Here is a 56961-nt window from a genome sequence, read left to right on the forward strand (position 1 = left end):
ACGGCCGTACGATTGCTCGAAACAGCCCCGGCCACGGCTTCACCGTCTCGCACTATGCGCAGGCCGGTGAGGCCGAAGTGGAAGCCGCTGTGCTTGCCGCCCACAGGGCTTTCGAAACGGGTCCATGGCCGCGCATGAAGGCGGCCGAACGTGCCGGGATCCTGCTCAAGGCAGCTGATCTGATTGAGGGCCGGCTGGAAGACATCGCCCGGCTCGACGCACTGGAATCGGGCAAACCGATCGCCCAGGCACGCGGCGAGATCGGCGGCGCCATCGACATCTGGCGCTATGCCGCCTCGCTTGCCCGCACCCTGCATGGTGAAACCTACGCCAATCTCGGCGACGCCATGCTGGGTGTCGTCCTGCGCGAACCGATCGGCGTCGTCTCGATCATCACCCCGTGGAATTTCCCGTTCCTGATCGTCAGCCAGAAACTGCCCTTCGCGCTCGCCGCCGGCTGCACGGCGGTGGTCAAGCCGAGCGAAATGACCTCGGCCTCGACCTTCGTGCTCGGCGACATCCTGATGCAGGCCGGCCTGCCCGCCGGCGCCGTCAATATCCTGGCCGGACTTGGCGCCGATGTCGGTGCGCCGATGGTCAGCCATCCGCTGGTCGAAATGGTCTCGTTCACCGGCTCCACCCACGTCGGCAAGATGACGATGGCATCCGCCGCGCAGTCGCTGAAGAAAGTCTCGATGGAGCTCGGCGGCAAGAACGGCCAGATCGTCTTCCAGGACGCCGACCTCGAAGCGGCCGCCGATGCGGCGGTGTTCGGCGGCTTCTTCAATGCCGGCGAGTGCTGCAATGCCGGCAGCCGGCTGATCGTGCACGAGGCGATCGCCGACGATTTTCTCAGCGCCGTCAAGGCGCTTACCGCCAGGGTCACGGTCGGCGATCCGCTCGATGACCAAACCAAGGTCGGCGCGATGATCTCGTCCGACCATTTGGCCAAGGTGGCCGGTTACGTTGCGGCAGCCGCGACCGAGGGCAGCAGCATCTACAGCGGAGGCAAGCAATTGGCCTCCAATATCGGCCAATACCTCGATCCCACCATCATCCGCGGCGTCACCGAGGACATGGCCATAGCGCGCGAGGAAGTGTTCGGCCCGGTGCTCTCGGTGCTGACTTTTGAATCGATTGAAAAGGCGTTGCACATCGCCAACAACACGCCCTATGGTTTGTCGGCGGGCGTGTGGAGCGCCAGCATCGACACTTGCATGTCGGTCGCGCGCGGCGTGCGTTCGGGAACCGTTTGGGTGAACACGTTCATGGAAGGTTATCCCGAGCTGCCTTTCGGAGGCTATAAGCAGTCCGGTCTCGGACGCGAACTCGGCAAACGCGCCGTCGAGGACTATACCGAGGAAAAGACAATCCAGTTTCATCGCGGCCAGCGCACCGGGTGGTGGGTCGGCTGAGTTGAGAAGAACCCGGCGGCATCCGCCGGTCGTGTAATGCAACAAGGGAGGAAGTACATGTTGCGCAAACTGCTTATCGGAACGGCTCTCGCGTCGGGCCTGGCTTTCGCGGCCCACGCCGAGGACGTCAAGGAAGTCCAGATGCTGCATTGGTGGACCTCGGGCGGCGAAGCGGCTGCTCTCAACGTTCTCAAGGGTGATCTGGCCAAGGAAGGCTATGCCTGGAAGGACGTGCCGGTGGCCGGCGGCGGCGGCGATGCCGCCATGACCGCGCTGAAGGCGATGGTCGCGGCCGGCAATTATCCGACCGCCTCGCAGATGCTCGGCTACACCGTGCTCGACTATGCAGCCGCCGGCGTCATGGGCGACCTGACCGAAACGGCGAAGAAGGAAGGCTGGGACAAGTCCGTTCCGGCAGCCCTGCAGAAGTTTTCGGTCTATGACGGCAAGTGGGTCGCGGCGCCGGTCAACGTTCACTCGGTCAACTGGCTGTGGATCAACAAGGCCGTCCTGGACAAGATCGGCGGCACCGAGCCGAAGACCTTCGACGACTTCGTTGCCCTGCTCGACAAGGCCAAGGCGGCAGGCGTGATCCCGCTCGCTCTCGGCGGCCAGAACTGGCAGGAAGCCACCATGTTCGACTCCGTCGTGCTGTCGACCGGCGGACCCGAGTTCTACAAGAAGGCCTTCAACGACCTCGATGACGAGTCCCTGAAGTCCGACACGATGAAGAAGTCGTTCGACAATCTGGCCAAGCTCGTCACCTATGTCGACCCCAACTTCTCGGGCCGCGACTGGAACCTTGCCACCGCCATGGTCATCAAGGGCGATGCCCTGGTGCAGGTCATGGGCGACTGGGCGAAGGGCGAGTTCCACGCCGCCAACAAGACCCCGGGCACCGACTTCCTGTGCTATCGCTTCCCGGGCACCGACGGCTCGGTGATCTACAACTCCGACATGTTCGGCATGTTCAATGTTCCCGACGACCGCAAGGCCGCCCAGGTCGCACTGGCCACCGCCACCCTGTCGAAGAGCTTCCAGTCGGCCTTCAACGTCGTCAAGGGTTCGGTTCCGGCCCGTACCGACGTTCCGGACACCGACTTCGACGCTTGCGGCAAGAAGGGCATCGCCGACCTGAAGGCAGCCAATGAAGGCGGCACGCTGTTCGGCTCGCTGGCCCAGGGCTATGGCGCGCCTCCGGCGGTCGCCAATGCCTATAAGGATGTCGTCTCCAAATTCGTCCATGGTCAGATCAAGACCTCGGACGAAGCCGTGACCGAGCTGGTCAAGGCGATCGACGACGCCAAGTAAGCGCCACGCGCCAAAAACGCCTTCCCCGCTCCGGCGGGGAAGGCCCAGATCCGCGAACATAGATCCGCGAAGCTGGTTGGCCGCGAGTCGACGGGAGGAGCCCCATGAGCACGGTAGCGACAAGCCAGATCAAGCTGACGCCGGAGCATGCGCGGCCACGCGCCTCGGTGCGCTCGCGCCTGCAGGACGCATTGCCGAAGATCGTGCTGGCGCCGAGCTTCGCCATCACCATCGTCTTCGTCTACGGCTTCATCCTGTGGACGATTTATCTGTCCTTCACCAATTCCAAGACCTTCCCGTCCTATGTCCTAACCGGCTCGCGCGCCTATCAGCGGCTGTGGGGCTGGACCTTCGACACCGACCCGCCGTCGAGCTGGTACACGTCGATCACCAATATGGGTATTTTCGGTTTCCTCTACATCGCAATCTGCCTGGCGCTCGGCCTGTTCCTGGCCATCCTGCTCGACCAGAAGATCCGCGGCGAAGGCGTGTTGAGGCCGATCTATCTCTACCCGATGGCGCTGTCCTTCATCGTCACCGGCGTCGCCTGGAAATGGTTCCTGGATCCCGGCCTAGGTCTCGAGCAGACCTTGCATCAGTGGGGCTGGACGAGCTTCCATTTCGACTGGATCAAGAACAAGGATTTCGTCATCTACACGGTGGTCATTGCCGGCGTCTGGCAGGCCTCCGGCTTCATCATGGCGATGTTCCTGGCCGGCCTGCGCGGCATCGACGGCGAGATCATGAAGGCCGCGCAGATCGACGGCGCCACCACCTTCCAGCTCTATCGCCGCATCGTCATCCCGCTGCTGCGGCCGATCTTCCTGTCGGCCTTCATCGTGCTCGCGCACCTCGCCATCAAGTCCTACGATCTCGTGGTCGCACTGACCAGCGGCGGGCCCGGCGGCTCGGCGTGGCTGCCGTCCAACTTCATGTATGAGTACACGTTCAAGCGCAACGAAATGGCCGTCGGCTCGGCCAGTGCGGTGATCATGCTGATGACCATCGTCGCCATCATCGTGCCCTATCTCTATTCGGAACTGCGGGAGAAGCCGCGATGAGCGCCGTCACCACTCCCGCCCGCCAGGCCTCCGGCGGCGTCAACGTCAAGACCCTCAACCGCATCGTCATCTACGGGCTGCTGGCGCTGTTTGCGCTGTTTTACCTGATGCCGCTGTTCGTCATGCTGGTGACTTCGTTCAAGACCATGGACGAGATCCAGAACGGCAACATGCTGGCGCTGCCCAAGGCGCCGACCTTCGACCCGTGGCTGAAGGCGTGGGGCGAGACCTGCGTCGGCCTCACCTGCGCCGGCATCAAGGGCTATTTCTGGAACTCCATCAAGATGGTGGTTCCGGCCGTTCTGATTTCGACCATGCTGGGCGCGCTGAACGGCTACGTTCTGACCAAATGGCGTTTTCGCGGCGCGACGCTGGTGTTCGGGCTGATGCTGTTCGCCTGCTTCATTCCGTTCCAGTCGGTGCTGCTGCCGATGGCGACCATCCTCGGCAGCCTCGGCCGCTTCGGCGTCACACTGCAGAACTCGGTCGGAACGAGCTTCGGTCTCGGCAACCCGACGGTCAACCTGGTCTTCGTCCACGTCGTCTACGGCATCGGCTTCACCACGCTGTTCTTCCGCAACTACTACGAAGCGTTTCCGACCGAACTGGTCAAGGCGGCACAGGTCGACGGCGCATCCTTCTTCCAGATCTTCCGCCGCATCATGCTGCCGAACTCGATGCCGATCTTCGTCGTTACCGTGATCTACCAGTTCACCAACATCTGGAACGACTTCCTGTTCGCCTCGGCTTACGCCGGCACCGGCGACGCGATGCCGATGACGGTGGCGCTCAACAACGTCGTCAACACGTCGACCGGCGTCGTCGAATACAACGTCAACATGGCCGCCGCGATGATCGCGGCACTGCCCACCCTTCTCGTCTATGTGCTCGCCGGCCGCTACTTCGTGCGCGGTCTCATGGCTGGCGCCGTCAAAGGATGATCTGATGGCTTTTCTGGAAATTGATGGTCTGAGAAAGCGCTTCGGCCAGGTCGAGATCCTGAAAGGGATCGATGTCGAGCTCGAGAAAGGCGGTTTCCTGGTGCTGGTCGGCCCTTCCGGCTGCGGCAAGTCCACTTTGCTCAACACCATCGCCGGCCTGGAGACGATCACCTCGGGCGAAATCCGGGTCGACGGCCGCGCCATCAACGATCTGCACCCCTCCAAGCGCGACATCGCCATGGTGTTCCAGAGCTATGCGCTCTACCCGAACATGACGGTGGCCGGAAACATCTCCTTCGGCATGGAGATGCGCGGCGTGCCGGCGGCGGAGCGCCAGAAGGCGATCGACAAGGTGGCCAAGGTGCTGCAGATCGGCCACCTCTTGCAGCGCAAGCCGAGCCAGCTTTCGGGCGGCCAGCGCCAGCGCGTCGCCATGGGCCGGGCGCTGGTGCGCGACCCCAAACTGTTCCTTTTCGACGAGCCTTTGTCCAACCTCGACGCCAAGCTGCGCGTCGACATGCGCATCGAGATCAAGCGCCTGCATGCCACCACCGGCACCACCATCGTCTACGTCACCCACGACCAGATCGAGGCGATGACGCTGGCGACCAAGATCGCCGTGATGCGCGACGGCGAGGTGCAGCAGTTCGGCACGCCGGCCGAAATCTACAACAACCCGAGCAATCTCTTCGTCGCCGACTTCATGGGCTCGCCGGCGATGAACCTGATCCCGGCGACGATCGGTACGTCAGGCAATGCGTTGTCCGTCGTGCTGCAGCGCGAGGCGCGCGAGCCGATCAACCTGCCGATGGCCAATGCGCCGGCGGGCCTGTCGGCATTCCAGGGCAAGCCGATCATCTTCGGTGTCCGTCCCGAAGCCCTGACCGATCCGGAAGGTGCCGAGCGCAACGCCTCGCACATCGCAACCGCGGACTGTCACATCGAGGTCGTCGAGCCGGCAGGTTCGGACACCTTCGCCGTCACCAATCTCGGCGGCAAGGGCGTGGTGGCGCGGCTGCGCGCCGACGCCAACATTCAGCCGGGCACCAACACGCCGCTCGCCTTCAACCTGACAAAGGCGGTGTTCTTCGATCCGGCGACCGAGACCCGTATTCGCTGATGTATGTCGCCCAAAAGTGGATCCGGTTTTGGGGCAACGACATGCATCAAAACAAAAAACTAAAGCGCGTCGGGACGCGATTTAGGCCATGAGAAATCCGGACATCGTCATCATCGGCTCCGGCATCGGCGGCGCCACGATCGCTTCCGGCCTTGCCGGCAGCGGCGCCTCGATCTTGATGCTCGAGCGCGGCGAGCCGTTGCCGGCGACGCCGCACGCGCGCGACACGCGCTCGATCTTCGTCGACGGCCATTATAGGCCGAAGGAGATGTGGCGTGAGGCCGGCGGCGCCGCCTTCAACCCCGGCAATTATTATTATGTCGGCGGCAATTCGAAGTTCTATGGCGCGGTGCTGATCCGCTACCGCAAGGAAGATTTCGCCGCCATGGAGCACTTTGGCGGGGTCTCGCCGGCATGGCCGTTCTCCTATGAGGAATTCGAGTCCTGGTATTCGAAAGCCGAACAGCTGTTTCGCGTGCGCGGTGCACTGGGCGAGGATCCGACCGAGCCGTTCCATTCGATCCCCTACGCCTACAAGCCGGTGCCCGACGAGGCGCCGATCGCCCGCGCCCGCGCCGAGCTGAAAAACCTCGGCCTGCATCCGGCCTCGCTGCCGCTCGGCGTCGACATCGACACCTGGCTGAAAGAGGGCAAGACCGGCTGGGATGCGTTTCCCAACACCGGCCAGGGCAAGGTCGACGCGCAGACAGGACCGCTGACGGCGGCCCTGAAGGACACCAACATCCGGCTCGAGACCGGCTGTTATGTCGAGTACCTGGAGGCATCGACCGACGGCAAAACCATTGCTGCCATCCACTATCGGCAGAATGGTGAGCTGAAAAAGGTCGCGCCGAAACTGGTCATCCTCTCCGCTGGCGCGGTCAATTCCGCCGTCATCCTGCTGCGATCACCGTCTCCTGATGGCAAGGGCCTTGCCAACCGCTCCGATCAGGTCGGGCGCAATTTCATGAACCACAATTCCAGCGCCATGCTGGCGATCGATCCGCGCCGCCGCAACGATGCCGTCTACCAGAAGACGCTGATGCTCAACGACTACTATCTGTCCGACGGCAAGGGCGGTAAGCCGCTGGGGAACGTCCAACTGCTCGGCAAGATCGACGGCAACATGCTGCGGGCCAATGTCAAGTACACGCCGGGATTCGCGCTCGACTTCATGGCCGGCCACGCCGTCGACTGGTACCTTATGTGCGAAGACCTGCCCGACCCGGAAAGCCGCATCATGGTCGACGGCAAGGACATCGTCATGCAGTGGCGGCGCTCCAACATGCAGTCGCTCGACGGGCTGAACAAGGTAATGCGCGAGAACTTCCGCGCCTGCGGCTATCCCATCGTGCTGTCGCGCCCCTTCGACAAGCGCACGCCGTCGCATCAATGCGGCACGATCAAGATGGGCGACGATCCGGCGACGGCGGCGCTCGACCCCTACTGCCGCTCCTTCGACCACCGGAACCTGTTCGTCGTCGACGCCGGTTTCCTGCCGAACTCGGCGGCGGTCAACCCAGCGCTGTCGATTGCAGCCCAAGCGCTGCGCGTTGCTGACCACATCCGCAAGACGGACCTCGCCGCATGACCCGCCCCGCCGCCATCGTCACCGGCGGCGCGCGCGGCATCGGCCTCGCCTGCGCCCAGGCACTGGCGGATGCCGGCTTCGATATTCTGGTCGCCGACCTTGCCGAAACAGCCGCTGACGGACTTGCCCCCGACATCGCCAAGCGTGGCGCAAAATTCGCCTATGTCAGGTGCGACATCGCGGACCTCGACACCCATACAGCACTTGTCGATGCCGCGATGCGCGCCTTCGGCCGCATCGACTGCCTGGTCAACAATGCCGGCGTCGGCGCCGTGGTGCGCGGTGACCTCTTGGACCTCAAGCCGGAGAATTTCGACCGCACGCTGGGCATCAACCTGCGCGGCACCGTCTTCCTCAGCCAGGCTGTCGCCAAGGCGATGCTGGCTGCGCCAGGCGATCAGAGATCGATCATCACCATCACCTCGGTCAGTGCTGAAATGGCATCGCCGGAACGGCCGGACTACTGCATCTCGAAGGCCGGGCTTTCGATGTGGGTGAAGAACCTGGCGTTGCGGCTTGCGCCTGAAAACATCGCCGTCTTCGAAGTCCGGCCCGGCATCATCCGCACCGACATGACCTCAGGCGTGACCGCCAAATATAACGCCCTTATCGACGGCGGCCTGGTTCCGGCCAAACGCTGGGGCGAAGCATCGGACATCGGCGCGGTGGTGGCGACGCTCGCCGGCGGCAAGCTCGGCTTTTCGACCGGCTCGATCATCAATGTCGACGGCGCGCTCTCGGTGCCACGGCTATGAATGGATCAGGAAATGACTGACTATATCATCGTGGGCGCCGGTCCTGCCGGCTGCGTTATGGCCAACCGGCTGAGCGAAGATCCCAGCAATTCGGTCCTGCTGCTGGAAGCCGGCGGCAAGGACTGGCACCCCTACATCCACATGCCGGCGGGCTTCGCCAAGATGACCAAAGGCATTGCTTCCTGGGGTTGGTCGACCGTGCCGCAAAAGCACATGAAGGACCGCGTCTTCTGGTACACGCAGGCCAAGGTCGTCGGCGGCGGCTCGTCCATCAACGCGCAGATCTACACGCGCGGCAATGCCCGCGACTACGACGCCTGGGAGAAGGAAGAAGGCCTCGCCGGCTGGGGCTATCGCGACGTGCTGCCCTATTTCAAGCGCGCCGAAAACAACCAGCGCTACGCCAACGACTTTCATGGCGACCAGGGCCCGCTCGGCGTGTCCAACCCGATTTCGCCGCTGCCTATCTGCGAGGCCTATTTCCGTGCCGGCCAGGAGATGGGCATCCCCTTCAACCCGGACTTCAACGGCGCTGCCCAGGAAGGCGTCGGCTACTACCAGTTGACCCAGAAGGATGCCCGGCGCTCGTCCGCTTCAGTCGCCTATTTGAAGCCGATCCGCGCCCGCAAGAATCTGACCGTCCGAACCGATGTGCTGGTGACGCGCATCGTCGTCGAGAACGGTCGCGCTATCGGCGTCGAGGTGGTCGACAGGCCGGGCGGCGAGAAGAAAATCCTGCGCGCCGAACGCGAGGTGATCGTCTCGTCCGGCGCCATCGGCTCGCCGAAGCTCCTGATGCAGTCGGGGATCGGCCCCGCGGACCATCTGAAGTCGGTCGGCGTGACGCCGGTGCATGACCTGCCCGGCGTCGGCTCCAACATGCAGGACCATCTCGATTTGTTCGTCATCGCCGAATGCACCGGCGATCACACCTATGACAACTACGCCAAGCTGCACCGCACGGCCTGGGCCGGTCTGCAATATCTGCTGCTGAAGAAAGGCCCGGTGGCCTCCAGCCTGTTCGAGACCGGCGGCTTCTGGTACGCCGACCCGACCGCCGCCTCGCCCGACATTCAGTTCCATCTCGGCTTGGGATCCGGCATCGAGGCCGGCGTCGAGAAGCTGAACAATCCAGGTGTCACCCTGAACTCGGCCTTCCTGCGGCCGCGCTCACGCGGCACGGTGCGGCTGAAGAGTGCCGACCCGGCCGACCACCCGCTGATCGATCCGAACTACTGGTCCGATCCCTATGACCGCGCCATGTCGATCAAGGGGCTGCGACTGGCGCGCCAGATCATGCGGCAGAAGGCGCTTGCCCCTTACGTGCTGCGCGAAGTGCTGCCCGGGCCGTCGCTCGCCAGCGACGACGAGCTGTTCGACTATGCCTGCCGCACCTCCAAAACCGACCATCACCCGGTTGGCACCTGCCGCATGGGCCATGACGACATGGCCGTGGTGACACCGGATCTGCGGTTGCGCGGCATCGAGGGCCTGCGCGTTTGCGATGCCTCGGTGATGCCGCGCGTGCCTTCATCCAACACCAATGCGCCGACAATAATGGTCGGTGAAAAAGGAGCCGATCTGGTCCTCGGCCGCGAGCCGCTGCCGCCGGCGGTGTTTTCCGGAAACCGGGCTGCTTAGCCGCTGAGGAGCAAGACATGATCAGGCACTGTGTTTTCGCTAGATTTCGCAATGATGTCGACGCCGCCGAACGCACGGCGATCCATGCCGATCTCGAAGCGCTGCGACAGGTTATCGACGGCATGGACGCCGTAAAATTCAGCGCCAATGTCAGCCCGGAGCCGTTCGCACGCGGCTTCACCCATGGCTTCACCATCGACTTCCGCGATGCTGCCGCGCGCGATGCCTATCTTGCGCATGAAGCGCACCAGCGCGCCGGCGCACGCCTGGTCGCTGCCCTGGAAGGCGGCACGGACGGGCTGATGGTGTTTGATCTCGAAATCTAGACTCACCATCAAGCCACGATCGAGTTCATCGACAGATGGCACCGGTCGCTCCTCATTGCACCTCAGCGGGCGTTCGATCAAATGAGCCGCGCGAAAAAGTGACCACCGGTCTTCCCTGAACTGGCTGATAATTCCTCACATCGATGATAGTGGAGGAGGAAGATTTGCCCCTTAATTCGCAGCAGAAGAAGACCGTCCTCGCCTCGTTCCTGGGCTGGACGCTCGATGCTTTCGATTTCTTCCTTCTGACATTCCTGCTCACCGATATCGCGACCGAATTCCACGCCGACGTGCCCGCGGTCTCCAAGGCGCTGTTCCTGACCTTGGCCACACGCTTCATCGGCGCGTTCTTCTTCGGCATGCTTGCCGACAAATACGGGCGCAAGCCGATCCTCATGCTCAACATCGTGAGCTATTCGGTGATCGGCGCGCTGGCCGCCTTCTCGCCCAATCTCGGCATCTTCCTCGCCCTGCGTGCGCTGTTCGGCATCGCCATGGGCGGCGAATGGGGGCTTGGCAGTTCGCTGGCCATGGAATCCATTCCGCCGAGCGCACGCGGCATGGTCTCCGGCATCCTGCAATGCGGCTATCCGGCCGGCTATCTGCTGGCGGCGGTGGTCTATGGCCTGCTCTATCAGCAGACGATCGGCGGCTACACGATCGGCTGGCGCGCCATGTTCCTGCTCAGCTTCGTGCCGGCGCTGATTGTGCTCTTCATCCGCTCGCATGTGCCGGAATCGCCGGCCTTCGTCGAAGCGCAGAAGACGGCTCGACCGGGCATGTGGGAAACCCTGCAGAAACACTGGGGTGTCGCGCTCTATGCCGTCGTGCTGATGATGTTCTTCAATTTCTTCAGTCATGGCACGCAGGACCTCTACCCGACCTTCCTGAAGAAGCAGCACGGCTTCGATCCGCATACGGTGAGCTGGATCACCATCGTCGCCAATATCGGCGCCATCGTCGGCGGCCTGGCATTCGGCGCGCTGTCCGAAAAGATCGGCCGCGTCAACGCCATCACGCTGGCCTGCCTGATCGCCTTGCCGTCGATCCCGCTATGGGCCTACTCGACCACGCCGTTCATGCTCGCCATCGGCGCCTTCGTCATGCAGGTCGCGGTCCAGGGCGCCTGGGGCGTCATCCCCGTGCACCTCAACGAGCTTTCGCCCGGGGCGGTGCGGGCGACCTTGCCCGGCTTTATCTATCAGGCGGGCAATCTCGCCGCGTCCTATGGCGGCCCCTATCAGGCAGGAATCGCGGAAAGCGCCGGAGGCAGCTATGGCTATGCCCTGGCGCTGTTCGCAGGCGTGGTCGCCATCTGCATCATCGTCGTCATACGTTTCAGTCCGGAACGACGTGGCCAGTTGATGACCGTACTCAATTAGGGTCGAAATCAGCCGAGCCTGAGCGCAACGACACCGGCGACGATGCTGAGCGCGGCGGCACCGCGCCAGCCGGTCATTTTTTCGCCGAGAGCGAAGACCGAGATCATCATGGCAAACAGGATCGAGGTTTCGCGCAGCGAGGCCACGGAGGCGATCGGCGCCTTGGTCATCGCCCACATGACGATCCAGTAGGCGGCGCCGCTGAGCACGCCCGTGAACAGTCCTGCCTTCCAGTCGCGCGCCAACACCGGCAGCGCCTTCGGCCCGCGGAAGATGAGGCACAGCACCAAGGCGCCAAAAGCATCGCAGATGAACAGCCAGGCTGCATAGCTCTGCGCGGTTGCCGCCAGCCGTGCGCCGCTGCCGTCGGACAGCGTGTAACTGGCAATGAAGATGGAAGTGCCCAGTGCGAAGCCAACCGCGCGCAGATTGAGTTTTTCCAGATGTGCGCCGCCACGAAACGACATCACCAGCGTGCCGGCCGACAACAGGAAGATGCCGAGCATGGCGAACGGGCCGGGAATCTCGGCAACGACGAACATGCCGCCAAAGGCCGAGAGCAGAGGTGCGGTGCCCCGCGCCAGCGGATAGGTCTGGGCGAAATCGCCGGCCTTGTAGGCGCCGATCAGGAAGGTGCGGTAGCCCATGTGGAAAATGACGGAGGCGATGATGTAAGGCCACACTTCCGCCTTCGGCACTTCGACGAAGGGCAGCACCACGAGTGCCGCCGCGCCCATGCCGAGCGTCATCAGCGTGATCGACAGGAAGCGGTCGAGATGGACCTTGACCAGCGCATTCCAGATCGCGTGCATGGCAGCGGCGGCAAGCACTGCGAAAAAAACGAAAAGCGTCATGTGGCAATGCCGGGCGTTTCCAGGTCGATGTCGACCCGCAACGGAAAATGATCCGACGCAACCTCGCCGATATCGGCACCGATCGAACGCACCCGCCCGGCGAACATGCCGCCGACGAAGCAATGGTCGAGCCGGCGCTTTGCCAATCTGCCGTCGATGGTCTTCACATGGGTGTGGAAGTCCGAAACCGGCTCCTCGGCAACAGCGGCGGCATCGACGAAACCGCTGAGATAGGCGGCACCCCGATGGTAGGGCGTGCTGCCGACGATGCGGCGATATTCGGCGCTGCCCGGCTCCATGTTGAAATCGCCCATCCAGATCGCCGCCAGCGGGTTTTCCGGCTCCGCTTCGCCGCTGGTCCAGTTGCGCGTGGGCTCGTCGTCGACGCCGCTCCACGGCCCGCCGTCGGACGGTGCCCGGCGATGCTCGGCCAGGAGATAGTCGATCTGCTCCAGCCGCTCCTCGGCCGCGATATGGGCGAGATGCAGCGACAACACCCGCACCGGCCCTGCCGGCGTGCGGATCATGCATTCAAGTGCTGCATTGCGGGTGTTGAGCGGCCGCAGCGTGCGGCGCATCGGCAGCGCATGCAGCCGCGACCAGACGATCGGCAGTTTCGACAGCACCATGGTGCCGAACTGGCGGCGCCGGTTGACCAGGCGGCCGTCATGCCGCTCGCTGGCGTCCATGTCGAAGGCCGGGCCATAGACCCAATGATAGTCGGGCAGCAGGCTGGAAAGCAGTTCCGGCTGATCGTCGAAATTGCTGCGTTGCCAGTGACGCTCGACTTCCTGCAGTGCAATGACGTCGGCGCCGGCAACGATGCGCGCGGCGCGCGAAAGATCGTAGCGCCCGTCGCTGCCGAACCCGTACTGGATGTTGTAGCTGACCAGCTTCATTGCTTATCCGGCTCAATTTCGTGTTGGCAGTAGCGGTTCGATGCCGCGGTTGCAATGTGCAGGAGAATGGACCTGGCTTGGACCAGCCTTGCCCCTGACCGGGATCATGCACCGATCCCGAAGCACTTCGGTATCTTCCGTGCGCCGGAAAACGGCGTGCGATGCCTCAAGTATTCAGCGGCTGGAACCGGCCGGGTGGCGACGCGGCCAGTTCGGTCCAGTCGATCTCTTCCTCAAGGCGATGATAGGCTTCGTCGCCAATCGTCCCATTGCGGCGCAATTCCTCCAGCGCGTCGCGCTGGCTCTTGATCGCATAAAGACGCAAGCGGTCATATTCGGTCGCCGCCTGGGCATCGTCGGGGTTTTTGGCGATCTTGCGTTGAGCGGCATATTGCTCGCGCACCGCGGCCGCCGCGTCCGATGTCTTGCCGCTCAATATGTCGAGCGCCGCCTGCATGACCACAACGCGCGCCTGCGCAACCTCGCGGTCGACCGTTTCGTCAGGGTTGAGGTTCAAAAGGCGCAGCAGCGGCTTCAGGCTCATGCCTTGCAGCACCAGCGTGCCGAGGACGACCGTGAAGGCAGCGAGCACGATCGGGTCGCGGGCCGGGAATTCAGCCGGCAGGGCGAATGCCGCCGCAAGCGTCACCAAACCGCGCATCCCGCACCAGCCGATCAGCACGCCGCCACGAAACGACGGAGCGTCACGCTGACGATCAGCCACGCCGAAACGGTCAAACCACCTGATGATCGCGCCGCACCCCAGAACCCAGACGAAGCGTGAGACGATGACGATGGCGAGCACTGTCCCGGCCAGGACGAACGCATCGGTCTGCCCCTGCCCGGCAAGCCGGCCGACGATCGTACGCGCCTGCAGGCCCATCAGCACGAAAGCCAGAACATTGAGCACGAAGACCGCCGTTTCCCAGACGGAATAAGAGCTGATGCGGTTTCTGGCCGGCATGCGGCGCGGCGCGGTGCGGGCGATCGTCATGGCATAGACGACTATGGTGATGATGGCCGACAGTCCGATCCTGTCGGCCAGGATCCAGACCCCGAACGTGCCGGCAAATTGCACCACAGTGCCGCTCGCCGGGTCCTCGATCCGGCCCAGCGTCATCAGAGACAACCGGCCAAGCAGGTAGCCGGCCGCAAGACTGCCGAGCGTGGACAGCAGGATCATCGGAACGGCGCTGCTCAGCAGAATGGAGCCTGCTGCCGCAGAAATCGCCATTCGGTAAATCAGCAGCGCGGTGGCGTCGTTAAGCAGGCTCTCGCCTTGCAGAATGGCAGTGATGCGATGCGGCACCTTGAACTGGCCAAGCACGGCCGATGCCGCAACCGCATCGGGCGGCGCCACGATGGCGCCAAGCGCTATGGCCGCGGCAATCGGCAGACCTGCCATCGCCCAGCCGGCCAGCGCCACCGTCGCTGTCGTGAAAAGGACGGCACCAAGCGCCAGCAGTACAAGCGGCACCTTGTAGCGGTTGAGATCGCGCAGTGACGTGTCATAGGCGGCGTCGAGCAGCACCGGCGCGATGAACAGGGCAAGCGCCAGTTCCGGGTCGATCTCGATGGTCGGCACGCCAGGCACGAAGGCGATGGCCACCCCTGCCAGCGCCAGCAAAGAGGGATAAGGAACCTGCACGCGCCGGGACAGCGCCGTCAGCGCAACGGCGATCAACAGCAGAACGAGTGTCAGTTCGAAAAGAACCATGGCCTCTTATAGCCGGGAAGCGAGATTCTGGCAGCGGCAAAGCGGCTGGAAATTGTTGATTGCCCGGCAAGCTCGAGCCGGCAGAAAATACCTCGAATTGCTTCCTGACAAATCGCCGTCCACACCGACATTGAAATCATCTGATATGGGGCTCGCTTAAACGCGGACTTCCCTGCACTGCAGCCCATGCCACGCGGGCGGAAGCATCCTTCCCCCTTCGCTAACCGGGATACAGCCATTCATTCCAAACAAGCGCAGCAGCCTAGTGCAGCACGAGCATATCGCTCGAAGAAAACGAGATCTCGGCCTTCTCACCAACTGCGGGGGGCGGCGTTGCCGGGCTGTTGAACGTGTCGAGCGAGACCGTGTTGCCGCCGATGCCGACACGAACCCGGATGACCGATCCGAGGAAATGCACTTCGGAGATTTCTCCGGATAGGCTGGAGTCACGGCCAGGCTGGCGGCCCAGCGAAATAGCTTCCGGACGCAGCGCCAGGGACAGCGTGTCGCCCGACTTGGAACCGTTGAGCTTGCCCTTGAGCGAGACCTGTTCGGAATTGACCCGCACCGTGCCCGCGGCGGCATCGGTGACGGTGCCTTCCAGCACATTCAGCGTGCCGACGAAATTGGCGACGAACTTGGTTGCCGGCCGGTTGTAGATCTCGAATGGCGTGCCGACCTGCTCGGCCTTGCCGCCATACATGACGGCGATGCGGTCCGAGATCGACAGCGCCTCTTCCTGGTCGTGCGTGACGAAGATGGTGGTGATGCCGAGCTTCTTCTGGATCGACCGGATTTCCTCGCGCAGCGACACGCGCACCTTGGCGTCGAGCGCCGACAGCGGCTCGTCGAGCAGCAGCAGCTTTGGCTTCGGCGCGATGGCGCGGGCTAGCGCGATGCGCTGCTGCTGGCCGCCCGAGAGCTGGTAGGGATAGCGATCCGCCATCTGCGGCAGCTTGATGATGCCGAGCATCTCGGCGACGCGGGCATCGATGTCCGCCCTCGGCATGCCGGCGACCTTCAAGCCGAAGCCGATATTCTGCGCCACGGTCAGGTTCGGGAACAGCGCATAGGCCTGGAACACCATGCCGACATTGCGCTGGTTGGGCTTCAGTCTCGTAATGTCCTTGCCGCTGACGACGATCGTGCCCGCGCTCGGCTCCTCGAAACCGGCAACCATGCGCAACACCGTCGTCTTGCCGCAGCCGGATGGCCCGAGGAAGGAGACGAATTCGCCGCGCTCTACGTCGAGATTGAAATCCTCCACCACCGTGGTGGCGCCGAAAGATTTTCGAACGTGCTGGATGGAGAGGAATGGGTCGGCCATGGCGTGGTTCTCTCGATCAATTTGGGCGGTTCGCCGATTTCGGCGCGAAGCGGGACAGGATCTGGATCAGCGACATGCAGCCCCAGGTGATGGCGAAGGCGATCACTGCAAGGGCTGCGGGCTCGTATGCACGGTTGGCGCCGATGTTCTGCAGATACGGGCCGAAAGCCGGACGGCTGAGCAGGCTGGCCATTGTAAACTCGCCAATGACGATGGCGAAAGTCAGGAATGCGCCGGACAGCACCGCGATCAGCACATTGGGCAGGATGACGCGGGTGATGATGGTGCCCCAGCCCGCACCCAGAATTTGCGCGGCTTCGGTCAGCGTACGCACATCGATGGTGCGCAGACCGGTGTCAACGGCCCGATACATGTAAGGCAGAGACAGCGTCGTATAGCCAATGACAAGCAACGCGTTCGCACCCCAATTGCTTGCCAAGAATGGCAGCGGCGAGTTCGAGCCGTACATCCTGATATAGCCGAAGACGATGACGATTGCCGGAATGACCAGCGGCAAAAGGGTGATGAATTCGACGATTGGCCTGAGCTGAGGCAGACGCAGCCGGATCCAGTATGCCGCCGGCACCACGATCAGCACCCCCAGGATAATGGTGCAGAGGGCAGCGATGACTGAAAAAAGGAAAGTTGACTGGAAGCGCGCGTCTCCCAGCACGACTTGATAGGCGTCGAAGGAGTGGACGCCGCGCCGCATGCGCAGCGAGAACTCGACCGTCGCCATCAACGGAATAAAGAAATAGGCAGCCCCGACAACAAAGACGACCCAGGCCCAGAACTTACCCGACTTCATTTGAGCCACCTTTCGGACCGAGTCCGAAACCAGATGTAGAAGACATTCGCAAGACCGGTGATGACGATCATGCCAAAGGCTATGGCATAAGCGAGTTGCGGGTTGTGCAGCACGTCGCCATTCATCTGCGAGTAGAGCTTGATCGGAACGATATTAAGCGTCGGACCGGCAAACGCATAAGCGGTGGCGATGGCGCCGAAGGCGTTCGCAAACAACAGGATGACCGTACCGAGAAAACTCGGCCATATCACAGGGACGACAACCATGCGCCAGTACTGCGCCTGCGTGGCACCGAGCGTGGCCGCAGCCTCGCCCCACTCCTTCTTCAAGCCGTCGATGGCTGGCACGATGATGACCACCATCAGGGGAATCTGAAAGAACAGATAGACCGCGATCAGGCCCGTTGTGGTGAGAAAATTGAAGCCCATCGCGTAAATGTTGATGTTGAGCACGTCACGCAGAAGCGTCGTGACGATACCGACGCGGCCGAGCGTAGCCAGGAACGCGAAGGCGAGCGGCAAGCCGGCAAAATTCGAGGCGACGCCCGAAAACGTCAGGGTCGCGGAGCGCGTCCAGCTTGGCAGTCCGCCGCGCACAATCGCGATCGCGATGGCGAGCCCGGCAAACGCCCCGATGATGGCCGACCAGAAACTGATCTTGATCGAAGACCAGTAGGAATTGCTGATCGACGGATCGCTGACCAGCTGCAGAATATTGTCGAGCGTGAACCCGCCTTCACCGTTCCGGAAGGCTCCCACGACGAGATAGAGCGTGGGCAGGATCAAGAACATTAGGGCAAAGATGAAGAACGGCGCCACGCCGATCCATTGCGTTGGCAAGCGGAAGGCGGTCGCCTCCTTCGGCGGCACCGGCTTGGTGGCGAATGCCTGATTTGAAAGCGAGAGATCGGTCATGCGCCGGCTACCGTCTTCGAGGAAGGACCGGGCGGCCTCGCGGCCGCCCGGTGGATTTCAAGTCTTACTTGACGTTGGCGCCGACAGTGGCGTCCCAGTTCTTGCTGATAGCTTCCTTGGCCTTAGCCTGCTCGTCGAGCGACGGGAACGCGGCCGAGGCATAGGATTCCGCCGGCGGCAGCTTGGCCAGCACGTCCGCCGGGATCTTGCCGTTCTTGGCGAGATCGTTGAAGCGGATCGGGTGGCAATAGCCCTTCAGCCAGCCGATCTGGCCTTCGTCGGAGTAGAGGTATTCCATCCACAGCTTGGCTGCATTCGGATGCGGCGCGTAGGCGCTGATCGCCTGCACGTAGACGCCGGCGACGACGCCGGTCTTCGGCACGATGACGTCGACGGGCGGGTTGCCCTTCAGCGTGTCGCGGCCGGCGAGCGCGTTGTAGTCCCAGTTGATCAGGATCGGGGTCTGACCCTGGGCAAGCGTTGCCGGCTTGCCCACGACCGGAACGAAATTGCCGGCGGCGTTCAGCTTCTTGAAGAAGTCTAGGCCAGCAGTGCCGGCAGCTTCACCGGCTGCGGCGCCACCGGAAAGGCCGGCGGCGTAGACAGCCTGGATGGCCTGGTTTGAAACGCGCGGATCGCCGGCAAGAGCGACCGCGTTGGCGAATTCCGGCTTCAAGAGGTCGGCCCAGTCGGTGGGCGATTCCTTGATCAGGTCCTTGTTCACCATGAACGACAGAACGCCGTAATAGTCGCCGTACCAGAAGCCGTCGGCATCCTTGGCGCTGTCGGGGATCGAGTCCCAGGTCGACACCTTGTAAGGCTGGATCAGGCCATCGGCCTTGGCGGTCGGGCCGAAGGACAGGCCGACGTCGATGACGTCGGGCGCCTGCGGGCCCTTGTTGTCCTTGTTGGCCTTGATCGCCTCGACCTCGTCGCCGGAGCCGGCGTCGGGGTTGAGTTCGTTGACGGTGATTTCCGGATACTTCGCCTTGAAACCTGCGATGACATCGCCATAGCCGCACCAGTCATGCGGCAGCGCGATGGTGGTGAGCTGGCCTTCCGCCTTGGCAGCCTTGACGAGATCGTCCAGCGAATCCGCGGACGAAATCACCGTCGACGCGAAAAGCGCCGCGGCCGAAAGGGAAAGCACTTTCCCCGTGAACTTGAACATGTGTTCTCTCCGTTGAACTGACGCCGTTGGACGCCTGCGATGCGGTATCGTTTTCATGTGACAGCCAGATGAAAGCTTTGTGAAAGCGGCTGCTCGCAGTGCGAAAAAGTAAACTCTTTTTAACCTGATGTAGCAATCGCTCCGCGATTCTTTTTCCGGCTAACTAGTTTGTGCCTTGCCCGTCATCCTCCCCCTTGTTTTCATAGCCCCTTTTCAGATCACTTTGCGGCGCGGAAAACGCCTCAGACCGTGCCGGCAATGGCGTTTTCGAGCAAGGTCAGCGCCGCCTTCTTGGTCAGCTTGACCGGGTTACCGCCGGCGGTCGGATCGACCACCGCCATGTCGGCGATCAGCGCCTTGCGTTTCTTGTCCATGTCGAGCCCCTTGATAAGGCCCGGCAGCGCATGCGGCACCTTCAATTCCTTGCGCAGCTTGATAATCGCCTTGGCGAACCCGTCGAAGCCGCCCTTGATGCCGCAATAGGCGGCGAGCCGGCCGATACGCTCCTCGATGGAGTCACGGTTGAAGGCGAGCACATAGGGCATGAACACCGCATTGGTCATGCCGTGATGGGTGTCATAGAGCGCACCGACCGGATGCGACAGCGAATGGATGGCGCCGAGCCCCTTCTGGAAGGCAGTGGCGCCCATGGCGGCGGCGCTCATCATGTGGGCGCGCGCGACGAGATCCCTGCCGTTGGCATAGGCCTTCGGCAGGTTCTCGAAGACCAGCCTCACACCTTCGACGGCGATGCCGTCGGCCATCGGATGATAGCCCGGCGCGCAATAGGCCTCGAGACAGTGGGCGAGCGCATCCATGCCGGTGCCGGCGGTGATGAAGCCGGGCATGCCGACCGACAGCTCCGGATCGGCAATGACGATTGCTGGCAAAAGTTTCGGATGGAAGATGACCTTCTTGGTGTGCGTCGCCTCATTGGTGATAACGCCGGCGCGGCCAACTTCCGATCCGGTCCCGGCGGTGGTGGGCACGGCGATGATCGGCGCGATGGCGTCCGAATTGGCGCGCGTCCACCAGTCGTCGACATCCTCGAAATCCCATACCGGCCTGACCTGCCCGGCCTGGAAGGCGATCAGCTTGCCGAGATCGAGCGCCGAACCGCCGCCGAAGGCGATGACGCCGTCATGCTTGCCCTTCTTGAACACGGCGATGCCGGCCGTCAGATTGGACTCGACCGGGTTAGGCCTGACCTCGGAGAAGACGCCGTAGGGAACCTTGGCGTCGTCGAGTATCTTCAGCGTCGAGGCAACGACCGGCAGTTTCGCCAGTCCAGGGTCGGTGACGAACAACGGCCGCTTGATGCCGGTGGCCGCCAGCACCTCAGGCAATTCCTTGATGCGGCCGGCGCCGAAGCGGACGGTGGTGGGGTAGTTCCATTTGGAGATCAGCTTGGACATTTTTGTCTTTCAATAAATCAGATGGCTTCGCGCAGATGGAATGATTTCGGCCGGGTCAGATTGTCGTAGCCGATGGCCGACAAGCCCGCACCCTTGCCGGTGTCCTTGACGCCGGTCCAGACCAAGGCGGGGTCGAGGTAGTCGCAGCGGTTCATGAACACCGTGCCGGTCTCGACGCGGTTGCCGATCGCCACGGCATGCTCGGTATCACGCGTCCAGATCGAAGCGGTCAGCCCGTAGGGACTGTCGTTCATCAGCGCGATCGCCTCTTCGTCGTTGCGCACCTTCATGATGCCGACGATCGGGCCAAAGCTTTCCTCGCGCATGACGCTCATCTGATGATCGACTTCTGTCAGCACCTCAGGTGCCAGATAAGGCGAACCAGCCTTGTCGTTAGCCACCTTCATGTTGATGTGCGCCTTGGCACCCTTGCGCAGCGCTTCCGCCTTCTGTTCACGGATCAGGTCAGCAAAGCGCGCTTGCGCCATCGGTCCCATCGTCGTCGCCTGGTCGAGCGGATTGCCGACGACATAGTTCTTGGTCTCGGCGATGAAGCCTTCGACGAATTCGTCATAGACCTTCTCGTGCACATAAACGCGTTCGATGCCGCAGCAGCACTGGCCGGAATTGTAGAAGGCGCCGTCGACCAGATTGGCGACCGCATGATCCATCTTGGCGTCGGGCAGCACATAGGCCGGATCCTTGCCGCCAAGCTCGAGGCCGAGCGTCATGAAGGTGCCCGCCGCCGCTTTTTCGATGGCGCGGCCGCCGCCGACCGAACCGGTGAAATTGACGTGGTCGATCTTGCCCGAGCCGAGCAGCCTTTCGGTCTGGGCGTGGTTCAGCACGACATTCTGGAACACGCCCTTGGGCAGGCCGATCTTGTCGAAAGCCTGCTGAAAGCGCTCGCCGACCAGCAGCGTCTGCGCCGCATGCTTCAGGATCACGGTGTTGCCGGCCATCAGCGCCGGCACGATGGTGTTGACGGCGGTCAGATAGGGATAATTCCACGGCGCGATCACCATGACGACGCCGAGCGGGTCTTTCTTCACATAGCGGCGGAAACCGTCCTTGGGGTTGGAGGCCGGCACCGATTTGAGCGCCTGCTCGGCGATCTCGACCATGTAGTTGGTGCGTTCCCTGACGCCGCCGAATTCGCCGCCATAGCGCACGGGGCGCCCCATCTGCCAGGCGATCTCCGGCACGATCTCGTCGGTCATCGCGACCAGCGCTTCCAGCATAGCCAACATGTACTTGCCGCGCTCGACGATAGGTGTCTCAGCCCACTTCTCTTGCGCCGCCTTGGCGCGTTCCACTGCGGCGTTGATCGCCTGGTCTGTAGCAATCGGCCGCTCGGCATAGATCGAGCCATCGACGGGGGTAATGAGTTTGACCGTCTCGGTCATTTTGTAAGTCCTCGTATTCTACAACAAAATCGTATGGCTTGGCGCTGCCCCTCATCTGCCTGCCGGCAGCCTCCCCCACGGGGAAAGGCTAAGAGTGAAGGGGTGGCGCCGACGAACCGCCGATACCTAATACCGCTCGAAACCTCTGTGCAGTTCCCAATCCGTAATCCGGCGGTCGTATTCGAACTGCTCCCACTTTGCGGTGTGGACATAGTGTTCGAGCACATCCTCGCCGAGCGCCTGCTTGAGCATCTTCGACTTCGCCAGCGTGTCGGTGGCATCGCGCAGCGTCTTCGGAATCTCCGGCAGGCGAGATGCCTGATAGGCATCGCCGACGAACGGCTTCTGCAATTCCAGCTTTTCGTCGATGCCGGCAAGGCCGGCGGCGATCAGGGCTGCGAAAGCAAGATACGGGTTGAGGTCGGCGCCACCGATGCGGCATTCCATGCGGATGCCCTTGGTGCCCTCGCCGCACAGGCGGAAGCCTGCGGTGCGGTTGTCTTCGCTCCACATGATCTTGGTCGGCGCGAAGGTGCCGGCCTGGAAGCGCTTGTAGGAGTTGATATAGGGCGCCAGGAACCAGGTGAATTCCTTGGCGTATTTGAGCTGGCCGGCGGCCCATTGCTGGCCGAGTGTCGACAGCGTCCAGTCGGCCTTTTTGTCGAAGAACAGCGGTGTCTTGCCGTCGGCGCTCCACAGCGAATTGTGGATGTGGCTGGAATTGCCGGCGAGCCCGTAATTATACTTGGACATGAACGAAATCGCCTTGCCCTCGGACTCGGCGATTTCCTTGGCGCCGTTCTTCAGGATGACGTGGCGGTCGGCCATGTCGAGCGCCTCGGCATAGCGCACATTGATCTCTTCCTGGCCAGGACCCCACTCGCCCTTGGAATTCTCGATCGGAATGCCGGCCGCTTCCATTTCGTTGCGAAGCCGGCGCATGACGCCTTCTTCCTTGGTGGTGATGCCGATCTGGTAGTCGCCGATATAGGGCGATGCGGTGTCGAGACTTTGCCAGTGCTTCTTGCGGGCCGAATCGTAGGTCTCGTTGAACAGATAGAATTCGAGCTCGGATGCGAAATAGCCGATATAGCCGCGCTCGCTCAGCCGCTTGACCTGCTTCTTCAAGATGGCGCGCGGCGAATGCGGCAGGTCGTCATGCGTGTGGTGGTCGAGCACGTCGCAGATCACGAGCGCGGTCTTTTCCAGCCAGGGAATGCGCCGCAGCGTGGCGAGATCCGGCTTCATGACGAAATCGCCATAGCCCTTCGACCAGCTCGCCGCCTTGTAGCCCGGCACCGGCTCCATATCGATGTCTGCGGCCAGCAGATAATTGCATCCATGCGTTTCGTCATGCGCGGAATCGACGAAGTACTGCGCCAGGAAGCGTTTTCCCGCCAGCCGTCCCTGCATGTCGACGATGCAGGCCAGCACGGTGTCGATCTCACCGCTGGAGACCGCTTTCTTCAACTGATCGAACGAGAAATTTCCGGCCATTCCTTTGGCACTCCAGCGCTTGGGCTTTGAATGAGTTGAACGAAACCATGGCCGGCACGATGCCGGCCATGGCCATGATGGTCGAGGTCAGTGGCCGGTTTCGCCGACTGCCTGTTCGGCCGCCTTGATGGCCGCCTGACGCGCCGCAATGATGTCGCCGAGCGGCGGCCCCTGGAAGCGGCGCTTCTCGAAGCCGAACCAGACGACTGCCGTCAGGATGAAGAAGCCGACGGTGATGTAGAGCGCCCAATCGTTCGGCGGCTGGATGCCGATGATGAAGATCAGGATCATTGAGACGATCGACAGGAAGGCGAACAGCATGAACACGCCGCGCCCCATGTTCCAGGGACCCATCTTGTCCCACTTCGGCGTGCCCCAGGCGAGCATGCCGAGCACGATCGGCACGGTGAAGGAGAGGAACAGGAAGATGACGGTGCAGGAAACCACGATGGTGTAGGCCGAAGTGCCTGCGACCGAAACCAGCGTCGAACCCCAGACGAACAGCACCGACAGGATCGAAGCCGTCCAGATCGCCGCCACCGGCGTGCGGTAGGTCGGGCTGACCTTGGCGAGTGCCGCCGAACCCGGCAGGCCGCCGTCACGCGAGAAGGCGAAGATCATGCGCGAGGCAGACGTCACCGTGGCAAGGCCGCACAGCAGCTGTGCGACGAACACGACGAGGTAGACGAACTCCTTGATGCCGGGGCTTACACGCTGGTCGAAGGCCCAGAAGAACACGTTCCAGCCCTGCTTGGCGGCATCGTCCATGTTCGGGATCATCAGCACGAAGGCGGCCAGGAACAGATAGCCGAAAACGGCCGACCAGATCACCGACATGACCATGGCGCGCGGCACGGAAGAAGCCGCCTTGATGGTTTCCTCCGAGGTGTGCGCGGAAGCGTCATAACCGGTGATCGTGTAGATCGGCAGCAACAGTCCGAGCGCGAACACCCAGGCATTCGAGACGGATGGCCACACGCCGGCGCCTGCGTCCCCGGAATAGTTCTTGAAGGTGAAGAGACGGCTGAAATCCCAGGTCTCAGCGGAAGCCAGGCAGACGATGGCGATCAGGATCGAGCCGAAGAAGATGAGATAGCCCGAGAAATCGGTCAGCTTCGCCGTCAGCTTGATGCCGAGATGGTTGATCAGCGCCTGCGCGCCGGTGATGATGATCAGAAAGATCATCTGGTTTGTCAGCGTGCCTTCGATTCCGAGCGTCGGGCCGAAAGCGCCGATGAAAAACGTCCAGGTGCCGACATTGATGGCGCCGAGCACGGTGATCAGGCCGAGCAGATTGAGCCATGCGGTGACCCAGCCGGTGCCGCGGTTGCCGAGGATCGAACCCCAGTGATAGAGGCCGCCGGCCGTCGGATAGGCCGAGCTGATCTGCGACATGGCGACCGCAAAGGTCAGCGAAACGAAGCAGCCGACCAGCCAGCCGATGCCGATGCCGATGCCGCCGGCGCCGGAGGTGGCCTGGGCCAGCGAATTGATGCCGCCCGACAGGATGCAGATGATGGAGAAGGAAACGGCGAAGTTCGAAAAGCGACTGAGGCGCCGCTCCAATTCCTGGGCATAGCCCATGCTGTGGAGGTGCTTTACGTCCTCCGCCTTGTCAACTTCAGTATAACCCGGTGCTGCCATTTTAGTGTCCCCTGTTGGTTTTCGGGTCGGGATGAGATCCCGCCCTAGCTAGCCGATTGAACTGACTTTCCGACTGAATGCGATCTGGTGTGTCCGGCCTCCTCTGGCTCCAGATCCGAAAAAATGCCCGTGAGCAGATCCGCCCATTTCCGCTGCCCGGTCTCGCCGGCGATTTCGTCATTGCGGATTTCGATCATCGCGCAGGGCAGTCCGCGCGAGCGCGCATGCCGTTCCAGCGTGAAATAGACTCGGTCATCAGGTGAATACGGCTCGTTGACCCCGACGGTGACACCGGAAAGCCGCTTCAGCGCCGATATCAGCGGCGCCGCCAGCCGGCGATCCTCGTCATGGATGATGCCGATATGCCAGGGCCGGTTGCGGCCCTTGTATACCGGCGTGAAGGAATGGACCGAAACCAGCCGCGTTTCCTGACCGTGTGACAGCCTGTGGCTGATGATATCCGCAATCGTATCGTGGAAAGGGCGCCACGAAAGCGCGACACGCGCGGCACGCTCACTTTCCGACAGGCCGGCATTGCCCGGTATGGCCGTTGTCTCACTGACCGGCGGCACCAGGTCGGGCGCGTCAAGCGGCCGGTTGCAGTCGATGACAAGGCGCGAAATGCGGGTTTCGACCAGCGTCGCGTCGAGCGCCTGCGCCATGCGGCGGGCAACCGGCAGCGCGCCGGGATCCCAGGCGATGTGGCGCGACAGGTCCTCGACAGCAAGGCCGAGCGTGCCGAATTCGGCGGGCAGGAAGTTCGAGGCGTGATCGCAGGTCAGCACGAAAGGGCTTGATCCGCCGGGGTTCGTCACCCTTACGGTATCAGACGATGCAAGGCTGGCGGGCCGTGCTTTCTCCATACTCTGCCGTCCCCGGGGAGCGCTGTATCGTATGTTACGTATTTTGCCTCATTGCGTCCCTGTGGATGATTTCATACAGTTTGTCCGGCTTTGTCAAATGCGATTTCGGAAAAGACCATCGACCGAGCCAGGGGTGGGGAAAAGATGATTTCCAACATTGCCGAACTGATCGCCGACCGCATCGGCACGATGCCGGCCAGCGAACGGCGCGCGGCCCAGACACTGATTGCCTTCTACCCGATGATCGGCTTGAAAACGGTCGCTGAATTCTCGGCCGCAGCCGGCGTTTCCTCGCCGACAATCCTGCGTTTCGTCGCCCGGTTGGGCTTTCAGAACTATCCGGAGTTCCAGTCGAGCCTGCAGGACGAACTGGCGGCGCAACTGCAATCGCCGGCGACAAGGACGCTCAATCCGCCCTCGCCCGGCGGCGGGACCGTGTCGCCGATGCTGGAAGCGACGCTCGACAATATGCGCGAGACATTCAGGCACCTGTCCGACAAGCAGCTTGCCGACATCGCCGCCCGGCTAGCGGACCGGCGCGGCAAGACCTTCCTGATCGGCGGCCGCTTCACCGATCCGCTGGCGCGCTACATGGCCGCCCACCTCGCCATCATCCAGCCGGATGTCTTTCACCTCGCCGGGCAGGAAAGCATGTGGCGTGACCGGCTGATCGACATGGGAAAGCGCGACGTGCTGGTCATCTTCGACATCAGGCGCTACCAGGACAGCCTCCTCCGCTTCGCCGAGAAGGCGCATCAGCGTGGCGTGCAGATCGTGCTGTTCACCGACCAGTGGCTGTCGCCGATCGCCCGCCTTGCTCGCCATGTCATCGCCGGACGAACCGCGGTGCCGTCGGCATGGGATTCATCGGCGGCCCTTTTCGTCGTCGCCGAAACGCTGATCGGCGCCGTCACCAGGCAACTGGAAGCAAAAGGCGCCAAACGCATTCGCGAGATGGAAAGTCTGCGTTAGTGCATATGCGATGATCCGAAGCGTTACGCATATTTTCTCAAACGTTACATATATTTAATGTGCGCAGCCCCCGGAGAATTGTCATAAAGACGCGATATCGAGACAGCTTCTTTGCCTTACAATAGCCTCGCTGCGTCTGCTTCATTTCGGGAAACCGGTAGACGGAAGGATTGTTTTACCAACCGGAGTGCTGATGGCCGCCTGGAAACAGATACTTTTTGCACTCGTGGTGCTGGTGATGGCGGCAGCCGCCTGGCTGCGCTTTTATCCCGGCGCACCGGACGTGCTGGCACGTTGGGGCATCGACTGGGCTTACGCGGCAACGCCCCCGGCTGAAACCGGTGCCGCCAACGCGAGGCAGGCAAACGGCCGCAACGGCAACCAGCGGGTGAACGTGGTCGCCTTGGCGGCCACTTCGGCTGTTATCAACGACCGCCTGCAGGCGATCGGCACCGGCCGTGCCAACGCCTCGGTGACCGTCAATCCTTACAGCTCCGGCCGCCTCGCCGAACTGCTGGTCGAATCCGGCAGCCATGTCGAAAAGGGGCAGATCCTCGCCACCCTCGATTCCGAGACCGAAGTGATCTCTCAGGACCGTGCCAAGCTCGCCTTGCAGGACGCTCAGTCCAAGCTCGACCGCGTCAAGTCGCTGCGTGCCTCCAATGCCGCGACCCCGGTAGCCGTGGCTGACGCCGAGGTGGTGCTGGCGGGCGCCAAGCTGGCGCTTCAGGACGCGGAACTTGCACTGCAGCGCCGGTCGATCCTGGCGCCGATCGCCGGCACCGTCGGCATCCTGCCGATCTCGGCCGGCAATTACGTCACCAACCAGTCGGCCATCGCCACGCTCGACGACCGGTCCTCGATCCTGGTCGATTTCCTGGTACCCGAGCGCTTCGCCGCCGCCGTCAAGGTCGGTGCGCAATTGACGGCGACGCCGATCGCCAATCCCAGCAACGCCTATAGCGGCACCGTTTCGGCCATCGACAACCACATCGATGAAAAGAGCCGCACCCTGCTGGTCAAGGCCAAGATCGCCAACCCGGCCGATTCGCTGCGCGCCGGCATGTCGTTCGGCATCACCATGAAATTTCCGGGGCAAACCTATCCGGCCGTCAGCCCGCTGGCGATCCTGTGGGGGTCGGACGGCGCCTATGTCTGGCAGATCGAGGATGGCAAGGCCAGGCGGGTCCCGGTGCGCATCATCCAGCGCAACACCGAGACCGTGCTGATCGACGCCGAGATCGACAATGGCGACATGGTGGTCACAGAAGGCACCCAGAGCGTCAGCGAGGGCGGCGCGGTTCGCCTTGCCGGCGAAGAGCAGCGCGCCGCGGACGCCGCCGCAGGCTCATGACCGGAACCATCAACACCGCCAGCGAGACCGGCTTCACCGCCCTGTTCATCCGCAGGCCGGTCATGGCCTTCGTGCTCAACACGCTGATCGCGGTCGCCGGCCTGGCCGCTTTCTACGGCGTCGAGATCCGCGAACTGCCTGATGTCGACCGCGCGGTCGTCACTGTTTCCACCACCTTCGAGGGCGCGGCGGCCGAGACCGTCGACCGCGAACTGACCGACACGATCGAGGGCGCCGTCGCCCGCGTCTCAGGCGTCAAGTCGATCTCGTCGTCTTCCTCGTTCGGCTCGAGCCGCGTCACCATCGAGTTCAACGACGGCGTCGATCTGAATGTCGCCGCCTCGGACGTGCGTGATGCTGTCGGCCGCGTCGCCAATCAGATGCCCGACACCGCCGATCCGCCGCGCATCGTCAAGGCCGACGCCAATTCCGACGCGGTGATGCGACTGGCGGTGACCTCGGACAACATGTCGATCCAGGACATGACCGTGGTGGTCCAGGACCAGATCGAGGACGAGCTTGCCGCCGTGCCCGGCGTTGCAGACGTCCAGGTCTATGGCGACCGCGACAAGATCTTTCGCATCGATGTCGACCAGAACAAGCTGGCCAGCCTCGGCTTCACGGTTGCCGATCTCAGGGCCGCCCTTGCCTCGGTCGCTTTCGATTCCCCTGCCGGTTCGATCACCACGACCAACCAGGACCTGATCGTCCGCACGACTGCCGACGTGACCACGCCGGAAGAGTTCGAAAACATCATTGTCGGCGGCACGACGCGCATCCGCGACGTCGCCACCGTCACGCTCGGTCCCGACGTCGGCCAGACCACGCTGCGCTCGGATGGCAAGACCGGCATCGGCATCGGCATCATCCGCCAGGCGGAATCGAACACGCTGGACATCTCGACCGGTGTCCAGGCCGCCGTCGCCAAGCTGCAGGAAAACCTGCCCAAGGGCATGTCGATCAAGATCACCAGCGACGACGCCGTCTTCGTCAAGGGCGCGGTGCACGAGGTCGAGATCGCACTCGGCCTGTCCGTGACTATGGTGCTGATCGTCATCTATGTGTTTCTCCTCGACTGGCGCGCGACGCTGATCCCCGGCCTGTCGATGCCCGTCGCCATGATCGGCACCATCGCTGCCATCTATCTGGCCGGCTTCTCGGTCAACATCCTGACCCTGCTCGCTCTGGTGCTGGCGACGGGACTGGTCGTCGACGACGCCATCGTCGTGCTCGAAAACATCGTGCGACGACGCAATGAAGGCATGGGGCCCCGCGCCGCCGCCGTGCTTGGCGCGCAGGAAGTGTTTTTCGCCGTCATTGCCACCACCTTGACGCTGGTCGCCGTCTTCGTGCCGATTTCGTTCCTGCCCGGCCAGACCGGCGGCCTGTTCCGCGAATTCGGCTTCGTGCTTGCCATGTCGGTGCTATTGTCCTGCGTTGTGGCGCTGACGCTGTGCCCGATGCTCGCCTCGCGCATGCTGACCAGCGCATCGCTCCACCACGAAGGGGGCCATGGCATCGGCGCCCGCATCGGCGGCGCGCTCAGTACGGCCTACAAGCGCGGCCTACACGCCTGCCTCGACGCGCCATGGATCGTGCTTCTGGTCGCGGTGCTGTTTGCCGGCACCGCCTTCACGCTGTTCGGCACCATCCGCCAGGAGCTGACGCCGACCGAGGACCGCGCCGCCGTGCTTCTGCGCATCAGCGCCCCGCAAGGCGTCAGCCTCGACTATACGACGCAGCAGATGCAGAAGATCGAGAGACTGATCCAGCCGATGCGCGATTCCGGCGAGATCCGCTCGACCTTCGAGAATGCCGGCCAGAACGGCTCCTACAATTCCGGCTTCATGGTGATGACGTTGGCGCCGTGGAACGAGCGCAGCCGCAGCCAGCAGGAGATCATGGCCGAGATCAGCCAGTTGACCAGGCAGGTGCCGAGCGTGCGCATCTTCCCGGTACAGCCCAACAGCCTCGGCATCCGTGGCGCCGGCAACGGCCTGCAGTTCGCGCTGGTCGGCAACGACCGCAAGGCGCTCGGCGACGCAGCCGTGAAGATCATCGCCGAGATGCAGAAGGACGCGCGCTTCCAGACACCGCGCCTGTCGATCGACCCGACGCAACCGCAGCTCGCCGTGGCCATCGACCGCGAGCGCGCCTCCGACCTCGGCATCGACATATCGGGACTGGCCAACACCTTGCAGGCCATGCTCGACGGCAACGATGTCGTCGACGTCTACATCGCCGACCGCAGCTACGGCGTGAAGCTGGTCTCGACCACCAATCCGATCAACGATCCGACCGATCTGGAAAACATCTTCCTGAAGACGGCAGACGGACGTTTCGTGCCGATGTCGACCATCGCCACGCTGACCGAACGTGCCGTACCGCCATCACTGTCGCGCGAACAGCAGCAGCCCTCGGTGGCCATCACCTCCAACCTCAGTGGCGACTTCGCGCTTGGCGACGCCTTGACCCGCGCCGAGGAGATCGCCACGCCGCTGCTGCCGCCAGGCAGCCGCATCTTGCCGCTGGCCGAGGCGGCGACGCTGGGCGAAACCAACAGCGCCATGATCACCATTTTCGGCTTCGCGCTGGTCATCATCCTCCTGGTGCTGGCCGCCCAGTTCGAAAGTTTCGTCAGTGCCGTCATCATCATGGCGACGGTGCCGCTCGGACTGGCCTGCGCGATTTTCGCGCTTCTGCTCTCGGGCACCAGTCTCAATGCCTACAGCCAGATCGGCCTGGTGCTTTTGGTTGGCGTCATGGCCAAGAACGGCATCCTGATCGTCGAATTCGCCAACCAGCTGCGCGATCGCGGGCTTGGCGTGCGCGAAGCGATCGAGCAGGCCTCGATCATCCGCGTGCGGCCGGTGATGATGACGATGATCTGCACCGTGCTCGGCGGCTTGCCGCTGGTGCTGGCGAGCGGCGCCGGGGCCGAGGCGCGCGTCGCGCTCGGCTGGGTCATCGTCGGCGGCCTGGGGCTGGCCACCGTCTCGACACTGTTCCTGACGCCGGTCGCCTATCTCTTGCTTGGCCGCTTCGTCACGCCGAAGACCCATGAGGAAGCGCGACTGAAGCGCGAGTTGGAGGAAGCCGCCTACACCAATGTGGAACCGGCGGAGTAAAGAAATCCAGGGAAAAGTGTGTAGCGGTTTTCCGTCCGGAATTTCGTAAGAAAAATAGTTCCGCCTATCTCAAGAACCGGCCTTCGATCGACCAGCGCGCGGCGAGGAAATTCAGCACCGCCGCCACCACGACACCGGCGATCTTTGCCGGCCACACTCCGGCGATGCCGGCAAACAGCGCGATGGAGAGGCTGGAGACGCCGAGCGAAATTAGCCCTCCAAGCGAGGCGAAGCGAAGGAATGCGTCACGCAGCCGGATGGCTCGATTGCGCTCGAACGACCAGAAGCCGTTCGCCGCGAAGGAAAAGGTGACGGCGATGAACCAGGCAGCAACGTTGGCCGGCAGCGGCGAAGCACCGAGCTTGAGCAGCAGGAAGAAGCTGGCAAGGTCGATGGCTGTGTTGGCCAGTCCGACAATGGCAAAGCGGACGATCTTGTTGCCGGTCGAACGCGGGGGCCGCTCGGCGTCGTTCATCCCCTGCCATCCATGATTGCGACATTGGCGCGGGCCAGGCTGGCTCCGAACGCGTCCGATGCCAGGGCCGCGAATTCGACCTCGCGCACACCTTGCATCGTGTCGCGCGCGCGCAGCGTCTCGTCGACATGGCCGGGATGGCACATGAACAGCCCTTGTTCCGGCAACCCTTCGACGGCGGCCTGCAGAACCGCAGTGAACTTTTCGGGCTGCCGCCAGTCATAGATGCCGGCGAGCGGCTGGAAAACGATGAAGCCGGCGCGCTGCATCGAACGGTTGAACCCGGCAGCGAGCGCGGCAATCGCGGCGACCTTCGACCCTGCGGCCAGCGCCGGGCCGCCGCGTAGGGCCGGCCTGTCGGCGCCTTCTGGAAACCGCGCGCGCAGCCATGTGCGCACGACGGGAAGGAAATGCACATGCTGATGCCCGTCGACGAAATCGGGGCGGCGGCCAAGCGCCTCGACGAAGCGGCTGTACTGGGCGTCAAGCTCGGCATGAACATGGCGCTCGCCGATGCGGCCGCGCAAAACAGGCAAGGCCAGTGCGCGGAGCGGTGGCAGCCGGCCTTCCGGCGCCAGGCTCGACCGGCCGGTAATGGCCAACTGGTCGGTCAAGGTGAGATGCAGCCCGACCGCGGCCCGGCCGCACAGCGGTTTTATGCGCGCTGCCTCCGCTTCCCATTCCGGAAACCCGGTCATGCAGCTGGTGCCGGTCAGGCGGCCGCGATCGAGCAGGTCGAGAATCGCGGCGGAAACGCCGGGCGCCAGGCCGTAATCGTCGGCGATCAGGCGGATGCGCCGCGTCATCTGTTCGAAGTGCCCGGCTCCGGCCGATCGGCGGGGGCCACGCTGCGCACGACGTCGCGCACGAGATAGACCGGGCGATCCTTGCTCTCGCTGAGCGTGACCCAGACGTATTCACCGATCAGGCCAAGCAAGGTCAGGTTGAGGCCGCCGAGCAGGACGACGGCAACCAGCAGGCTGGGGTAGCCCGGAACGGCAATGCCGTAGAAGATCACCTCGAAGAGCACCTTGGCGCCATAGAGCGCACCGGCCAACGCCGCGAGCAGCCCGCTGAGGCTGATGAGACGCAAGGGAATGACGGAAAAGGAAGTAAAACCTTCGAGCGAGAAGGCGATCAGGTTGAGCCGGCTCCATTTCGACGTGCCGCTGGCGCGGCCTTCCGGCGAATAGGGCAACGCCTTCTGGCGAAAGCCGGCCCAGGCAAACAGGCCCTTGTTGAAGCGCCGCTTGTCGCGCAGGCTGGTCAGCGCGCGCGCCACGGCGCCGCGCATGACGCGAAAGTCGCCGGCATTTTCGGGAATATCGAAACGCTGGCTCGAGTTGATCAGGCTGTAGAAAAGCCGTGCGAGCTGGCTGCGCCGCCAGCTCGCCTCGCGGCGGTCGTTCTGCGCATAGACGACGTCGATGTCCGGATGGTCCACCAGCTCGGCGATCAGCTTCAGGCTGATGTCCAGGGAATGCTGGAGGTCGGCGTCCATGATCAGCACCATGTCGCCGCGCGACTGGTCGAGGCCGGCGAGCACCGCGACTTCCTTGCCGAAATTGCGGCTGAGGCGCACGATCTCCCACGACCCCGTCAGCGCTTGCGAAAACCGCACGGCACCATCGTCACGACTGCCGTCATCGACCAGGATCTTGTGCACGCCCATGCCGAAGCGTTGTGCCACGGCCACTTCGAGCTCGCCCAGCAGGCGCGCGAAGGCCGATGCCGATGCCGCCTCGTTGAAGAACGGTGCGACGATATCGAGGCTCGGCCGCAACTCAACCATTGGCGACTCCCGCATTCACCACCTTTTCCCGTGCCTTGGCCCAGAACCACCAGATCAGCGAACCGGCGATGAAAGTGACGGCGACCGGCCGGAACCAGGGGAAGAGGAAATCGTGCACATGGCGCTCGACGCCGCTCAACCCGGTCACGAACAGCGTCGTCGACAGCACCGAGGCAAGGACGCCGCCCCGTTCTTCACGCCACAACAGGGCGATGGCAAGACCGGCTGGTACCGCGATCATGGCAAAGGTGTTTGGCTCGACGCGCGGGTTGAAGACGCACATGTAGAAAGTGGCTGTCAGGAAGATCGCCAGCGCCGCCTTTCCCTGTTCGAGCCTGCGGTCGAACCAGATGACGGCAGAAAGCGTAAACAGGGCCATGACGATGCGCACGATCGTTGCGCCGATTTCCGGTATCGGCAGTCCTATCGTGGTGAACGGTGCCGTGAAATCGGTGGGCACGAAATGGCTGGTGTTGTCGACGGCCATGGAGGTCAGCATCTGGATGAAGACACGATGCTGATCGTTGAGATAGCCGGCGGGAGCAAAAGCGTAAGGCAGTGCCAGCACGAACAGCAGCGCCAGCACCAGCACCGGTATCAGCCGGAGCCGAAGGGCTCCTACCAACAACAGCATTATGATCGCGGTCGGCTTGGCGATGATGGCAAGCGAAGCCCAGAAGAACGTCTCCGCCCGCCGCCCTTCCAGCGCCGACAGGGTGAGAAGCCAGCAAGCGCCGGTCAAAAGGATCGTCGCCTGGCCGTTGCGGATCGCCCCCACCGCCATCGGCAAAGCGAGGAAAAGACCGAAAGAAAGCAGCCATGTCAGTTCGCCGCCGCCGAGCTTGCGCACCTGCCGCATCGCGGCGTAGGTCAGCACCGCAAAGCCAATGGAATGCCAAACCAAGCCGCCCAGATGCGGACCGAGCTTGACTATTGGAGTGTAGAGCGCGGCAAAGGCCGGCGCGTAGAGATACCCCATCTCGGACTGGGTGTCGTAGAGCGGCAGACCGGCCTGAAGCGCCTCGCTGCCGTCGATATAGGCCTGCCATACCGTCCGCGTGTGCGGCGACCACAGGACCAGGGCAAGAACGACCAGGAACGCTCCGATCCACAGGCCAAACCCCAAACGGTCGAAAACCGGCTTGGAAATCGTCATCAAGGCGCTCCACACAATCCCGGAACTGGATCAGTCCAGCCTGTCCCGGCATTCGATGGCGGCGGCATATCACGGACGAAGCGGCGTGGCATAGGGGGCTGACGAACGTCAGGGCCGCACCTCCTTCGCCTCGAATATGCGTTCCCACCTTCATGGCTGCCGTCCGAGGCTGGCGACCTGACTAATCGTCAGTGAATTCGGGCAAACGAAAATAGGGGTTGCGCGGATCAAAGGGATATTTCGGCTCGCCCTTACCAGCAAGAACAGCCCCCGGAATCAGCACGCCTTTCGGCCCGAACTGATAGCCGATGCCGGCACAGAGGTGAGCGAGATCCTGGTAGTTGAAACTGCGCAACGCACTGCCACCTTCAAATGCAGCTGTTTTGAGTTGCTCAGGCGTGAGCGGCCCGATCATCCTGTCGCGATAGGCTTTGATCTTGGCCTTGTTGAGTCTGGAGGCCTGACATTCGGCGCCGACGACCCGCGCCAGCATGATATTCCTGACCGCGGTCCCGGCAGGATCATCCAGCGGGGCCGAATATTTCTTGAGAAAGTAATTCGTACTGGGATCGTTCGTCATCGCCTTGCGCCAAAACGGCGGGAACTTTTCGGCAGCCTGTGCACCAATGGTACTGGCCATCGACATGAGGACAATCGGGACAAACCACCATTTTCTCACAAGCAGCCCCTTTTTTGCAGTAACTGGACTTCGCCCGCCAGCCATTTTCCTTCAAGGCCGGATGAACACCTTGCCGTTGGGCTTGGCCAGTTCGGCTGGCAGCCGCGCCATTGCTTCGGCAAGCGGCACCACCGCCGTCACGTCGGTCGACCAGCGCCCATCGGAAAAACGCTTCTGCGCTTCCAGGATCGCCGGGCCGCGACGGTCGCGGAACTGGCGCATCCACTCACTCAGCCAAAACCCTTCGATATGCTTGTGCTGGAAGATCAGTTGGCCGGGCTCGCGGATAACGGTGGCTTCGGGATCGAGCCGCCCATAGATGATCCAGCGCGACCGCTTCGGCATGACGTCGAAGATGGCGGAGGCAAGCGGCCCGGTTACCGCGTCAAGGAAGATGCGCGGCTGTTCGGCCTTCATCACCTCGCGCAGCGCCGCCTTGAAATCCGGCGCCCTTTCATTGAGCACGTGCGCCGCGCCAAGCGCTTTCAGAGCCGCGATCTGGTCGTCGCGGCGCACGGTGACGATCGGCCGGAAACCCTCTTCGCTGGCCAGGCCGATGATCAGCTTGCAGAGCTGGCTGGCGCCGGCGGTCATGACGAAGGCCTTCTCGCCTTCCTCCTTGACGATGTCGAACATGGCGAGCGCCGTGAGCGGGTTGACGATCATCGCCGCACCGTCCTCGTCGCGAACGGTGTCGAGCAGCGGGATGCAGGCAGCCGCCTCGGCGACGGCATAGTCGGCCCACGAGCCCCAGTTGGTGACGCCGGTGGCAAAAGCCACGCGCTTGCCGATCAGGCTTTTGGGATAGGGCTCGTCCCCGCTGGCGACGACAATGCCGACACCCTCGAAGCCGGCCGGCTGGCCCTTGGCACGCGGCTGGCCGTATTGGCCCTTGACGAAGGCGACATCGGACGGATTGATCGAGGCGAGGCTGACCTTGATCAGCACCTGTGTCGGCCCGGGTGTCGGCACCGCGATGCTGCCCGGCTCGAGATAGGGCTCCATCGCCTCCAGCACACTGCCGCTCGGCGTCCTGGTGTAGCCATCGCCGACAAGCAGCAGCGCCTTCATTTCGGATGGGACGGTCATCGGAACACTCCTCGCTCGAGCCTCGGGTCGCGCCCGCATGACGATGCCGGCGCTCAGACCTTCTCCTGCGTGTATTTCCTCAACTCCGTCCGCGCCACCTGACGGCGATGCACGGCGTCCGGCCCGTCGGCAAGGCGCAAGGTCCGCAGATGCGTCCACGACCGCGCCAGCGGTGTGTCCTGGCTGATGCCTTGCGCGCCGAACATCTGCACCGCCTCGTCGGTGACCTTGAGCGCGACGCGCGGTGCGATCACCTTGATCTGGCTGATCCAGGGAGCAGCAGCCCGCGCATCGCCCTGGTCGATCATCCACGCCGCCTTGAGGCAGAGCAGCCGCGCCATCTCGATCTCCATGCGGCATTCGGCGATGATGTCGAAATTGGCGCCGAGCTTTGCCAGCTTCTGGCCGAAGGCCTCGCGGCGCACGGAACGCTGGCACAGCATCTCGAGCGCCATCTCGGCCTGTCCGATGGCGCGCATGCAGTGGTGGATGCGGCCGGGACCGAGCCGCCCTTGCGCGATCTCGAACCCCCTGCCCTCGCCGAGGATCAGGTTCGACGCCGGTACGCGCACATTGTCGAAGCGAAGATGCATGTGGCCATGCGGCGCGTCGTCATCGCCATAGACCTGCATGGCCCGCACCTTGGTCACGCCTTTGGTGTCTGATGGCACCAGGATCATCGAATGGCGGCGGTGCTGCGGCTCGTCATCGCCCCCGGTCCTGACCATGACGATGTAGATGGCGCAGCGCGGATCGCCGGCGCCCGAAGCCCACCATTTCTCGCCATTGAGCACATAGTCGCCGCCGTGGCGTTCACAACGCATGGCAATGTTGGTGGCATCGGATGAAGCGACATCCGGCTCGGTCATCAGATAGGCCGAGCGGATCTTGCCGTCGAGCAGCGGTTCCAGCCATGCTTTCTTGTGGTCGGCCGAGCCGTATCGCTCCAGCACCTCCATGTTGCCGGTGTCGGGCGCCGAGCAGTTGAAGGTCTCGGCGCCGAGATGCGCCTTGCCCATCTCTTCGGCCAGATAGGCGTACTCGACAGTGGAAAGGCCATAGCCGCGTTCCGAGCCGGTCAGCCAGAAATTCCACAGGCCGCGCTCTCTTGCGGTCTTCTTCAGCCCTTCGAGGATCTCGCTCTGACGCGCACTGTAGACCCAGCGGCTGCCTGCCTTGCCCACTTCGCTGAGGAATTCATGGTCGAGCGGCATGATCTCGTCGCGCACCATGGCCGCGACGCGCGCGTGGATTGGCTTCAGCCGCTCGGTCATGCCGAGATTCATCTCCGTCATCGGTCGCTAACCCTTCATACACGCCAGGCATTTTGTCAGTGGCAAGGATGACCGTACTTCGGATAGCCTTGTCAACGAACTGTTTGCCCGCATGCCGAGCGCGGAGAATTGTGATGAGCTATCTGGACGAACTGTTTTCGGTGGCCGGCAAGACCGCGCTGGTGACGGGTGCCGCGACCGGCATCGGCCGCATGGCGGCGACCGCGCTGGTCAAGGCCGGCGCCAGCGTGATGATCGCGTCGCGCAAGGGCGAGGATTGTATCAAGGTCGCCGAAGAGTTGAACCAGCTTGGTGCACCGGGCCGGGCCGACGGCTTCGTCGGCGACGTTTCCAGCGAAGCCGGCGTCGCCGCACTCGTCGCCGGGGTCAAATCGCGCACCGAACGGCTGAACACAACGCCGGCGTCTCCTGGGGCGCGCCGCTGGAAAGCTTCCCCTATTCGGCATGGGCCAAGGTGTTTGGCGTCAACGTCACCGCGGTTTTCCACCTGACCCGTGAATTGCTGCCGCTGCTCGACGCCGCCGCCAGCGACGCCGATCCGGCCAGGGTGATCAACCTCGGTTCGGTGATGGGCACGCAGCCGCTGGCCGACGACGCCTATTCCTACACCGCCTCGAAGGCTGCGGTTCATCATCTGACGCGCACACTGGCGCTCGAGTTCGCCGCCCGCCGCATCACCGTCAACGCCTTTGCCCCCGGCCCCTTCCAGAGCCGGATGACGGCATTTGCCACCGCGACAGAGGAACAGGCCAGGCACGTCGGCAGCCATGTTCCGATCGGCCGTATCGGCGCACCGGATGACATTGCCGGCGCAACGCTCTATTTGTGCAGCCGTGCAGGCAGCTATGTCACTGGCGCCATCCTGCCGATCGATGGCGGACAGTCGGTGCAGCATGGGCTGACCTTGTTCAAGGAATGACATTTTCCGGCCACAGAAGCCGGGGGTGAACTGGAGGACATGAGCGTGGAACCGATCAGTCTCGATGTGCTTCTGGCCAGTGTCGGCAAGGAGGTCGGCGTGTCGCCGTGGCGGGTGGTCACGCAACGCATGATCGACCAGTTCGCCGACGCCACGGACGACCATCAGTTCATCCACTGCGATCCGGAGCGGGCGATGCGTGAAACGCCGTTCGGCGGCACCATCGCGCACGGCTTCCTGTCGCTGTCGCTGTTATCGGCGATGACCTTCGAGACCATGCCGCCGCTGGAAAACGGCAAGATGGGCGTCAACCACGGCTTCGATTCGCTGCGCTTCCTGGCGCCGGTGAAAACCGGCGCGCGCATCCGCACCCGTTTCGTGCTGGCCGACGTCAAGGTCAGGCCGTCGGGCTGGGTGCAGACCGCGCATGACGTGACGATCGAGATCGAGGGTTCGAAGAAGCCGGCACTGACCGCGCGCTGGCTGACGCTGACCTTGATCGAACGCCAGCCCGAGACGGCATGAGTGATCCCGTTGTCGACCAGGCAGCGCTTGCGCCTTACCTCGAGGCGAACATACCGGGCTTTTCCGGGCTTGCTGCAGTCGAGAAGTTCAAATCCGGCCAATCGAACCCGACCTACCTTTTGACGGCGGCAAGCGGCCGTTACGTGCTGCGCGCCAAGCCGCCGGGGCAATTGCTGAAATCGGCGCACCAGGTCGACCGCGAATTCAGGGTGATGAGCGCGCTTGCCGGCACCGCCGTGCCTGTGCCTGCCATGCTGCACCTGTCGGCGGAAGGCTCGCCCATCGGCCGCATGTTCTACGTGATGGATTTCCTCGACGGCCGCATTTTCTGGGATCCGGCCCTGCCGGAGGCTGGCGACAATGATGAACGCGCCGCCATCTACGATGCCATGAACGACACCCTCGCCGCCCTGCACGAGGTCGATGTCGAGACTGTGGGGCTCGGCGATTTCGGCCGGCCGGGCAATTATTTCGAGCGCCAACTGGCGCGCTGGACGAGCCAGTACCGTGCCTCGGAAACCGGCACCGTCGCCGACATGGACCGGCTGATTGCCTGGTTGGAAACGCATATGCCCGTAGATGACGGCCGGATCTCACTGGTCCATGGCGACTACCGGCTGGACAATCTGATCTTCGCGCCGGACCGGCCAACGGTTCTGGCAGTGCTCGACTGGGAACTTTCGACATCAGGCCACCCCTTCGCCGATATCGCCTATCAATGCATGCAATGGCGGCTGCCGCACGCTTCCGGCTTTCGCGGCCTGGGCGGTATCGATCGTTCCGCACTCGGCCTGCCTTCCGAAGAGGACTACGTCGCCGCCTACTGCCGGCGGCGCGGGCTCACCGGTATCGGCAACTGGACGTTCTTCCTCGCCTTTTCCTTCTTCCGGCTGGCCGCCATCTGCCAGGGCGTCTTCAAGCGGGCCCTGGACGGCAACGCCTCCAATCCCGAGAAGGCGAAAACCTATGGCGAGGCGGTGAAACTGCTTTCGTGTCTTGCCGCAGAACTGATCGACAGGGAGGCGTGATGGGCCGTTTCGACAGAGGAACGGTGCTGATCACGGGGCTGCCAAATTACGACAAGCGTCGGCACGATCCGAAGCATACCGTTTGGGAACTTCCCCTGCCCTTGTCCGTTTCCGTACAGCGTATATAATTTAGCCAGTCACCAACCCAACCGAAGGCACCAGATCTTGCCGCAGAGCGTCCAGACACGCCGCGAGAAACAAAAAGCAGAACTGCGCTCCGAATTGCTCGAGGCCGCGCATAAGCTTGTCCAGGAAGAGGGCTATGAGGGCCTGACCATCCGCAAGCTGGCCAAGCGGGTCGGCTACGCCCCGATGTCCGTCTATTCCTACTTCGCCGACAAGCAGGACATCCTGTTCGCTCTGGCCGAGGACGCATTCGAGACGCTTGCTCGCCGCATCGAGGAGCATCCGTCCGACGATCCGATCGCAGCCTTGCAGGCGGTGATGACGGAATATGCCGCCTTCGGGCTCGGCAATCCCAACGAATACCGCACCGTATTCATGACCGAAAAGACCAAGCTGCCGGAAGGCAGGAGCTACGACGACATGGAAGAGAGCAACCCGGCGATGAAGGCGCTGATCAGCCGGGTCGAGGCCTGCGTTGCCGCCGGAAAATTGCAGGGCGATCCGCGCGCCATCGCCACCATGCTGTGGGCGGTCGGCCACGGCACGATCTCGCTGCTCATCACCTTTCCATTCTACCCCTTCGGCGACCCGCAGGCCTTCGTGAAGCGGATGTGCGATTTCACGCTCGCCACGCTCAGCACGCAAAACGTCCCGCCGTTGACCGAGACACCGGTCAACTGCTGAACGCCGTTCCCTTTCATTTCCATATTTTCTCTCCGCCCCAGCCAGACCCAAGGGGGATTTCTTGGTTAACGAAAAATTTATCGTACGCGTACGGTTTTCTCTTGAATTCCCAATCGACGGCGTATATGTACAGTCTATCGTACATGTACGAGAAAAATTCACCCGTCGGTACGAATTGAATTCGACCCGGAGACCGGAGACTGACAATGAAAAAGACACTCCTCACCCTCGCCGCCGTGCTGGCACTTTCGGGCTCGGCTTTCGCCGCCAACACCACCCATCCGGTCAAGCATGCGCCGGTGGCGGCCTGCGTTGACACCAAGACCAACCTGAAGCTCGATTGCGCTTCGACCGGTTCGGTCGAGAAGAAGGGTGCCACGGAAAACACCGCTGAAGGCAAGGGCCCGCGGCTCGGCATCAGCATCAATCCGTGGATTGTGCCGAGCGCATTCTGATATCGGCAAAGATCGCGTCTGGCCGGCACAAGCCGGCCAGCTTCAAGCGACCGAAATCGGCAGCTTCGCTGCTGAACTCTCAAAGGCTGCGTCGATCAGCTTCTGCATGTCGGCGGCGCGCCGGAACGACGGATCGCCATTCCGGCCTGCATCCAGCGCATCGGCAAAGCGTCGCGCATTGCGCTTGACACTGGGCAGATCCAAAGTCCGCCAGCGCTGAAGATCGACATCCCCGCCGAGGCAGGCCGACAGGCTCGATGCCTTGCCGTCGGTCTCGACCTTGATGGCGCCCTGGGTGCCGTGCAGGGCCAGCGACAAATCGTTGGCGTGACCGGTCATGTAGCGGCTCGCCACGATCGTGGCGAGCGCGCCGCACTCGAGCCGCGCCGTCATTGCCACGCTGTCATTGGCGTCCAGCACATAGTCGCCGATGCGCTCGCCCTCGGCCTTCGGAAACGTCACCAGATCGGCATGCAGGCTGACGATATCCTGGCCGGCGCCATAGGTGGCGAAATCCAGGATATGGATGCCGACATCGCCCAGCACGCCGGTCGAACCGTGCCGGCTGGACAAGCGCCACAGCCATTTGTCCTCGACCCGCCAGTCACCCCATGATTTGCTGACCAGCCAGCTTTGCCGGTAGCTCGCCTCGACATGGCGCAACGCGCCGATCGCGCCGGCCTGAACCATGCGCCGCGCCTCGTGGATCGCCGGTGAGTTGCGATAGGTAAGGTTGACCATGTTGATCACCCCGGCAGCCTCGGCCGCTTCGGTCATAGCAAGTGCGTCGGCATGATTCGGCGCCAGCGGCTTTTCGCAAAACACATGTTTTCCCACGCCGAGCAGCGCCAGCGTCGTCGCCCTATGCGCACCATCCGGCGTCGCGTTGATGGCGGCATCGAACTGGCCCCAGGCGATCGCCGCCTCCAGGCTCTCGAAAGAATCGCCGATCTCGCTGGCCGCGGCGAACGCCGCAGCGCGACCGGGCACCTGGTCGACACAGGCGACGATGCTGCAGCCGGGAATCCCGGCAAACTCCTCGACATGATGCCCGGCGATACCGCCGGTGCCGAGCAGAAGAATTCGATGCATTAGCCCCAAGCCCCCAAAATCAACTCACGCCTTGGGCAACTCAGGCCCCGATCAGCTCAGGCCGCCCCGATCAGCTCAGGCCCTTGTCGCCATCGGCATGCAGGCGCAGCCCCTTCTGCACGATCTTCTCCTTGGCCGCATCCGTCGGCACGTTCGGCGCATTGGTGATGCCGGACCAGGCCGGGGCCGGATTGTGCGCCCAATGGACGGCGTTGCGCAGCACCTGCTGCACGCCCTCATTGTGATAGATCGGATAGGTCTCGTGGCCGGGCGAGAAGTAGAAGATCCGTCCCGCGCCGCGCTGGTACGTCAGCCCGGACCGGAACACCTCGCCGCCCTCGTACCAGGAGACGAACACCGTCTCCAGCGGCTCCGGCACCGCGAACGGCTCGCCATACATTTCGGTCTCGCCGATCTCCAGGCACTCGCCAATGCCTTGCGCGATCGGGTGGCCGCGGTTGATCGCCCAGACGCGCTCGCGCTCGCCCGCCTCGCGCCATTTCAGCGAACATGGCGTGCCCATCAGCCGCTTGAATATCTTCGAGTAGTGACCGGAATGGAGCACGATCAGGCCCATCCCTTCCCACACTCGCTTCTGCACCCGCTCGACGATCTCGTCCTTGACCTCGCCATGCGCCGCGTGGCCCCACCACAAAAGCACGTCGGTGGCCGCCAGGCGCTTTTCGCTCAGGCCGTGCTCGGGCTCCTGCAAGGTGGCGGTGGTCGCCTCGATGCCCTTGTCCTGGTTGAGCGCGGCGGCGATGGTGCCGTGCATCCCCAAGGGATAGAGTTCGCGCACGGCTTCATTGGTCTGCTCGTGGACATTCTCGCCCCAAACGATCGCTTTTGTCGGCATTTTCATCTCCCAAAGCGCTTTAAATAGCACGCCCAAGGAGATTGAGAAGGTCCGATGCGATCTGGCCCGATGGAATACTAGGTCTTGCGCTTCTTGCGCCCCGGCACGGTCTTGGCCTTGCCCGGTTTCGCCGGTGCGCCGGGGATGGCGGTTCCGGTAATGGATACCGGATCGCTGGCCGGGAACGTGTCTTCAAGGCCTTCCTCGAGTTCCTCTTCGGCGCTCGGGGCTTCATGTCGCTCATGTTCGAGCGAGCGGACGGCCGATGTCTTTTTGACCGGCGACTTCGGCGCGGAATTCGACGGCATCGGCATTTCTCCCTCGGCGTGCGGATGCAGAACGAGCGTGCCCTGCAAAACGTTCCGAGTTCAGACCGCCGCGTCGCGCGATCCCTCGGACAGGAAAGTAAAGACATAGTCCGAGAAGGAACGCCAGCATTCGACCCGGAAGGCATCGGCGGCTGTGCGCAACAGCACGATCTCGGTCTTGCCCAGGATGGTGCGCGACGCCGCTCCAACCGGGAACGCGTCGAGCGACAGGTCTTGCGGGCAGCCCGCATTGATCGTCGCCGCTGCCCCAGTGCCCGTCACTGATATCGCGATGTTGCGATGCGAGACGCCAACCGCCGAATGCGGCGCGGATATTTTGGCGCAATCGGCGAGCGGATCGTTGCCGGCCTCATCGATGACAAGCCATTCGTCGGGGCCGAGCCACAGAGCGATGCGCCCACCCTTCGAGGCGGATGTCTTCGGCTTTTTCGGCAAGGTCACGCCGAGCGCCTTCGAAAGCGCTGCGGCCGAAGCCTCCGGCGCACGCAGCGAAATGCGCTCGGCCGGCGGCAGCACCTCGACCTTGACGGCGGCGGCAGTGGTGCTGCGACCGGCCAGCGCCGGACGGCGTTCTACCGAAGACGATGCAGCTGGCGTCGTCTTCCTTGAAGCGGCCTTAGCCATTGAGGCGCCCTCCCGTCTCGTCGAAGAACACCATGCCGGTAACCTCCACTTCGATCACCCCGTTCGGCATCGGCACGTAGAGCGTGTCGCCCATCCGGTCGCGGCCGCCGGCGACCAGCGCCAGCGCGATCGAGCGGCCGCAATTTTCCGACCAGTAGCTCGAAGTGACATGGCCGATCATCTTCATCGGGATCGCCTGCTTCGGATCCTCGACGATCTGCGCGCCTTCTTCGAGCACCACCTTGGGATCTTTGGTCTTGAGGCCCACCAGCTGCTTGCGGCCCTTGGCGACAAGGTCCGGCCGAGTCAGGCCGCGGATGCCGACGAAATCGGTCTTCTTCTTGCCGACCGCCCAGTCGAGGCCGGCGTCGTTCGGCGTTACCGTGCCATCGGTGTCCTGGCCGACGATGATGTAGCCCTTTTCGGCGCGCAGCACGTGCATCGCCTCGGTGCCATAAGCAGCCGCACCGTGCTTCTGGCCTTCGGCCCACAGCGCTTCCCAGACCGCCTGGCCATAGTCGGCCGGCACATTGACCTCGAAGCCGCGCTCGCCGGTGAACGACATGCGGAACAGCCGCGTCGGCACGCCGCAGATCTTGCCTTCGCGCACCGACATGTGCGGCAGCGCCTCGTCCGACATGTCGATGCCTTCGACCAGCGGCGCGATGATGTCGCGCGACTTGGGTCCCTGCACGGCGATGACCGCCCACTGCTCGGTGATCGAGGTCAGCCAGACATTGAGATGCGGGAACTCGGTCTGGAGATAGTCCTCCATATGGTTCATGACGCGCGGCGCACCGCCGGTCGTCGTCGTCACATGGAAGCGGTCGGGCGCCAGCCTGCCGACGACGCCGTCATCATAGATGAAGCCATCCTCGCGCAGCATGATGCCGTAGCGGCAGCGGCCGGGTTCCAGCTTCTCCCATGGGTTGGTGTAGAGCAGTTCCATGAACTTGGCCGCATCCGGCCCGACCACTTCGATCTTGCCGAGCGTCGAGGCATCGAACAGGCCGGCCGTCTTGCGCACGGCGACGCATTCGCGGTCGACCGCGGCGTGCATGTCCTCGCCCGCCTTGGGGAAATACCAGGCGCGCTTCCACTGGCCGACGTCCTCGAACACCGCGCCTTGCGCCTCGGCCCAGGGATGGATCGCCGTTTTACGCGTCGGATCGAACAGCGGCCCGCGCGCATGGCTGACGATCGTGCCGAAGGTCACCGGCGTATAGGGCGCCCGGAACGTGGTCAGGCCGACCTCCGGGATCGGCTTTCCCAGCATCTCGGCGGCAATCGCCAGGCCGTGCATGTTGGAGGTCTTGCCCTGATCGGTGGCCATGCCGTTGGTGGTGAAGCGCTTGACGTGCTCGATCGAGCGCATGCCTTCGTGCACCGCCTGGCGGATATCCTTGGCGGTGACGTCGTTCTGGAAGTCGACAAACGCCTTCACCGTGGTGTCCGGCCCGGCGCCAGGAGCCGCACCCAGCATGCCGCGCGACCAGCTCTCGGAGGTGTCGACCTTCGGCTTCGTACCCTTGGCGGTTTTCGCGCCCGCATCCCTGGCCGCTTTGGCGCCCGCGGCATAGGCCTCGTCGACCGTCGCCGATAGGCCGTCGGTACCATTGCAGGCGCCGACAGAGACACAATCCTGCGCATAGGTGCCCGGCACGAAGCGCTTGGTCTCGTCGTTGAAGGCGACCTTGCCGCGCGACTGCGAGAACAGATGCACCGACGGCGTCCAGCCGGCCGACATCAGGATCGCGTCGACTGGAATGGTGCGTTCGCCGCCGCCATTCTTCGGCTGCACCGTCATCGAGGAAACGCGCAGCTTGCCGCCGGCGCGGATCACCGCGCGGCCGAAATTGACCTCGATGCCGAGCGCCCTCGCCTCGTCGATCACCGGTCCGGTCGGATTGTCGCGCAAATCGACGATCGCCGCCACGTTGACGCCGGCCTTCTTCAGGTCGATCGCCGCTGCATAGGCGGAATCATTGGCGGTGTAGACGCCGACATTCCTGCCGACCGCGACGCCATAGTGGTTGAGATAGGTGCGCGCGGCACCCGCCAGCATGATGCCCGGGCGGTCGTTGTCGGCAAACACCATATGGCGCTCGATGGCGCCCGAGGCCAGCACCACGCGCTTGGCCCTGACCTGCCACAGCCGCTCGCGCGCCAGATCGTGGCCAGGAGCCTTCAGATGATCGCTAACACGCTCGACCAGGCCGACGAAATTCTGCGCGTAATAACCGAACGCCGTCGTGCGCGGGAGCACGCGGACATTGTCCATCGCGGCGAGCTTCGCCACCGCAGCTTGCGCCCAGGCGAAACCGTCCTGGCCGTCGATTTTCGCGCCGCTCTCGAAACGCAGGCTGCCGCCGAACTCGGCCTGCTCGTCGGCGAGGATGACGCGCACGCCGGTCTCCGCCGCTGCCAATGCCGCAGCGATGCCCGCCGCACCGCCGCCCAGCACCAGCACGTCGCAATGCGCATAGCGTGACGAATAATGGTCGGGATCGGGCTGGTCCGGGGAAACGCCAAGACCGGCCGCGGCGCGGATCTTTGGCTCGTACAGGCTCTTCCATGCCGCCTTCGGCCACATGAAGGTCTTGTAGTAGAAGCCGGCCGAAAACATCGGCGACGCGATGTCGTTGACCGCACCGACGTCGAAGGACAGCGACGGCCAGCGGTTCTGCGACTGCGCGTCGAGCCCGTCATAAAGTTCCTGCACGGTCGCGCGCACGTTCGGCGTCTTGCGTGCCGCGTCGCGCCTGATTTCGACCAGCGCGTTCGGCTCCTCGGCGCCCGCCGACAGGATGCCGCGCGGACGGTGGTACTTGAACGAACGGCCGACCAGATGGACGCCATTGGCGAGCAGCGCCGAGGCCAGCGTGTCGCCCTCGATGCCGGCATAGGACTGGCCATCGAAGCTGAAACGCGCGGTCTTGGCTTGGCTGAAGCGGCCGGCGCCGGAAATGCGGTACGACGCGCCGCTCATTTGCCAACTCCCGGCAGCTTGGAGGGTTTGGGTTCGCCGGCCTTGTAGGTCATGACGAACCTGTCGGTGACGGTGTCGCGCACGGCATTGAAGAAACGCGCGCAGCCATGCATGTGCCGCCACCGCTCATAGATGATGCCCTTGGGGTTGGAGCGGATGAAAAAGAACTTTTCGAAATCGTCGTCGCTCTCGCCGGCCATATTGGCCGAGCGCGCGATATGCGCCTCGCCGGCGTTGCGGAACTCGAGTTCCGGACGCTCTTCCTCGCAATAGGGGCAGCGGATGAGAAGCATTTGTTCGTTCCTACAATTCGCCGTGGCCGACGCGGGCGCCCGCCGGTTGATCGCAAAGCTTCTGTCCCAGGGTCGCGAACGGCGCGACGAGCCGGATGCGTTCCTCCACGCTTGCAGCGGGACGAAACAGATCGCGCGACGCCATGTTGCCGAGAGTGAGTTGCATCGGATCGGTGGTGACGATGACTTGACGCGGCTGGAATGTCTCGTCTTCGTCAAGCCCTTCGGGACGTCTCTCGAAGAACATCACCACCCGCTGGCCGCCGCTCCAGACGCAGGCCAGCGTGCCGTCGTCGACCGAAAACGGCCAGACGGTCTCGTTGCCGGTGCGGCTGATCGGTTGCGTGCGCACTTCGTCAGCCGACGGAAAATGGAACATGCCCCGTTCCCCCGCCAGCACGTGTTCCCCCGCCAGAATCAGCGGCATCGCGACAGCCATCCCAGCCATCATCAGTGCGCCACCGCCGCCGCCGCCGCCTCGTCGATGAGCCGGCCGGTGCGGAAGCGCTCGATGGTGAAGGGCGCATTGATCGGATGCGGATCGTCTTTGGCGATGGTGTGGGCAAAGACATGGCCCGAGCCCGGCGTCGCCTTGAAGCCGCCGGTGCCCCAGCCGCAATTGACATAGAGGCCGGGCACCGGCGTCTTGGCCAGGATCGGCGAGCGGTCGGGCGTGACGTCGACGATGCCGCCCCACGAGCGCAGCATCTTCATGCGCGTGAAGATCGGGAACATCTCGCAGATGGCGTCCAGCGTGTGCTGCAATATGTGCAGGCCGCCGGTCTGCGAATAGGAGACATACTGGTCGGTGCCGGCGCCGATCACCAGCTCGCCCTTGTCGGACTGCGAGATATAGGCGTGCACCGTGTTCGACATGACCACGCAGGGCACCACCGGCTTGACCGGTTCCGACACCAGCGCCTGCAGCGGATAGCTTTCCAGCGGCATGCGCACGCCGGCCATATTCATGATGACGGAGGAATGGCCGGCGGCAACGACGCCGACCTTCTTGGCGCCAATGAAGCCGCGTGTCGTGTCGACGCCCATGACCGCGCCATTGGGCGCCCGCTTGACCCCGGTGACCTCGCAATTCTGGATGATGTGCACGCCGCGCGCCGAGGCGCCGCGCGCATAGCCCCAGGCAACCGCATCGTGGCGCGCCGTGCCGCCGCGCCGCTGCAGCGCCGCACCGACCACCGGATAGCGCGCGTCTTTGGAGGTGTTGAGCGGCGGGCAGAATTCCTTCGCCTGCTCCGGCGTCAGCCACTCATTGTCGATACCGTTCAGCCGGTTGGCGTGCACGTGGCGCTTCAGCACCTGCACGTCGTGCACATTGTGCGCGAGCATCATGACGCCGCGCGCCGAATACATGACGTTATAGTTGAGCTCCTGGCTCAGCCCATCCCACAGCTTCAGCGCATGATCGTAAATGCCGGCGCTCTCGTCATAGAGATAGTTGGAGCGGATGATGGTGGTGTTGCGGCCTGTGTTGCCGCCGCCGAGCCAGCCCTTTTCCAGCACCGCGACATTGGTGATGCCGTGAACCGTGGCGAGGTAATAGGCGGTGGCCAGGCCATGGCCGCCGGCGCCGACGATGATGACGTCGTATTCTTTCCTGGGCTCAGGCGAGGACCACTGTTCTTCCCAGCCCTTGTGGCCGCGCATGGCTTCACGGGCGATGGCGAATACCGAATATTTCTTCAACGTCCCAACCTCGCCCCAAAAAGGCTTCGCGAATGGCGGCCGGCGTTCATTCGGTCCCGGCGCGCGAGGTGTATCACTAGCGAAACAGCGCTTCCACCCTTGCGCTGTTTGCGACGGCGCTTGCCGTTTTGCGCCGTGGTGAAAAAGACGCATCCGGCGCGTCGGCGCTTTCCAGCATCTTGGCGAGTATCGGGTGGCTCGCTTTGCCTCGATCTGCGACCAAGCATCCCAACTGCCGGTCAAGCCGGCGCGAAGAAAAGGATGCAAAAATGTTCGCACTCGCCAACAAGGTCGCCATCGTCACCGGCGCCAGTTCCGGCATCGGCCGCGCCACGGCAAAACTCTTTGCCGAGGAAGGCGCCAAGGTCATCGTCGCCGCTCGCCGCCAGGCCGAGCTCGACGCGCTTGTCGCCGAAATCGCGGATGCCGATGGCATCGCCATCGCGCTTGCCGGCGATGTCCGCGACGAAGCCTACGCAAAGGCCCTTGTCGATCTGGCGGTCGAAAAATTCGGCGGGCTCGACATCGCCTTCAACAATGCCGGCGCTGTCGGCCTGATGAGACCGATAGCCGAATTGCCGCTGGAAGGCTGGCGCGAGACGCTCGACACCAATCTCACCAGCGCGTTTCTCGGCGCCAAATACCAGGTGCCGGCAATGGTCGAGCGTGGCGGTGGTTCGCTGATCTTCACCTCCACCTTCGTCGGCCACACAGTCGGCATGCCAGGCATGACCAGTTATGCCGCAAGCAAGGCCGGCCTGATCGGACTGACACAGGTGCTGGCCGCCGAATACGGCCCGAAAGGCGTGCGGGTCAACGCGCTGCTGCCCGGCGGCACAGACACGCCGGCGGCAACCTTCAAGACCCCGGAATCACGGGCCTTCGTCGAAGGCCTGCATGCTTTGAAGCGTGTCGCTATGCCGGAGGAGATCGCTCGCTCGGCGCTCTATCTCGCCTCCGATGCCTCGAGCTTTACCACCGGAGCCGCTCTGTTTGCCGATGGCGGCGTGTCGATCAACCGGACGTGAAGACTTTTCGCGTCCGGAATGCATGTTCATAGCCGCCAGGCAGACGGCCGGTCTTGATTTTTCGCCGCGATTTGGCGATGCCGTTTCTGTCCAAAAGCGGGGTCTGGAACCATGTTGCTGATCAGAACCTATGTGACTGCGAGTGCGATCGAAGGCGTCGGCGTGTTCGCTGCGGAGCCGATCAGGAAAGGGGCTTCGATCTGGCGGCTCGATCCGGATTTCGACCGACTGGTCCCCATGGACAAATACGAAGCGGCCCCCCCGCATCTCAGGGAACTGCTCGACCGCTATGCCTATCCCAGCCCCGACCGGCCAGGTTTCATGGTCTATGAAGTCGACAATGGCCGCTTCATGAACCATTCCAGCAATCCGAATACGGATTTTTCGCAATATGGCGGGGCCACCGCGACCCGCGACATCGCCGTGGGCGAGGAGATCACCTGCGACTACGGCGAGTTCTTCGAGGATTTCGAGCGGCTGCACCTCGCGACGGCCTAGTCGGCTCCTTATCTCAAGGCAAACAGACTGCGGCTGGCACCGCAAATTCATTTCCGCTGTGGACAGCGCGGCATGATTCTGCTATCAGCCGCCACAATTCGTGGTGTAAACCGCCGCGGAGGCTAGCGGCTATGATCGCTTGCCTGTTGATATCAAACCCGAAAGACAGGATTGCCCGTGCAGGTACTCGTCCGCGACAATAACGTTGATCAGGCGCTTCGCGCTCTCAAGAAGAAGATGCAGCGCGAGGGCATTTTCCGCGAAATGAAGATGCGCGGTCACTACGAGAAGCCGTCCGAGAAGCGCGCCCGCGAAAAGGCTGAAGCCGTTCGCCGCGCCCGCAAGCTGGCCCGCAAGCGCGCCCAGCGCGAAGGCCTGCTGCCGATGACGCCGCGCCCTGTTGCTGCCGGCGCCGCTGGTGGTGCAGCTGGCGCTCCGCGTCCGCCGCGGTTCTAACGCCAATTTTTCGTCCTTTTCGAAGGATATCAGAGGTGGCGCGATGTGGAATCGCCGCCACCTTTTTGTTTTGATGTGACCGGTCCGGAGGGGGAGCCGGATCTGAACGACGCGGCTTGAAGTGAGGACAGGGCAGACATGAACGCAACGAGCGTGGAGCGCGGGACCGCATTGCGTGGTTTCGCCCTGACAGCGGCCCTGCTCTCCGGACTGGCGCTTGCCGGCTGCCAAACGGCGGGCCCGACCGGTGAATTCAACAACATCGACAAGGCGCAAGGCTCGAGCGAGAACATTTCCTCGCTGTCGGCGGTCATCCAGCGCAATCCCCAGGATCCCGAAGGCTACAATGTGCGCGGCTCGGCCTATGGCCGTGGCGGTCAGTACCAGGCGGCGCTCAAGGATTTCAATCAAGCCATCCAGCTCAATCCGAATTTCTTCCAGGCCTATTCGAATCGTGCGCTCATCCAGCGCTTCCTCGGCAACCAGGAAGCCGCGCTCGCGGACTACAACCGTTCGATCCAGATCAACTCGAACTATGACGCCGCCTATATCGGCCGCGGCAATCTCTACCGCAAGGCGGGTCGCACCCAGGACGCCTTCAACGACTTTCAGAAGGCGATCCAGCTCGATACGACCGACGCGCGCGCCTACCACAATCGAGGCCTGATCTATCAGAGCCAGGGCCAGCACAAATTCGCCATCGAGGATTTCTCGACCGCCATCTCGCTGGCGCCGGACGCCGCCGAGCCCTACAACGGCCGCGGCCTCTCCTATCTGGCGACCAATGACGAGGACAACGCCTTCTCCGATTTCAACATGGCGATCAAGCTCGACGGCAAGAACGCCGAGGCCTGGGCCAACCAGGCGCTGATCTACGAGCGGCGCGGTGACAAGGCGAAAGCCGCGAAATCCTATAAGGAAGCCGTTCGCCTCGACCCGACCTACCAGCCGGCCAAGGATGGCCTCGCCCGCGTCAGCTGATCTCGGTTTCGGCAAACGCTTCCCATACAAATCCGCGTGACATCCAAATGCCGCGGGATCCTTGGCGTGTCCGAAAAGACGCACTTCGCAACCGCGCATTAACCCCGGCAGGAGGCTTTCGGCCCCTGCCTTGATCGCGCCAAGTTTTCAGCGGAACGGTCTGGCCTCCCAAGCCGTTATCGAAAAGCAATTTGCGAAAGGACCCTCCCATGATCAAGAAACTCGCCTGCGCCGCTGCCCTCGCCACGACGATGTTCGCGGTGACTCCAGCCAGCGCCGGCAAGCTGCAACTCGGCACGCTCGATTGCACCATCGACGGCGGCACCGCTTATATCGTCGCTTCCAACAAGGGCGTCTCCTGTGTCTTCCGGCCTCATCATCACGGGCCGTCCGAGGTTTACACAGGCGTCATCTCCAAGATCGGCCTCGATGTCGGCCAGACGCATCAGGGCCAGCTCGTTTGGGCCGTGCTGGCTGCGACCCGGGACCGTGACGGAGGCGATCTCGCCGGCAGCTATTACGGCGTCAACGCCGAGGCGAGCGTGGTGACCGGCGGCGGCGCCAATCTGCTGGTTGGCGGCCTGGACAGCGCCTTCATGCTGGAGCCGCTCAGCGTCCAGGCGCAGACCGGCGTCAACCTTGCCGTGGCCGTGACCTCGCTCCAGCTGATCCATTCATTCAAGTGATCGCATGGAGCCGTGCGCTCCATGACCCCTCACCCCGCGGCGCGGAACCAGATAGGATGGTTCCGCGCCGTTGATTTTTGAGGGACCATCATGCTGAAGACAGCCATTGCTGCTGCCATATTCGCTACCGTGTTTGTCGGAGCAGCGCAGGCGCAGGACGGTGGCGTAGAACTCGGCACGCTTGACTGTGCCATTGGCGGCGGCACCGGCTTCATCTTCGGCTCGAGCAAGGATCTGAGCTGCACCTTCAACCCCGCCGACAAGAGCTTCGCGCCGGAAGCCTATTTCGGCGCCGTCAACAAATACGGCCTCGACATCGGCACGACGAAGCAGACGGTCATGCAGTGGATCGTGCTGACGCCGCTGAAGAACATCTACGCGCCGGGTGCGCTGGCCGGCGACTACATCGGCGCCAGCGCCGAGGTGACGGCCGCCGTCGGCGCCGGCGCCAATCTCCTGGTCGGCGGCTCCGCTCAGGCCTTCACCTTGCAGCCGCTCAGCTTGCAGACGCAGACCGGCATGAACCTCGCGATCGGCGTCAGCCAGTTCCAGCTGCGCAGCACCGAGAACTGATCGCGCAACGAACCCGCCAATCGGAAAGGCTGCCGCGCGAACGGTCCTCAAAAAACCGCTTGAGCTCAACCCCGGTTGAGGTTTTACAAGCCTGCCCCGAACGCAACAACGCCTCGATGCGGCGCCCGATCCGGCGCTGTCGAACCGCATGGTCCTGCCGGAAAGCCGTACTGGCTTCTGGCGTCCTGCGCTGGCGTCGAGATATGCAAGACAGGGGTGGAAATGACCGGGATCAGCACAAACAAGGTCGACTGGCGCGGATTATGGGCAAGCGGCGACCTGGCGCGCTTCTGCTTCATCAGCCTCGGCATCCTGTTGCACGCCACCAACGAGACGATGGTGGCAACGGTGATGCCGGCCATGGTCGGCGAACTGGCGGGCGTGCAGCTCGTCGGCTGGTCGCTGGCGATCTACGAACTCGGTGCCATCGTTGCCGGCGCGGCCGCCGGACGGCTGGTGAGTTATGTCCCCTTGCGCACCAACATGGTGGTCGCAGCCCTGCTCTACGCAGCAGGCGCCCTGATCTGCGCCACCTCGCCTTCCATGCAACTGTTCCTCGCCGGCCGCCTGATCGAAGGACTTGGCGGCGGTGCGCTGGTGTCGCTGGCCTTCGTCTCGGTCGAACGACTGTTCTCGCGCGCCATCTGGCCGCAGCTTTTCGGCATCATGTCGGCGATCTGGGGCGTCGCCGCCTTCAGCGGACCATTGCTCGGCGCGATCATGACCGAGCTTTTGTCATGGCGCTGGGCCTTCGGCATCTTCACCCTCGGCGGCGCAGCCATGGCGCTGGCAAGTTTCATCGTGCTCGACACGCCGGAGGCGACGAGGCCGAAGGCGAGCGCAGGCGGGGCGCCGCCCTTCCCGTTCGCGGCCCTTGCCTGCCTTACCGTTGCCGTGGTGCTGATCGCCTCGGCCGGCGTCGACATCGCCTTGCTGCGCTCTTCGCTGCTGATGGCCTTCGGCCTCATCGGCCTGCTGCTGTTCTTCACCATCGACGCGCTGAAGCCGCTTTCGCGGCTGTTCCCGGCGCGGCTGTTCTCATGGCACACGCCGGTCGGCGCCGGCATGACCATGGTTGCCGCCTTTTCGGTGGCCACCTGTTCCTTCGGCGTCTACGGGCCGCTGCTGCTGACCAGCCTTCACGACATTCCGCTGCTGACCACCGGCTACATCATCGCCGCCGAATCGATCGCCTGGTCGATCCTGTCGATCCTGGTCGCCAACGCGCCGCCGCGGCGCGAGCGGCTGATCATCATTGGCGGCGCGGTGATGATCGCGGCCGGCATCGCCGGCTTTGCCTACACGATACCCCTGGGCTCCATCCCGCTCATCCTGATCTGCGCCCTGTTGCAAGGCGGCGGCTACGGCATCGCCTGGCCGTTCCTGACACGCGTCATCGTCGCCTCCGCCCCGGAGGGCGAGCAGACCATCGCCTCGGCGGCGGTGCCGACCATGCAGCGCATCGGCTACGCCGTGGGTGCAGCCCTTGCCGGCATCATCGCCAATGCCAGCGGCTTTTCGCAAGGTTTGAACCACGACGCGGCGGCGAATGTCGCGTCCTGGCTGTTTCTTGCCTTCGTCCCGCTCGGCATTGTCGGCTGCCTGGCGGCCTTGCGGGTTTCCAGGCCGCTTGGCCAGCAGCTGGAAGCTACTGGCTAGAAGCGCCCAACCCGCTCATTCGACCTCGCGCAGGCGGTAGCCGACGCCGGTCTCGGTGGTGATGTAGCGCGGCTGGTCGGGGCTCTTCTCGATCTTCTGCCTGAGCTGCCGCACATAGACCCTGAGATACTGCACGTCGGTCGAGTCGCCCCAGACCTGCTTCAACAGGAAATGGTGGGTCAGCACCTTGCCGGCGTGCTGCACCAGCATGCGCAGGATGTCGTATTCCTTCGGCGACAGCTTTACCTCCTTGCCCTCGACCTTGACGATGCGCTTGACCAGATCGACGCTGAGATCGCCGGTCTGGAAAATCGGCTTCTCTCCCTGTTGCTGGAACTTGTGGCGGAGCGCCACGCGGATGCGTGCGACCAGTTCGTTCATGCCGAAGGGTTTGGTGACATAGTCGTCCGCGCCGAGCTCCAGGGCCTGGACGATACCGGCCTCGTCGGTCCGGCTGGACAGGATGACCACCGGAATGTCGAGGCCGTCGTCGCGCCATTTGCGCAGCAACTCATGGCCGCTCATGCCGGGCAGGCCAAGGTCGAGCAAGACGAGGTCCGGCTTCTCCGCCTCCATCAGCTCGATGGCCGCCCTGGCATTCGGCGCCTCGCTGATCGCGTAGCCCTGGCTGCCGAGGCCGACGCGCAGCAGCTTGCGGATCGGCGGCTCGTCATCGACGACCAGTATCCTGACGTTCGAGTTTGTCATGCCAGGTCACCCACATCGTCGGTATTCGAAGCGTCGAAGTTGGGCGGATTTGCCGGCTTGGGCATTTTGATGGTGAAGACCGCGCCCGAACCGTCGGTGCGGTTTGCCGCCGTGATCGTGCCACCCATCGCCTCGATGAAGCCGCGGCAGATCGACAGGCCGAGCCCGGTGCCGGCGCGGATCTGGTCGCGCTTGCGCACCCGGTAGAAGGTGTCGAAAATCCGTTCCAGATCGCCGGGAGGAATGCCCGGCCCTTCATCCATGATCTGCAGCAGGACGGAGCCATTGTCGGTCCAGCCCTGGACGCGGATCGTCGAGCCGGCCGGGGCATATTTCGCCGCATTGTCGAGAAGATTGAACAACGCTTGCTCGAACAGCACCGGGTCGACCTTCAACATCGGCAAATCCCTGGGGATGTCCGTCTCGATCTTGTGCTCGCCGATGATTTTCCTGGCCCTTTGCAGGGCAGAGCCGACGATGTCGCCGACATAGTGAAAGGCGTAGTTCGGCTCCATCGCGCCGGACTCGATCTTGGTCATGTCGAGCAGATTGGCGATGAAGCGGTTCAACCGCTCGGATTCGTCGAGCACCGTCGACAGCAGTTCGGCCCGATCCGGTTCGGGAAGTGCTGCTGAAAAATCCCGCAGCGTGCCGGCGGCGCCCATGATGGCGGCGAGCGGCGTCTTCAGATCATGGGAAATGGAGGTGAGCAGCGCCGAGCGCAGCCTGTCCGCCTCGGCGGCGAGCTTG

53 protein-coding genes and 1 pseudogene (2 of these 54 only partly in view) are annotated in these 56961 nt (G+C 63.4%); 25 read left to right on the forward strand and 29 right to left on the reverse strand.

Annotated features, from left to right (window positions below; genetic code table 11):
- From P3C39_RS24710 to P3C39_RS24755, 10 genes are all read left to right on the forward strand, one after another.
- Positions 1 to 1415, forward strand: the 3' portion of a protein-coding gene (locus tag P3C39_RS24710; protein ID WP_224675305.1) for an aldehyde dehydrogenase family protein. Its footprint begins 97 nt before the window's first position; only the last 1415 of its 1512 coding nucleotides appear in the window; its start codon lies off the left edge, out of view; its stop codon occupies positions 1413 to 1415.
- Positions 1416 to 1472: 57 nt separating this feature from the next.
- Positions 1473 to 2726 (forward strand): ABC transporter substrate-binding protein, encoded by a 1254-nt coding sequence (locus tag P3C39_RS24715; protein WP_013529701.1) that lies wholly within the window; start codon positions 1473 to 1475, stop codon positions 2724 to 2726.
- A 104-nt stretch (positions 2727 to 2830) separates the two neighbouring features.
- Positions 2831 to 3787, forward strand: a complete 957-nt coding sequence (locus P3C39_RS24720; protein WP_024502750.1) for a sugar ABC transporter permease — start codon at positions 2831 to 2833, stop codon at positions 3785 to 3787.
- The gene (locus P3C39_RS24725; protein WP_027161386.1) at positions 3784 to 4728 is read left to right on the forward strand and encodes a carbohydrate ABC transporter permease; all 945 of its coding nucleotides are present in this window, start codon (positions 3784 to 3786) and stop codon (positions 4726 to 4728) included. The genes P3C39_RS24720 and P3C39_RS24725 overlap by 4 nt, the downstream gene beginning before the upstream one ends.
- Before the next feature lie 4 nt (positions 4729 to 4732).
- Positions 4733 to 5848 (forward strand): ABC transporter ATP-binding protein, encoded by a 1116-nt coding sequence (locus tag P3C39_RS24730; protein WP_013529698.1) that lies wholly within the window; start codon positions 4733 to 4735, stop codon positions 5846 to 5848.
- A gap of 88 nt (positions 5849 to 5936) precedes the next feature.
- Entirely contained in the window at positions 5937 to 7439 is a 1503-nt protein-coding gene (locus tag P3C39_RS24735; RefSeq protein ID WP_275954481.1) for a GMC family oxidoreductase, read from the forward strand.
- Positions 7436 to 8194 carry a 3-ketoacyl-ACP reductase gene (locus tag P3C39_RS24740; protein WP_224675303.1) on the forward strand — a complete coding sequence of 253 codons (759 nt, stop codon included), beginning with the start codon at positions 7436 to 7438 and terminating at the stop codon, positions 8192 to 8194. The genes P3C39_RS24735 and P3C39_RS24740 overlap by 4 nt, the downstream gene beginning before the upstream one ends.
- Positions 8195 to 8206: 12 nt before the next feature.
- Positions 8207 to 9835, forward strand: a complete 1629-nt coding sequence (locus P3C39_RS24745; RefSeq protein ID WP_224675302.1) for a choline dehydrogenase — start codon at positions 8207 to 8209, stop codon at positions 9833 to 9835.
- A gap of 17 nt (positions 9836 to 9852) precedes the next feature.
- The gene (locus tag P3C39_RS24750; protein WP_127369605.1) at positions 9853 to 10161 is read left to right on the forward strand and encodes a Dabb family protein; all 309 of its coding nucleotides are present in this window, start codon (positions 9853 to 9855) and stop codon (positions 10159 to 10161) included.
- 164 nt (positions 10162 to 10325) lie between these two features.
- Positions 10326 to 11543: an MFS transporter gene (locus tag P3C39_RS24755; RefSeq protein ID WP_024502755.1), complete on the forward strand. Its 1218-nt coding sequence runs from the start codon at positions 10326 to 10328 to the stop codon at positions 11541 to 11543.
- Between the two features lie 8 nt (positions 11544 to 11551).
- Here P3C39_RS24755 and P3C39_RS24760 read toward each other — a convergent pair whose 3' ends face one another.
- The 12 genes from P3C39_RS24760 to P3C39_RS24815 all read right to left on the reverse strand — a co-directional run bounded on the left by P3C39_RS24760 (position 11552) and on the right by P3C39_RS24815 (position 26058).
- Positions 11552 to 12397, reverse strand: a complete 846-nt coding sequence (locus P3C39_RS24760) for an EamA family transporter (RefSeq protein ID WP_013529691.1) — start codon at positions 12395 to 12397, stop codon at positions 11552 to 11554.
- Complete coding sequence (locus tag P3C39_RS24765; protein WP_275954482.1) at positions 12394 to 13296, reverse strand: endonuclease/exonuclease/phosphatase family protein; 903 nt, start codon at positions 13294 to 13296, stop codon at positions 12394 to 12396. The genes P3C39_RS24760 and P3C39_RS24765 overlap by 4 nt, the downstream gene beginning before the upstream one ends.
- A 166-nt stretch (positions 13297 to 13462) precedes the next feature.
- Positions 13463 to 15013 (reverse strand): sodium:proton antiporter, encoded by a 1551-nt coding sequence (locus P3C39_RS24770; RefSeq protein ID WP_027161381.1) that lies wholly within the window; start codon positions 15011 to 15013, stop codon positions 13463 to 13465.
- Positions 15014 to 15275: 262 nt separating this feature from the next.
- On the reverse strand, positions 15276 to 16340 hold the full coding sequence (locus P3C39_RS24775; protein WP_013529688.1) for an ABC transporter ATP-binding protein: 1065 nt from the start codon (positions 16338 to 16340) through the stop codon (positions 15276 to 15278).
- Positions 16341 to 16356: 16 nt separating this feature from the next.
- Positions 16357 to 17148 carry an ABC transporter permease gene (locus P3C39_RS24780; protein WP_013529687.1) on the reverse strand — a complete coding sequence of 264 codons (792 nt, stop codon included), beginning with the start codon at positions 17146 to 17148 and terminating at the stop codon, positions 16357 to 16359.
- On the reverse strand, positions 17145 to 17939 hold the full coding sequence (locus tag P3C39_RS24785) for an ABC transporter permease subunit (protein WP_275954587.1): 795 nt from the start codon (positions 17937 to 17939) through the stop codon (positions 17145 to 17147). Before P3C39_RS24785 ends, P3C39_RS24780 begins: the two co-directional genes overlap by 4 nt.
- Positions 17940 to 18126: 187 nt before the next feature.
- Positions 18127 to 19233 (reverse strand): ABC transporter substrate-binding protein, encoded by a 1107-nt coding sequence (locus P3C39_RS24790; RefSeq protein WP_013529685.1) that lies wholly within the window; start codon positions 19231 to 19233, stop codon positions 18127 to 18129.
- A gap of 242 nt (positions 19234 to 19475) precedes the next feature.
- Positions 19476 to 20648, reverse strand: coding sequence for an iron-containing alcohol dehydrogenase (locus P3C39_RS24795; RefSeq protein WP_013529684.1), 1173 nt, complete (start codon positions 20646 to 20648; stop codon positions 19476 to 19478).
- Between the two features lie 17 nt (positions 20649 to 20665).
- Positions 20666 to 22054 (reverse strand): aldehyde dehydrogenase family protein, encoded by a 1389-nt coding sequence (locus tag P3C39_RS24800; RefSeq protein WP_063168962.1) that lies wholly within the window; start codon positions 22052 to 22054, stop codon positions 20666 to 20668.
- 126 nt (positions 22055 to 22180) lie between these two features.
- The gene (locus P3C39_RS24805; RefSeq protein WP_024502759.1) at positions 22181 to 23551 is read right to left on the reverse strand and encodes a glutamine synthetase family protein; all 1371 of its coding nucleotides are present in this window, start codon (positions 23549 to 23551) and stop codon (positions 22181 to 22183) included.
- Between the two features lie 87 nt (positions 23552 to 23638).
- Positions 23639 to 25195: an amino acid permease gene (locus P3C39_RS24810; protein WP_013529681.1), complete on the reverse strand. Its 1557-nt coding sequence runs from the start codon at positions 25193 to 25195 to the stop codon at positions 23639 to 23641.
- A 44-nt stretch (positions 25196 to 25239) separates the two neighbouring features.
- Positions 25240 to 26058: an N-formylglutamate amidohydrolase gene (locus P3C39_RS24815; RefSeq protein ID WP_024502760.1), complete on the reverse strand. Its 819-nt coding sequence runs from the start codon at positions 26056 to 26058 to the stop codon at positions 25240 to 25242.
- A gap of 144 nt (positions 26059 to 26202) precedes the next feature.
- On the opposite strand from P3C39_RS24815, the gene P3C39_RS24820 reads away from it, so the two are divergent.
- From P3C39_RS24820 to P3C39_RS24830, 3 genes are all read left to right on the forward strand, one after another.
- Positions 26203 to 27030 (forward strand): MurR/RpiR family transcriptional regulator, encoded by an 828-nt coding sequence (locus tag P3C39_RS24820; protein ID WP_275954483.1) that lies wholly within the window; start codon positions 26203 to 26205, stop codon positions 27028 to 27030.
- Positions 27031 to 27223: 193 nt separating this feature from the next.
- Positions 27224 to 28384 (forward strand): efflux RND transporter periplasmic adaptor subunit, encoded by a 1161-nt coding sequence (locus P3C39_RS24825; protein ID WP_275954484.1) that lies wholly within the window; start codon positions 27224 to 27226, stop codon positions 28382 to 28384.
- Positions 28381 to 31512 carry an efflux RND transporter permease subunit gene (locus P3C39_RS24830; RefSeq protein ID WP_275954485.1) on the forward strand — a complete coding sequence of 1044 codons (3132 nt, stop codon included), beginning with the start codon at positions 28381 to 28383 and terminating at the stop codon, positions 31510 to 31512. Before P3C39_RS24825 ends, P3C39_RS24830 begins: the two co-directional genes overlap by 4 nt.
- 64 nt (positions 31513 to 31576) lie before the next feature.
- Here the strand turns inward: P3C39_RS24830 and P3C39_RS24835 are convergent, their stop codons facing one another.
- From P3C39_RS24835 to P3C39_RS24865, 7 genes are all read right to left on the reverse strand, one after another.
- The gene (locus P3C39_RS24835; protein WP_013529676.1) at positions 31577 to 31987 is read right to left on the reverse strand and encodes a GtrA family protein; all 411 of its coding nucleotides are present in this window, start codon (positions 31985 to 31987) and stop codon (positions 31577 to 31579) included.
- Positions 31984 to 32793, reverse strand: a complete 810-nt coding sequence (locus tag P3C39_RS24840) for a ChbG/HpnK family deacetylase (protein ID WP_127368872.1) — start codon at positions 32791 to 32793, stop codon at positions 31984 to 31986. Before P3C39_RS24840 ends, P3C39_RS24835 begins: the two co-directional genes overlap by 4 nt.
- Positions 32790 to 33779: a glycosyltransferase family 2 protein gene (locus P3C39_RS24845; protein WP_032808129.1), complete on the reverse strand. Its 990-nt coding sequence runs from the start codon at positions 33777 to 33779 to the stop codon at positions 32790 to 32792. The genes P3C39_RS24840 and P3C39_RS24845 overlap by 4 nt, the downstream gene beginning before the upstream one ends.
- Positions 33772 to 34935 (reverse strand): glycosyltransferase 87 family protein, encoded by a 1164-nt coding sequence (locus P3C39_RS24850; protein WP_275954486.1) that lies wholly within the window; start codon positions 34933 to 34935, stop codon positions 33772 to 33774. Before P3C39_RS24850 ends, P3C39_RS24845 begins: the two co-directional genes overlap by 8 nt.
- Before the next feature lie 181 nt (positions 34936 to 35116).
- Entirely contained in the window at positions 35117 to 35581 is a 465-nt protein-coding gene (locus P3C39_RS24855; protein WP_275954487.1) for a hypothetical protein, read from the reverse strand.
- 84 nt (positions 35582 to 35665) lie between these two features.
- Positions 35666 to 36703: a zinc-binding dehydrogenase gene (locus P3C39_RS24860; protein ID WP_275954488.1), complete on the reverse strand. Its 1038-nt coding sequence runs from the start codon at positions 36701 to 36703 to the stop codon at positions 35666 to 35668.
- 53 nt (positions 36704 to 36756) lie between these two features.
- On the reverse strand, positions 36757 to 37998 hold the full coding sequence (locus P3C39_RS24865; RefSeq protein WP_063173066.1) for an acyl-CoA dehydrogenase family protein: 1242 nt from the start codon (positions 37996 to 37998) through the stop codon (positions 36757 to 36759).
- 113 nt (positions 37999 to 38111) lie between these two features.
- Here P3C39_RS24865 and P3C39_RS24870 point away from each other — a divergent pair.
- From P3C39_RS24870 to P3C39_RS24890, 5 genes and pseudogenes are all read left to right on the forward strand, one after another.
- Positions 38112 to 38917, forward strand: a pseudogene (locus P3C39_RS24870) (SDR family oxidoreductase).
- A 39-nt stretch (positions 38918 to 38956) separates the two neighbouring features.
- Positions 38957 to 39442, forward strand: coding sequence for a MaoC family dehydratase (locus P3C39_RS24875; RefSeq protein ID WP_263484965.1), 486 nt, complete (start codon positions 38957 to 38959; stop codon positions 39440 to 39442).
- Entirely contained in the window at positions 39439 to 40470 is a 1032-nt protein-coding gene (locus P3C39_RS24880; protein WP_013529667.1) for a phosphotransferase family protein, read from the forward strand. The genes P3C39_RS24875 and P3C39_RS24880 overlap by 4 nt, the downstream gene beginning before the upstream one ends.
- A gap of 165 nt (positions 40471 to 40635) precedes the next feature.
- Complete coding sequence (locus P3C39_RS24885) at positions 40636 to 41280, forward strand: TetR/AcrR family transcriptional regulator (RefSeq protein WP_013529665.1); 645 nt, start codon at positions 40636 to 40638, stop codon at positions 41278 to 41280.
- Positions 41281 to 41486: 206 nt separating this feature from the next.
- Positions 41487 to 41735, forward strand: coding sequence for a DUF680 domain-containing protein (locus tag P3C39_RS24890; protein WP_013529664.1), 249 nt, complete (start codon positions 41487 to 41489; stop codon positions 41733 to 41735).
- A gap of 42 nt (positions 41736 to 41777) precedes the next feature.
- On the opposite strand, the gene P3C39_RS24895 is transcribed toward P3C39_RS24890, so the two are convergent.
- The 8 genes from P3C39_RS24895 to P3C39_RS24930 all read right to left on the reverse strand — a co-directional run bounded on the left by P3C39_RS24895 (position 41778) and on the right by P3C39_RS24930 (position 49622).
- Positions 41778 to 42827: a Gfo/Idh/MocA family oxidoreductase gene (locus P3C39_RS24895; RefSeq protein WP_275954489.1), complete on the reverse strand. Its 1050-nt coding sequence runs from the start codon at positions 42825 to 42827 to the stop codon at positions 41778 to 41780.
- A gap of 70 nt (positions 42828 to 42897) precedes the next feature.
- On the reverse strand, positions 42898 to 43683 hold the full coding sequence (locus tag P3C39_RS24900) for a ThuA domain-containing protein (RefSeq protein ID WP_224675284.1): 786 nt from the start codon (positions 43681 to 43683) through the stop codon (positions 42898 to 42900).
- A gap of 77 nt (positions 43684 to 43760) precedes the next feature.
- Positions 43761 to 43991 (reverse strand): hypothetical protein, encoded by a 231-nt coding sequence (locus tag P3C39_RS24905; RefSeq protein WP_024502775.1) that lies wholly within the window; start codon positions 43989 to 43991, stop codon positions 43761 to 43763.
- A gap of 60 nt (positions 43992 to 44051) precedes the next feature.
- Entirely contained in the window at positions 44052 to 44636 is a 585-nt protein-coding gene (locus P3C39_RS24910; RefSeq protein WP_275954491.1) for a sarcosine oxidase subunit gamma, read from the reverse strand.
- Positions 44629 to 47625: a sarcosine oxidase subunit alpha gene (locus P3C39_RS24915; protein WP_275954492.1), complete on the reverse strand. Its 2997-nt coding sequence runs from the start codon at positions 47623 to 47625 to the stop codon at positions 44629 to 44631. Before P3C39_RS24915 ends, P3C39_RS24910 begins: the two co-directional genes overlap by 8 nt.
- Positions 47622 to 47918 (reverse strand): sarcosine oxidase subunit delta, encoded by a 297-nt coding sequence (locus tag P3C39_RS24920; protein ID WP_013529658.1) that lies wholly within the window; start codon positions 47916 to 47918, stop codon positions 47622 to 47624. The genes P3C39_RS24915 and P3C39_RS24920 overlap by 4 nt, the downstream gene beginning before the upstream one ends.
- Positions 47919 to 47928: 10 nt before the next feature.
- Positions 47929 to 48369 (reverse strand): hypothetical protein, encoded by a 441-nt coding sequence (locus tag P3C39_RS24925; protein WP_224675281.1) that lies wholly within the window; start codon positions 48367 to 48369, stop codon positions 47929 to 47931.
- Entirely contained in the window at positions 48369 to 49622 is a 1254-nt protein-coding gene (locus P3C39_RS24930) for a sarcosine oxidase subunit beta (RefSeq protein ID WP_127259922.1), read from the reverse strand. The genes P3C39_RS24925 and P3C39_RS24930 overlap by 1 nt, the downstream gene beginning before the upstream one ends.
- 269 nt (positions 49623 to 49891) lie before the next feature.
- Here P3C39_RS24930 and P3C39_RS24935 point away from each other — a divergent pair, with 269 nt between their 5' ends.
- The 7 genes from P3C39_RS24935 to P3C39_RS24965 all read left to right on the forward strand — a co-directional run bounded on the left by P3C39_RS24935 (position 49892) and on the right by P3C39_RS24965 (position 55503).
- On the forward strand, positions 49892 to 50650 hold the full coding sequence (locus P3C39_RS24935; RefSeq protein WP_224675280.1) for an SDR family oxidoreductase: 759 nt from the start codon (positions 49892 to 49894) through the stop codon (positions 50648 to 50650).
- A gap of 111 nt (positions 50651 to 50761) precedes the next feature.
- On the forward strand, positions 50762 to 51148 hold the full coding sequence (locus P3C39_RS24940; RefSeq protein WP_063168976.1) for an SET domain-containing protein-lysine N-methyltransferase: 387 nt from the start codon (positions 50762 to 50764) through the stop codon (positions 51146 to 51148).
- Between the two features lie 177 nt (positions 51149 to 51325).
- Entirely contained in the window at positions 51326 to 51604 is a 279-nt protein-coding gene (gene rpsU / locus P3C39_RS24945; protein ID WP_013529653.1) for a 30S ribosomal protein S21, read from the forward strand.
- Between the two features lie 138 nt (positions 51605 to 51742).
- A complete protein-coding gene (locus P3C39_RS24950; RefSeq protein WP_013529652.1) occupies positions 51743 to 52585 on the forward strand; it encodes a tetratricopeptide repeat protein in 843 nt (280 codons plus the stop codon).
- 209 nt (positions 52586 to 52794) lie between these two features.
- Complete coding sequence (locus P3C39_RS24955) at positions 52795 to 53271, forward strand: DUF992 domain-containing protein (RefSeq protein ID WP_275954493.1); 477 nt, start codon at positions 52795 to 52797, stop codon at positions 53269 to 53271.
- 90 nt (positions 53272 to 53361) lie between these two features.
- On the forward strand, positions 53362 to 53844 hold the full coding sequence (locus P3C39_RS24960) for a DUF992 domain-containing protein (RefSeq protein WP_024502782.1): 483 nt from the start codon (positions 53362 to 53364) through the stop codon (positions 53842 to 53844).
- Between the two features lie 222 nt (positions 53845 to 54066).
- Positions 54067 to 55503: an MFS transporter gene (locus P3C39_RS24965; protein ID WP_275954494.1), complete on the forward strand. Its 1437-nt coding sequence runs from the start codon at positions 54067 to 54069 to the stop codon at positions 55501 to 55503.
- 15 nt (positions 55504 to 55518) lie between these two features.
- Here P3C39_RS24965 and P3C39_RS24970 read toward each other — a convergent pair whose 3' ends face one another.
- Positions 55519 to 56211 carry a response regulator transcription factor gene (locus P3C39_RS24970; protein WP_013529648.1) on the reverse strand — a complete coding sequence of 231 codons (693 nt, stop codon included), beginning with the start codon at positions 56209 to 56211 and terminating at the stop codon, positions 55519 to 55521.
- A protein-coding gene (locus tag P3C39_RS24975) for a sensor histidine kinase KdpD (protein ID WP_275954495.1) crosses the window boundary here: on the reverse strand, positions 56208 to 56961 show its final stretch. 1976 nt of this gene lie beyond the right edge of the window; the window shows 754 of its 2730 coding nt (coding positions 1977-2730); its start codon lies off the right edge, out of view — the gene reads right to left on this strand; the stop codon is at positions 56208 to 56210. Before P3C39_RS24975 ends, P3C39_RS24970 begins: the two co-directional genes overlap by 4 nt.

The organism is Mesorhizobium sp. XAP4, assembly GCF_029269325.1.
GTDB lineage: Bacteria > Pseudomonadota > Alphaproteobacteria > Rhizobiales > Rhizobiaceae > Mesorhizobium > Mesorhizobium ciceri.

What these genes read in the sequence shown, in the direction of transcription:
- P3C39_RS24875 (WP_263484965.1), top strand. Translation starts at nt 38,957, where the DNA reads ATGAGCGTGGAACCGATCAGTCTCGATGTGCTTCTGGCCAGTGTCGGC.
- P3C39_RS24820 (WP_275954483.1), top strand. Translation starts at nt 26,203, where the DNA reads ATGATTTCCAACATTGCCGAACTGATCGCCGACCGCATCGGCACGATG.
- P3C39_RS24855 (WP_275954487.1), bottom strand. Translation starts at nt 35,581, where the DNA reads ATGTCGATGGCCAGTACCATTGGTGCACAGGCTGCCGAAAAGTTCCCG.
- P3C39_RS24925 (WP_224675281.1), bottom strand. Translation starts at nt 48,369, where the DNA reads ATGATGGCTGGGATGGCTGTCGCGATGCCGCTGATTCTGGCGGGGGAA.
- P3C39_RS24750 (WP_127369605.1), top strand. Translation starts at nt 9,853, where the DNA reads ATGATCAGGCACTGTGTTTTCGCTAGATTTCGCAATGATGTCGACGCC.
- P3C39_RS24900 (WP_224675284.1), bottom strand. Translation starts at nt 43,683, where the DNA reads ATGCCGACAAAAGCGATCGTTTGGGGCGAGAATGTCCACGAGCAGACC.
- P3C39_RS24825 (WP_275954484.1), top strand. Translation starts at nt 27,224, where the DNA reads ATGGCCGCCTGGAAACAGATACTTTTTGCACTCGTGGTGCTGGTGATG.
- P3C39_RS24850 (WP_275954486.1), bottom strand. Translation starts at nt 34,935, where the DNA reads ATGACGATTTCCAAGCCGGTTTTCGACCGTTTGGGGTTTGGCCTGTGG.
- P3C39_RS24765 (WP_275954482.1), bottom strand. Translation starts at nt 13,296, where the DNA reads ATGAAGCTGGTCAGCTACAACATCCAGTACGGGTTCGGCAGCGACGGG.
- P3C39_RS24950 (WP_013529652.1), top strand. Translation starts at nt 51,743, where the DNA reads ATGAACGCAACGAGCGTGGAGCGCGGGACCGCATTGCGTGGTTTCGCC.
- P3C39_RS24725 (WP_027161386.1), top strand. Translation starts at nt 3,784, where the DNA reads ATGAGCGCCGTCACCACTCCCGCCCGCCAGGCCTCCGGCGGCGTCAAC.
- P3C39_RS24780 (WP_013529687.1), bottom strand. Translation starts at nt 17,148, where the DNA reads ATGAAGTCGGGTAAGTTCTGGGCCTGGGTCGTCTTTGTTGTCGGGGCT.
- P3C39_RS24810 (WP_013529681.1), bottom strand. Translation starts at nt 25,195, where the DNA reads ATGGCAGCACCGGGTTATACTGAAGTTGACAAGGCGGAGGACGTAAAG.
- P3C39_RS24895 (WP_275954489.1), bottom strand. Translation starts at nt 42,827, where the DNA reads ATGCATCGAATTCTTCTGCTCGGCACCGGCGGTATCGCCGGGCATCAT.
- P3C39_RS24730 (WP_013529698.1), top strand. Translation starts at nt 4,733, where the DNA reads ATGGCTTTTCTGGAAATTGATGGTCTGAGAAAGCGCTTCGGCCAGGTC.
- P3C39_RS24860 (WP_275954488.1), bottom strand. Translation starts at nt 36,703, where the DNA reads ATGACCGTCCCATCCGAAATGAAGGCGCTGCTGCTTGTCGGCGATGGC.
- P3C39_RS24845 (WP_032808129.1), bottom strand. Translation starts at nt 33,779, where the DNA reads ATGGTTGAGTTGCGGCCGAGCCTCGATATCGTCGCACCGTTCTTCAAC.
- P3C39_RS24935 (WP_224675280.1), top strand. Translation starts at nt 49,892, where the DNA reads ATGTTCGCACTCGCCAACAAGGTCGCCATCGTCACCGGCGCCAGTTCC.
- P3C39_RS24920 (WP_013529658.1), bottom strand. Translation starts at nt 47,918, where the DNA reads ATGCTTCTCATCCGCTGCCCCTATTGCGAGGAAGAGCGTCCGGAACTC.
- P3C39_RS24785 (WP_275954587.1), bottom strand. Translation starts at nt 17,939, where the DNA reads ATGTTCTTGATCCTGCCCACGCTCTATCTCGTCGTGGGAGCCTTCCGG.
- P3C39_RS24910 (WP_275954491.1), bottom strand. Translation starts at nt 44,636, where the DNA reads ATGGCTAAGGCCGCTTCAAGGAAGACGACGCCAGCTGCATCGTCTTCG.
- P3C39_RS24915 (WP_275954492.1), bottom strand. Translation starts at nt 47,625, where the DNA reads ATGAGCGGCGCGTCGTACCGCATTTCCGGCGCCGGCCGCTTCAGCCAA.
- P3C39_RS24760 (WP_013529691.1), bottom strand. Translation starts at nt 12,397, where the DNA reads ATGACGCTTTTCGTTTTTTTCGCAGTGCTTGCCGCCGCTGCCATGCAC.
- P3C39_RS24965 (WP_275954494.1), top strand. Translation starts at nt 54,067, where the DNA reads ATGACCGGGATCAGCACAAACAAGGTCGACTGGCGCGGATTATGGGCA.
- P3C39_RS24800 (WP_063168962.1), bottom strand. Translation starts at nt 22,054, where the DNA reads ATGACCGAGACGGTCAAACTCATTACCCCCGTCGATGGCTCGATCTAT.
- P3C39_RS24865 (WP_063173066.1), bottom strand. Translation starts at nt 37,998, where the DNA reads ATGACGGAGATGAATCTCGGCATGACCGAGCGGCTGAAGCCAATCCAC.
- P3C39_RS24795 (WP_013529684.1), bottom strand. Translation starts at nt 20,648, where the DNA reads ATGTCCAAGCTGATCTCCAAATGGAACTACCCCACCACCGTCCGCTTC.
- P3C39_RS24815 (WP_024502760.1), bottom strand. Translation starts at nt 26,058, where the DNA reads ATGGAGAAAGCACGGCCCGCCAGCCTTGCATCGTCTGATACCGTAAGG.
- P3C39_RS24745 (WP_224675302.1), top strand. Translation starts at nt 8,207, where the DNA reads ATGACTGACTATATCATCGTGGGCGCCGGTCCTGCCGGCTGCGTTATG.
- P3C39_RS24805 (WP_024502759.1), bottom strand. Translation starts at nt 23,551, where the DNA reads ATGGCCGGAAATTTCTCGTTCGATCAGTTGAAGAAAGCGGTCTCCAGC.
- P3C39_RS24840 (WP_127368872.1), bottom strand. Translation starts at nt 32,793, where the DNA reads ATGACGCGGCGCATCCGCCTGATCGCCGACGATTACGGCCTGGCGCCC.
- P3C39_RS24890 (WP_013529664.1), top strand. Translation starts at nt 41,487, where the DNA reads ATGAAAAAGACACTCCTCACCCTCGCCGCCGTGCTGGCACTTTCGGGC.
- P3C39_RS24720 (WP_024502750.1), top strand. Translation starts at nt 2,831, where the DNA reads ATGAGCACGGTAGCGACAAGCCAGATCAAGCTGACGCCGGAGCATGCG.
- P3C39_RS24830 (WP_275954485.1), top strand. Translation starts at nt 28,381, where the DNA reads ATGACCGGAACCATCAACACCGCCAGCGAGACCGGCTTCACCGCCCTG.
- P3C39_RS24905 (WP_024502775.1), bottom strand. Translation starts at nt 43,991, where the DNA reads ATGCCGTCGAATTCCGCGCCGAAGTCGCCGGTCAAAAAGACATCGGCC.
- P3C39_RS24835 (WP_013529676.1), bottom strand. Translation starts at nt 31,987, where the DNA reads ATGAACGACGCCGAGCGGCCCCCGCGTTCGACCGGCAACAAGATCGTC.
- P3C39_RS24715 (WP_013529701.1), top strand. Translation starts at nt 1,473, where the DNA reads ATGTTGCGCAAACTGCTTATCGGAACGGCTCTCGCGTCGGGCCTGGCT.
- P3C39_RS24735 (WP_275954481.1), top strand. Translation starts at nt 5,937, where the DNA reads ATGAGAAATCCGGACATCGTCATCATCGGCTCCGGCATCGGCGGCGCC.
- P3C39_RS24770 (WP_027161381.1), bottom strand. Translation starts at nt 15,013, where the DNA reads ATGGTTCTTTTCGAACTGACACTCGTTCTGCTGTTGATCGCCGTTGCG.
- P3C39_RS24775 (WP_013529688.1), bottom strand. Translation starts at nt 16,340, where the DNA reads ATGGCCGACCCATTCCTCTCCATCCAGCACGTTCGAAAATCTTTCGGC.
- P3C39_RS24955 (WP_275954493.1), top strand. Translation starts at nt 52,795, where the DNA reads ATGATCAAGAAACTCGCCTGCGCCGCTGCCCTCGCCACGACGATGTTC.
- P3C39_RS24880 (WP_013529667.1), top strand. Translation starts at nt 39,439, where the DNA reads ATGAGTGATCCCGTTGTCGACCAGGCAGCGCTTGCGCCTTACCTCGAG.
- P3C39_RS24940 (WP_063168976.1), top strand. Translation starts at nt 50,762, where the DNA reads ATGTTGCTGATCAGAACCTATGTGACTGCGAGTGCGATCGAAGGCGTC.
- P3C39_RS24970 (WP_013529648.1), bottom strand. Translation starts at nt 56,211, where the DNA reads ATGACAAACTCGAACGTCAGGATACTGGTCGTCGATGACGAGCCGCCG.
- P3C39_RS24960 (WP_024502782.1), top strand. Translation starts at nt 53,362, where the DNA reads ATGCTGAAGACAGCCATTGCTGCTGCCATATTCGCTACCGTGTTTGTC.
- P3C39_RS24740 (WP_224675303.1), top strand. Translation starts at nt 7,436, where the DNA reads ATGACCCGCCCCGCCGCCATCGTCACCGGCGGCGCGCGCGGCATCGGC.
- P3C39_RS24790 (WP_013529685.1), bottom strand. Translation starts at nt 19,233, where the DNA reads ATGTTCAAGTTCACGGGGAAAGTGCTTTCCCTTTCGGCCGCGGCGCTT.